The organism is Microbacterium sp. 22195 (genome assembly GCF_052056515.1).
In the GTDB taxonomy this organism is placed as follows: Bacteria; Actinomycetota; Actinomycetes; order Actinomycetales; family Microbacteriaceae; genus Microbacterium.
Genome location: NZ_JBQEPE010000001.1, coordinates 258,963 through 313,836, shown reverse-complemented (window position 1 = coordinate 313,836; position 54,874 = coordinate 258,963). Strand labels below are relative to the sequence as shown.

58 protein-coding genes and 1 tRNA gene (1 of these 59 running past the window's edge) are annotated in these 54,874 nt (G+C 69.9%); 29 read left to right on the top strand and 30 right to left on the bottom strand.

Features of this window, described 5'->3' with window-relative positions; translation table 11 throughout:
• Positions 1–1,644 carry the 3' portion of an FAD-binding dehydrogenase gene (locus ACTJJ4_RS01545; protein WP_440941729.1) on the top strand. It extends 15 nt beyond the left edge of the window, so 1,644 of the gene's 1,659 nt are visible here — the last part of the coding sequence; its start codon lies off the left edge, out of view; its stop codon occupies positions 1,642–1,644.
• Between the two features lie 66 nt (positions 1,645–1,710).
• Here the strand turns inward: ACTJJ4_RS01545 and ACTJJ4_RS01540 are convergent, their stop codons facing one another.
• Positions 1,711–2,370 (bottom strand): hypothetical protein, encoded by a 660-nt coding sequence (locus tag ACTJJ4_RS01540; RefSeq protein WP_440941728.1) that lies wholly within the window; start codon positions 2,368–2,370, stop codon positions 1,711–1,713.
• A gap of 18 nt (positions 2,371–2,388) precedes the next feature.
• Between ACTJJ4_RS01540 and ACTJJ4_RS01535 the strand changes: the two genes are divergently transcribed.
• A complete protein-coding gene (locus tag ACTJJ4_RS01535; protein WP_440941727.1) occupies positions 2,389–3,273 on the top strand; it encodes an acyl-CoA thioesterase in 885 nt (294 codons plus the stop codon).
• A 31-nt stretch (positions 3,274–3,304) separates the two neighbouring features.
• Here the strand turns inward: ACTJJ4_RS01535 and ACTJJ4_RS01530 are convergent, their stop codons facing one another.
• The 5 genes from ACTJJ4_RS01530 to ACTJJ4_RS01510 form a co-directional block, all read right to left on the bottom strand.
• Positions 3,305–3,823 (bottom strand): acyl-CoA thioesterase, encoded by a 519-nt coding sequence (locus ACTJJ4_RS01530; RefSeq protein WP_292702495.1) that lies wholly within the window; start codon positions 3,821–3,823, stop codon positions 3,305–3,307.
• Complete coding sequence (gene ettA, locus ACTJJ4_RS01525; RefSeq protein ID WP_440941726.1) at positions 3,816–5,495, bottom strand: energy-dependent translational throttle protein EttA; 1,680 nt, start codon at positions 5,493–5,495, stop codon at positions 3,816–3,818. Before ettA ends, ACTJJ4_RS01530 begins: the two co-directional genes overlap by 8 nt.
• A gap of 108 nt (positions 5,496–5,603) precedes the next feature.
• A complete protein-coding gene (locus tag ACTJJ4_RS01520; protein WP_440941725.1) occupies positions 5,604–6,107 on the bottom strand; it encodes a DUF6993 domain-containing protein in 504 nt (167 codons plus the stop codon).
• Positions 6,108–6,159: 52 nt separating this feature from the next.
• Entirely contained in the window at positions 6,160–6,681 is a 522-nt protein-coding gene (locus tag ACTJJ4_RS01515; protein WP_440941724.1) for a single-stranded DNA-binding protein, read from the bottom strand.
• 135 nt (positions 6,682–6,816) lie between these two features.
• Positions 6,817–7,440, bottom strand: a complete 624-nt coding sequence (locus tag ACTJJ4_RS01510; RefSeq protein WP_440941723.1) for a LysE family transporter — start codon at positions 7,438–7,440, stop codon at positions 6,817–6,819.
• A 68-nt stretch (positions 7,441–7,508) separates the two neighbouring features.
• Between ACTJJ4_RS01510 and ACTJJ4_RS01505 the strand changes: the two genes are divergently transcribed.
• Positions 7,509–8,213 (top strand): 3'-5' exonuclease, encoded by a 705-nt coding sequence (locus ACTJJ4_RS01505; RefSeq protein ID WP_440941722.1) that lies wholly within the window; start codon positions 7,509–7,511, stop codon positions 8,211–8,213.
• A gap of 36 nt (positions 8,214–8,249) precedes the next feature.
• A complete protein-coding gene (locus tag ACTJJ4_RS01500) occupies positions 8,250–8,555 on the top strand; it encodes a hypothetical protein (protein WP_440941721.1) in 306 nt (101 codons plus the stop codon).
• Between the two features lie 58 nt (positions 8,556–8,613).
• On the opposite strand, the gene ACTJJ4_RS01495 is transcribed toward ACTJJ4_RS01500, so the two are convergent.
• The 3 genes from ACTJJ4_RS01495 to glgA form a co-directional block, all read right to left on the bottom strand.
• Positions 8,614–8,874, bottom strand: a complete 261-nt coding sequence (locus ACTJJ4_RS01495) for a type B 50S ribosomal protein L31 (protein ID WP_285630495.1) — start codon at positions 8,872–8,874, stop codon at positions 8,614–8,616.
• Between the two features lie 109 nt (positions 8,875–8,983).
• Positions 8,984–9,772, bottom strand: a complete 789-nt coding sequence (locus tag ACTJJ4_RS01490) for an ABC transporter ATP-binding protein (protein ID WP_440941720.1) — start codon at positions 9,770–9,772, stop codon at positions 8,984–8,986.
• A gap of 18 nt (positions 9,773–9,790) precedes the next feature.
• Positions 9,791–10,975 carry a glycogen synthase gene (gene glgA, locus ACTJJ4_RS01485; RefSeq protein WP_440941719.1) on the bottom strand — a complete coding sequence of 395 codons (1,185 nt, stop codon included), beginning with the start codon at positions 10,973–10,975 and terminating at the stop codon, positions 9,791–9,793.
• 46 nt (positions 10,976–11,021) lie between these two features.
• Between glgA and ACTJJ4_RS01480 the strand changes: the two genes are divergently transcribed.
• From ACTJJ4_RS01480 to ACTJJ4_RS01470, 3 genes are all read left to right on the top strand, one after another.
• Positions 11,022–12,263, top strand: coding sequence for a glucose-1-phosphate adenylyltransferase (locus ACTJJ4_RS01480; protein ID WP_440941718.1), 1,242 nt, complete (start codon positions 11,022–11,024; stop codon positions 12,261–12,263).
• Between the two features lie 65 nt (positions 12,264–12,328).
• Positions 12,329–12,964, top strand: coding sequence for a phosphoserine phosphatase SerB (gene serB, locus ACTJJ4_RS01475; RefSeq protein WP_440941717.1), 636 nt, complete (start codon positions 12,329–12,331; stop codon positions 12,962–12,964).
• Between the two features lie 68 nt (positions 12,965–13,032).
• Positions 13,033–13,719, top strand: coding sequence for an alpha/beta fold hydrolase (locus ACTJJ4_RS01470; protein ID WP_440941716.1), 687 nt, complete (start codon positions 13,033–13,035; stop codon positions 13,717–13,719).
• Between the two features lie 46 nt (positions 13,720–13,765).
• On the opposite strand, the gene fabG is transcribed toward ACTJJ4_RS01470, so the two are convergent.
• Positions 13,766–14,476, bottom strand: coding sequence for a 3-oxoacyl-ACP reductase FabG (gene fabG / locus ACTJJ4_RS01465; RefSeq protein WP_292702530.1), 711 nt, complete (start codon positions 14,474–14,476; stop codon positions 13,766–13,768).
• A gap of 123 nt (positions 14,477–14,599) precedes the next feature.
• On the opposite strand from fabG, the gene ACTJJ4_RS01460 reads away from it, so the two are divergent.
• The 5 genes from ACTJJ4_RS01460 (at position 14,600) to ACTJJ4_RS01440 (ending at position 17,617) form a co-directional block, all read left to right on the top strand.
• Positions 14,600–14,962, top strand: coding sequence for a DUF3099 domain-containing protein (locus ACTJJ4_RS01460; RefSeq protein ID WP_440941715.1), 363 nt, complete (start codon positions 14,600–14,602; stop codon positions 14,960–14,962).
• Complete coding sequence (locus tag ACTJJ4_RS01455) at positions 14,959–15,156, top strand: hypothetical protein (protein ID WP_440941714.1); 198 nt, start codon at positions 14,959–14,961, stop codon at positions 15,154–15,156. Before ACTJJ4_RS01460 ends, ACTJJ4_RS01455 begins: the two co-directional genes overlap by 4 nt.
• Positions 15,153–15,968 (top strand): SURF1 family cytochrome oxidase biogenesis protein, encoded by an 816-nt coding sequence (locus ACTJJ4_RS01450; protein WP_292702538.1) that lies wholly within the window; start codon positions 15,153–15,155, stop codon positions 15,966–15,968. Before ACTJJ4_RS01455 ends, ACTJJ4_RS01450 begins: the two co-directional genes overlap by 4 nt.
• A gap of 47 nt (positions 15,969–16,015) precedes the next feature.
• On the top strand, positions 16,016–16,579 hold the full coding sequence (locus ACTJJ4_RS01445; protein ID WP_440941713.1) for a GrpB family protein: 564 nt from the start codon (positions 16,016–16,018) through the stop codon (positions 16,577–16,579).
• Positions 16,580–17,092: 513 nt separating this feature from the next.
• Positions 17,093–17,617 carry an endonuclease domain-containing protein gene (locus ACTJJ4_RS01440; RefSeq protein WP_440941712.1) on the top strand — a complete coding sequence of 175 codons (525 nt, stop codon included), beginning with the start codon at positions 17,093–17,095 and terminating at the stop codon, positions 17,615–17,617.
• 128 nt (positions 17,618–17,745) lie between these two features.
• Here ACTJJ4_RS01440 and ACTJJ4_RS01435 read toward each other — a convergent pair whose 3' ends face one another.
• Positions 17,746–19,344, bottom strand: a complete 1,599-nt coding sequence (locus tag ACTJJ4_RS01435; protein WP_285630470.1) for an ABC-F family ATP-binding cassette domain-containing protein — start codon at positions 19,342–19,344, stop codon at positions 17,746–17,748.
• Positions 19,345–19,500: 156 nt separating this feature from the next.
• Between ACTJJ4_RS01435 and ACTJJ4_RS01430 the strand changes: the two genes are divergently transcribed.
• The 4 genes from ACTJJ4_RS01430 to ACTJJ4_RS01415 all read left to right on the top strand — a co-directional run bounded on the left by ACTJJ4_RS01430 (position 19,501) and on the right by ACTJJ4_RS01415 (position 23,414).
• Positions 19,501–20,157 carry a DedA family protein gene (locus ACTJJ4_RS01430; protein WP_440942797.1) on the top strand — a complete coding sequence of 219 codons (657 nt, stop codon included), beginning with the start codon at positions 19,501–19,503 and terminating at the stop codon, positions 20,155–20,157.
• A gap of 5 nt (positions 20,158–20,162) precedes the next feature.
• On the top strand, positions 20,163–21,350 hold the full coding sequence (locus ACTJJ4_RS01425) for a sensor histidine kinase (RefSeq protein WP_440941711.1): 1,188 nt from the start codon (positions 20,163–20,165) through the stop codon (positions 21,348–21,350).
• Positions 21,347–22,018 (top strand): response regulator, encoded by a 672-nt coding sequence (locus ACTJJ4_RS01420; protein WP_440941710.1) that lies wholly within the window; start codon positions 21,347–21,349, stop codon positions 22,016–22,018. Before ACTJJ4_RS01425 ends, ACTJJ4_RS01420 begins: the two co-directional genes overlap by 4 nt.
• Before the next feature lie 88 nt (positions 22,019–22,106).
• On the top strand, positions 22,107–23,414 hold the full coding sequence (locus tag ACTJJ4_RS01415) for an acyltransferase family protein (protein WP_440941709.1): 1,308 nt from the start codon (positions 22,107–22,109) through the stop codon (positions 23,412–23,414).
• A 29-nt stretch (positions 23,415–23,443) separates the two neighbouring features.
• Here the strand turns inward: ACTJJ4_RS01415 and ACTJJ4_RS01410 are convergent, their stop codons facing one another.
• The 4 genes from ACTJJ4_RS01410 to ACTJJ4_RS01395 are packed head-to-tail and all read right to left on the bottom strand — an operon-like array spanning position 23,444 to position 25,626.
• Positions 23,444–23,770: a CHY zinc finger protein gene (locus ACTJJ4_RS01410; RefSeq protein WP_440941708.1), complete on the bottom strand. Its 327-nt coding sequence runs from the start codon at positions 23,768–23,770 to the stop codon at positions 23,444–23,446.
• A complete protein-coding gene (locus ACTJJ4_RS01405; RefSeq protein ID WP_440941707.1) occupies positions 23,767–24,363 on the bottom strand; it encodes an energy-coupling factor transporter transmembrane component T in 597 nt (198 codons plus the stop codon). Before ACTJJ4_RS01405 ends, ACTJJ4_RS01410 begins: the two co-directional genes overlap by 4 nt.
• On the bottom strand, positions 24,360–25,058 hold the full coding sequence (locus ACTJJ4_RS01400; protein WP_440941706.1) for an energy-coupling factor ABC transporter ATP-binding protein: 699 nt from the start codon (positions 25,056–25,058) through the stop codon (positions 24,360–24,362). The genes ACTJJ4_RS01405 and ACTJJ4_RS01400 overlap by 4 nt, the downstream gene beginning before the upstream one ends.
• Positions 25,048–25,626 carry a biotin transporter BioY gene (locus tag ACTJJ4_RS01395; protein ID WP_440941705.1) on the bottom strand — a complete coding sequence of 193 codons (579 nt, stop codon included), beginning with the start codon at positions 25,624–25,626 and terminating at the stop codon, positions 25,048–25,050. Before ACTJJ4_RS01395 ends, ACTJJ4_RS01400 begins: the two co-directional genes overlap by 11 nt.
• Before the next feature lie 79 nt (positions 25,627–25,705).
• Between ACTJJ4_RS01395 and ACTJJ4_RS01390 the strand changes: the two genes are divergently transcribed.
• Positions 25,706–26,254 carry a TetR family transcriptional regulator gene (locus ACTJJ4_RS01390; RefSeq protein ID WP_440941704.1) on the top strand — a complete coding sequence of 183 codons (549 nt, stop codon included), beginning with the start codon at positions 25,706–25,708 and terminating at the stop codon, positions 26,252–26,254.
• Here ACTJJ4_RS01390 and ACTJJ4_RS01385 read toward each other — a convergent pair.
• From ACTJJ4_RS01385 to sufB, 7 genes are all read right to left on the bottom strand, one after another.
• A complete protein-coding gene (locus tag ACTJJ4_RS01385) occupies positions 26,229–27,647 on the bottom strand; it encodes an MFS transporter (RefSeq protein ID WP_440941703.1) in 1,419 nt (472 codons plus the stop codon). The genes ACTJJ4_RS01390 and ACTJJ4_RS01385 overlap by 26 nt on opposite strands.
• Complete coding sequence (locus ACTJJ4_RS01380; RefSeq protein ID WP_440941702.1) at positions 27,644–28,834, bottom strand: MalY/PatB family protein; 1,191 nt, start codon at positions 28,832–28,834, stop codon at positions 27,644–27,646. The genes ACTJJ4_RS01385 and ACTJJ4_RS01380 overlap by 4 nt, the downstream gene beginning before the upstream one ends.
• A 160-nt stretch (positions 28,835–28,994) precedes the next feature.
• Positions 28,995–29,324, bottom strand: a complete 330-nt coding sequence (locus ACTJJ4_RS01375) for a metal-sulfur cluster assembly factor (protein WP_285630448.1) — start codon at positions 29,322–29,324, stop codon at positions 28,995–28,997.
• Positions 29,325–29,333: 9 nt separating this feature from the next.
• A complete protein-coding gene (gene sufC, locus ACTJJ4_RS01370; RefSeq protein WP_285630446.1) occupies positions 29,334–30,104 on the bottom strand; it encodes a Fe-S cluster assembly ATPase SufC in 771 nt (256 codons plus the stop codon).
• Positions 30,105–30,431 (bottom strand): non-heme iron oxygenase ferredoxin subunit, encoded by a 327-nt coding sequence (locus ACTJJ4_RS01365; protein ID WP_285630443.1) that lies wholly within the window; start codon positions 30,429–30,431, stop codon positions 30,105–30,107. It abuts the gene before it with no gap.
• The gene (gene sufD, locus ACTJJ4_RS01360) at positions 30,428–31,624 is read right to left on the bottom strand and encodes a Fe-S cluster assembly protein SufD (RefSeq protein WP_440941701.1); all 1,197 of its coding nucleotides are present in this window, start codon (positions 31,622–31,624) and stop codon (positions 30,428–30,430) included. The genes ACTJJ4_RS01365 and sufD overlap by 4 nt, the downstream gene beginning before the upstream one ends.
• 1 nt (position 31,625) lies before the next feature.
• Positions 31,626–33,044 carry a Fe-S cluster assembly protein SufB gene (gene sufB / locus ACTJJ4_RS01355; protein WP_440941700.1) on the bottom strand — a complete coding sequence of 473 codons (1,419 nt, stop codon included), beginning with the start codon at positions 33,042–33,044 and terminating at the stop codon, positions 31,626–31,628.
• Between the two features lie 236 nt (positions 33,045–33,280).
• Between sufB and ACTJJ4_RS01350 the strand changes: the two genes are divergently transcribed.
• Positions 33,281–34,402, top strand: a complete 1,122-nt coding sequence (locus ACTJJ4_RS01350; protein WP_440941699.1) for a COX15/CtaA family protein — start codon at positions 33,281–33,283, stop codon at positions 34,400–34,402.
• Between the two features lie 70 nt (positions 34,403–34,472).
• Here ACTJJ4_RS01350 and ACTJJ4_RS01345 read toward each other — a convergent pair whose 3' ends face one another.
• On the bottom strand, positions 34,473–35,402 hold the full coding sequence (locus tag ACTJJ4_RS01345; RefSeq protein ID WP_285630708.1) for a heme o synthase: 930 nt from the start codon (positions 35,400–35,402) through the stop codon (positions 34,473–34,475).
• Between the two features lie 232 nt (positions 35,403–35,634).
• Between ACTJJ4_RS01345 and tkt the strand changes: the two genes are divergently transcribed.
• From tkt to pgl, 6 genes are read left to right on the top strand one after another with little or no spacing between them, the layout of a single operon-like run.
• Positions 35,635–37,731, top strand: coding sequence for a transketolase (gene tkt / locus ACTJJ4_RS01340; RefSeq protein ID WP_440941698.1), 2,097 nt, complete (start codon positions 35,635–35,637; stop codon positions 37,729–37,731).
• Positions 37,728–38,840 (top strand): transaldolase, encoded by a 1,113-nt coding sequence (tal, locus tag ACTJJ4_RS01335; protein ID WP_440941697.1) that lies wholly within the window; start codon positions 37,728–37,730, stop codon positions 38,838–38,840. Before tkt ends, tal begins: the two co-directional genes overlap by 4 nt.
• Complete coding sequence (locus tag ACTJJ4_RS01330) at positions 38,837–40,450, top strand: glucose-6-phosphate isomerase (protein ID WP_440941696.1); 1,614 nt, start codon at positions 38,837–38,839, stop codon at positions 40,448–40,450. Before tal ends, ACTJJ4_RS01330 begins: the two co-directional genes overlap by 4 nt.
• 27 nt (positions 40,451–40,477) lie before the next feature.
• Positions 40,478–42,028 carry a glucose-6-phosphate dehydrogenase gene (zwf, locus tag ACTJJ4_RS01325; RefSeq protein WP_440941695.1) on the top strand — a complete coding sequence of 517 codons (1,551 nt, stop codon included), beginning with the start codon at positions 40,478–40,480 and terminating at the stop codon, positions 42,026–42,028.
• Positions 42,025–42,960, top strand: a complete 936-nt coding sequence (locus ACTJJ4_RS01320) for a glucose-6-phosphate dehydrogenase assembly protein OpcA (protein ID WP_440941694.1) — start codon at positions 42,025–42,027, stop codon at positions 42,958–42,960. The genes zwf and ACTJJ4_RS01320 overlap by 4 nt, the downstream gene beginning before the upstream one ends.
• Before the next feature lie 5 nt (positions 42,961–42,965).
• A complete protein-coding gene (gene pgl, locus ACTJJ4_RS01315; protein WP_440942796.1) occupies positions 42,966–43,751 on the top strand; it encodes a 6-phosphogluconolactonase in 786 nt (261 codons plus the stop codon).
• On the opposite strand, the gene ACTJJ4_RS01310 is transcribed toward pgl, so the two are convergent.
• Positions 43,745–44,845 carry a DMT family transporter gene (locus ACTJJ4_RS01310; protein ID WP_440942795.1) on the bottom strand — a complete coding sequence of 367 codons (1,101 nt, stop codon included), beginning with the start codon at positions 44,843–44,845 and terminating at the stop codon, positions 43,745–43,747. The two genes, pgl and ACTJJ4_RS01310, sit on opposite strands and share 7 nt — an antisense overlap.
• A gap of 83 nt (positions 44,846–44,928) precedes the next feature.
• Between ACTJJ4_RS01310 and def the strand changes: the two genes are divergently transcribed.
• Together def and ACTJJ4_RS01300 are read left to right on the top strand one after the other, a co-directional pair.
• The gene (gene def, locus ACTJJ4_RS01305; protein ID WP_292702584.1) at positions 44,929–45,495 is read left to right on the top strand and encodes a peptide deformylase; all 567 of its coding nucleotides are present in this window, start codon (positions 44,929–44,931) and stop codon (positions 45,493–45,495) included.
• Positions 45,496–45,581: 86 nt separating this feature from the next.
• Complete coding sequence (locus ACTJJ4_RS01300) at positions 45,582–46,100, top strand: septum formation family protein (RefSeq protein WP_440941693.1); 519 nt, start codon at positions 45,582–45,584, stop codon at positions 46,098–46,100.
• Positions 46,101–46,244: 144 nt separating this feature from the next.
• On the opposite strand, the gene ACTJJ4_RS01295 is transcribed toward ACTJJ4_RS01300, so the two are convergent.
• From ACTJJ4_RS01295 to dusB, 5 genes are all read right to left on the bottom strand, one after another.
• A tRNA-Asn gene (locus ACTJJ4_RS01295) sits at positions 46,245–46,320 on the bottom strand.
• An 89-nt stretch (positions 46,321–46,409) separates the two neighbouring features.
• The gene (locus ACTJJ4_RS01290) at positions 46,410–47,174 is read right to left on the bottom strand and encodes an ATP-binding cassette domain-containing protein (RefSeq protein ID WP_440941692.1); all 765 of its coding nucleotides are present in this window, start codon (positions 47,172–47,174) and stop codon (positions 46,410–46,412) included.
• 34 nt (positions 47,175–47,208) lie between these two features.
• Entirely contained in the window at positions 47,209–49,071 is a 1,863-nt protein-coding gene (gene dnaG, locus ACTJJ4_RS01285; protein WP_292702590.1) for a DNA primase, read from the bottom strand.
• Positions 49,071–50,435, bottom strand: coding sequence for a deoxyguanosinetriphosphate triphosphohydrolase (locus tag ACTJJ4_RS01280; RefSeq protein WP_440941691.1), 1,365 nt, complete (start codon positions 50,433–50,435; stop codon positions 49,071–49,073). Before ACTJJ4_RS01280 ends, dnaG begins: the two co-directional genes overlap by 1 nt.
• Entirely contained in the window at positions 50,425–51,576 is a 1,152-nt protein-coding gene (gene dusB / locus ACTJJ4_RS01275; RefSeq protein WP_292702593.1) for a tRNA dihydrouridine synthase DusB, read from the bottom strand. The genes ACTJJ4_RS01280 and dusB overlap by 11 nt, the downstream gene beginning before the upstream one ends.
• Before the next feature lie 61 nt (positions 51,577–51,637).
• Here dusB and ACTJJ4_RS01270 point away from each other — a divergent pair, with 61 nt between their 5' ends.
• The gene (locus tag ACTJJ4_RS01270) at positions 51,638–52,141 is read left to right on the top strand and encodes a glutathione peroxidase (RefSeq protein ID WP_440941690.1); all 504 of its coding nucleotides are present in this window, start codon (positions 51,638–51,640) and stop codon (positions 52,139–52,141) included.
• A gap of 154 nt (positions 52,142–52,295) precedes the next feature.
• The gene (locus tag ACTJJ4_RS01265) at positions 52,296–53,498 is read left to right on the top strand and encodes a metallophosphoesterase family protein (RefSeq protein ID WP_440941689.1); all 1,203 of its coding nucleotides are present in this window, start codon (positions 52,296–52,298) and stop codon (positions 53,496–53,498) included.
• Between the two features lie 69 nt (positions 53,499–53,567).
• Here ACTJJ4_RS01265 and ACTJJ4_RS01260 read toward each other — a convergent pair whose 3' ends face one another.
• Positions 53,568–54,245 carry a DsbA family oxidoreductase gene (locus ACTJJ4_RS01260; RefSeq protein ID WP_440941688.1) on the bottom strand — a complete coding sequence of 226 codons (678 nt, stop codon included), beginning with the start codon at positions 54,243–54,245 and terminating at the stop codon, positions 53,568–53,570.
• Between the two features lie 55 nt (positions 54,246–54,300).
• On the opposite strand from ACTJJ4_RS01260, the gene ACTJJ4_RS01255 reads away from it, so the two are divergent.
• Positions 54,301–54,874 (top strand): AAA family ATPase (locus ACTJJ4_RS01255; RefSeq protein ID WP_440941687.1); only part of this gene is annotated, 574 nt, incomplete at its 3' end.

Below are 54,874 nucleotides of genomic sequence, written 5' to 3'. Positions count from 1 at the left end.
CACGACACGGACGTGCTCGTCATCGGCTGGGGCCTGTCCGGCCTGGTCGCCGCCGCAGAAGCGCTGGAGGCCGGCAGACGGGTGACCGTCATCGACCAGGAGCCGCGCTCGAATCTGGGCGGACAGGCCTGGTGGTCCTTCGGCGGGCTGTTCCTCGTCGACTCCCCAGAACAGCGGCGGCTCGGCATCCGTGACTCCCTCGAGCTCGCCACCCAGGACTGGTTCGGCAATGCCGGGTTCGATCGGCCGGAGGACGAGTGGCCGCGCCGCTGGGCGTCCGCCTACCTGGAGTTCGCCGCCGGTGAGAAACGCAGCTGGCTGCGCGAACGCGGTGTCGGCTTCTTCCCCGTCGTGGGCTGGGCGGAGCGGGGAGGCAGCGGTGCGATCGGACCGGGCAACTCCGTGCCGCGCTTCCACATCACCTGGGGCACCGGCCCCGGCATCGTCGCACCGTTCGCCGCGGCCGTGGAGCGTGCCGAGGCCGAGGGGCGGGCGACGATCCTTCCGCGTCACCGCGTGGCGAGGCTGATCGTGGAGGACGGCGCCGTGGTGGGAGCAGGCGGCGACATCCTCGCCGACGACCTGACCGCGCGCGGCGTCCCCTCGTCGCGGGAGCGCTCCGGCGAGTTCGAGATCCGCGCGGAAGCCGTGATCGTCGCGTCCGGAGGCATCGGCGGCAACCACGATCTCGTGCGCGCGGCCTGGCCGGACCGGCTGGGCACGCCTCCGGAGCACATGCTCACGGGTGTCCCCGCCTACGTCGACGGCTCCATGCACGCCGTCTCCGAGGCGGCAGGGGCGCATCTGATCAACGGCGACCGGATGTGGCACTACGTGGAGGGCATCGAGAACTGGGATCCGGTGTGGCCGAGTCATGGCATCCGCATCCTCCCCGGCCCCTCGTCGCTGTGGCTGGACGCGACCGGCACGCGCCTGCCCGTGCCGCTGTACCCCGGGTTCGACACGCTCGGCACGCTCGCCCACCTGCGCACCACCGGGCACGACCACTCCTGGTTCATCACCTCGCGGGGGATCGTGGAGAAGGAGTTCGCCCTGTCCGGGAGCGAGCAGAACCCCGACCTCACCGGCAGGGACGTGAGGCTGCTGGTGAAGTCCCGCCTCGCGAAGGGCCCGACCGGTCCGGTGCAGTCGTTCCTGGATGAGGGCGCCGACTTCGTCGTCGAGAACGATCTGGAGTCCCTCCTGGCGCAGATGAAGCGGATGCCGGGAGGAGAGGCCCTGGACGTGGATCGGGCTCGCCAGGAGGTCCTGGCGCGCGACCGCGAGATCGGCAACGACTTCACGAAGGATGCCCAGATCGCCATGCTGCGATCGATGCGGGCGTACCGCGGCGACAAGCTGATCCGCACCGCTTCCCCGCACCGGCTGCAGGATCCTGCGGCCGGGCCCATGATCGCGGTCAAGCTGCACGTGCTGACCCGCAAATCCCTGGGCGGCATCCAGACCGATCTGGACGGGCGCGCCCTGGCCGCCGACGGCACGCCGATCCCCGGCCTGTTCGCCGCCGGGGAGGCGAGCGGATTCGGCGGGGGCGGCGTGCACGGATACCGTGCGCTGGAGGGAACGTTCCTGGGCGGGTGCCTGTTCTCCGGGCGTCAGGCGGGACGCGCGGCGAGCCGCTGAGCTGCTCTTCGCTCGCACGGGCCGCGTTCCGCAGGCCCGAACGCGGGGGTCAAGGATCCGTCCGGTTCAGTGACCGGTCTCCCGCACCGCCGTGAGTCCTGTCACCGCCGGACCACGGCTGAGCACGTGTCCCCGCGCGAAGGCGAGACGAGTCCATCGCCCGGACCGCGTGACGCGCACCTGCTCTGCGCCGCTGATGAACCCGAAGGCGTGCGCGGCGAAGGCGACACCACGTGGAAGACCGCGCAGGTCCTCGTCGGGCTCGCCCCAGACGCGGGCGCGGAGCGCCCGCACGGCGTCCTCGCCCGCGCCGTCGGGGCTTCCGTGCGCGACGGCGGAGATCCCCCACAGCGCGCGCTCCGCGATCAGCCCGGCCGAGAGATCGGCCACATGCTCCCATCCGCCCCGCGGTGGGGCGATGCCCGCCCAGGCCGGAGACAGCGCCGTGTCCGGCAGCGCCAGCTCATCGGGATTCGGCCCCTCCGTCAGCGATTCCACGACCAGGTCGCAGCTCAGCTCGGGATCGGCGTGCACGATGCGCATCGCCAGAATCGTGGGCGTCTGGTCGAACAGCCCCTGCGGGGCGAGAGCGGCGGAGGTGACGGCGAGCACGCCACCCGTCGCCTGCAGGCGGACACCGTCGGCCCCTGCCTTCGAGGCGCGGCCGGAGAAGGTCAGCACGTCGCGGGCGGTGTCGGCGTCGGCGAGAACGAGAGGTCTGGTCATCCCTTCTAAACTAGTCGCGTGAGCACTCAGGAGAACGCCCGTCGGTCCGTCAGCCAGCTCCTCCAGGTGCTCGATCTCGACGCCTCCGAGGCCCGCACCACCGAGGACATCTTCACCGGCGTCTCGCACGCGATGCCGACCGGCCGCGTGTACGGAGGTCAGGTGCTCTCGCAGTCGCTGGTCGCCGCCGAGCGGACGCTTCCGGAGGACCGGATCGTGCACTCCATGCACGGGTACTTCCTGCGTCCCGGCGATGCCACCCAGGGCATCACGTTCGCGGTCGACCGGATCCACGACGGCCGTTCCTTCTCCACGCGCCGCGTTCAGGCCTTCCAGGGCGGTGTGCCGATCTTCTCGATGATCTCGTCGTTCCAGGACGAGGATCCCGGCGTCGACCATGCCGAGCCGTTCCCGGAGGACGTCCCCGCCCCGGAGTCGCTGCCCTCGGACGACGAGCTCATCGGCGCCGTGCATCCGATCACGGGACGCCTGCTGGCCGAGCGCCCGGCCGACATCCGGCATGTGACGGGTCCGCTGTTCCTCGAAGTGGCCGGTGAGCATGTGCCGCAGCAGGCGGTGTGGATGCGGATGCGGGCGCCGATGCCCGACGATCCCCGCGTGCACCGGGCGGCGCTGGCGTATCTCAGCGACATGACGATCCAGGAATCCATCCTGCGTCGCCACGGCATCACGTGGCAGACGCCCGGGCTGAAGGTCGCGAGCCTCGACCACGCCATGTGGTGGCACCGCTTCGGCCGCGTGGACGAGTGGATGCTGTACGTGCAGAACTCCCCCAACGCCCGCGGTGGCCGCGGCCTCGCGCAGGGCCGGGTCTACACGCGCGACGGCGTCCTGATGGCCACCGTGGCGCAGGAGATCATGGTGCGGGTCCCGGAGCTCTGACTCCGGGCAGCACGGTTCCTGGACCGTGCGCTCAGCGCCGCCGGTACTCCAGCGGCTCTCCGACCAGCGGCTCCCATGCGGAGCGCATCTCGGGCGTGAGCCGCACGGGGCGGCCCGACGCGGCGTCCACGAGCACGATCACGGTCGTGGCGCGCGCGTACAGCACGTCCGACTCGGCTGCGGCATCCGGTCGCACCTCGTAGCAGACCTCGATGCTGGAGCCGCCGAGCTTGCCGAACCACATCTGGATGTCCAGCGGGTGCCGCTGGTACGGCACCGGCGCCAGGTACTCGATCTCCTGACGCGCGATGAGCGTGAGCATGCCGTAGGACAGCCCGGAGTCGAGGATCGCCGTGGGAGGGGCCACCTCGCCGGGCGCCGGCTTCCAGAAGGCGCGCACGCGCGCCTCCTCGAGCAGCTTCAGCATCGCCGTGTTGTTGACGTGGTTGAACGCGTCGAGGTCGCCCCATCGCAGCTGGATGGGGATGTGCAGACGCCCGTCGTCCAGAATGCGTTCGACGGGCACCTGCACGTTCTCGGAATCAGTCACGGTGGAGCTTGCGGTGCGTGGTGCGGTGCGGGCGCGCCGCCTCCAGGCCCATCCGATCGATCTTGTTCTTCTCGTAGGCCTCGAAGTTGCCCTCGAACCAGTGCCACTGCGACGGGTTCTCGTCGGTGCCCTCGTAGGCGAGGATGTGCGTGGCGATGCGGTCCAGGAACCACCGGTCGTGCGTGATGACCACGGCACAGCCGGGGAACTCCAGCAGCGCGTTCTCCAGCGAGCTCAGCGTCTCCACGTCGAGGTCGTTGGTGGGCTCGTCGAGGAGCAGCAGGTTGCCGCCCTCCTTCAGCGTGAGGGCGAGGTTGAGGCGGTTGCGCTCACCACCGGAGAGCACGCCGGCCTTCTTCTGCTGGTCGGGGCCCTTGAAGCCGAACTTCGACACGTAGGCGCGCGAGGGGATCTCGATCTTGCCGACCGTGATGAAGTCGAGGCCGTCGGAGACGACCTCCCACAGCGTCTTGTTGGGGTCGATGTTGGCGCGCGTCTGGTCGACGTAGCTGATCTTGACCGTCTCGCCGACCTTCAGATCGCCGCCGTCGAGCGGCTCCAGGCCGACGATGGTCTTGAAGAGCGTCGTCTTTCCGACGCCGTTGGGACCGATCACGCCGACGATGCCGTTCGGCGGCAGGCTGAAGCTGAGCCCGTCGATCAGCATCCGGTCGCCGAAGCCCTTCTGCAGGTTCTTCGCCTCGATGACGATGTTGCCGAGGCGCGGACCCGCAGGGATCTGGATCTCCTCGAAGTCGAGCTTCCTGGTGCGCTCGGCCTCGGCCGCCATCTCCTCGTAGCGAGCCAGACGCGCCTTGGACTTGGTCTGCCGACCCTTGGCGCTGGAGCGCACCCACTCGAGCTCGTCTTTCAGGCGCTTGGCGAGCTTGGCGTCCTTCTTGCCCTGGATGTCGAGGCGCTCGGCCTTCTGCTCCAGATAGGTGGAGTAGTTGCCCTCGTAGCCGAGCAGGCGACCGCGGTCGACCTCGGCGATCCACTCGGCGACGTGGTCGAGGAAGTACCGGTCGTGCGTGACGGCGATCACGGCGCCCTTGTAGTCCTTAAGGTGCTGCTCGAGCCACAGCACGCTCTCGGCGTCGAGGTGGTTGGTGGGCTCGTCGAGAAGCAGCAGATCGGGCTTCTGCAGCAGCAGCTTGGCCAGCGCGACGCGGCGCTTCTCTCCACCGGAGAGCGGCGCGATCTCGGCATCAGCCGGCGGCGTGCGCAGCGCGTCCATGGCCTGCTCGAGCTGCGAGTCGAGGTCCCAGCCGTCGGCCGCGTCGATCTCCTCCTGCAGCACGCCCATCTCGGCGAGCAGCGCGTCGAAGTCGGCGTCGGGGTCGGCCATCAGCGCGGAGATCTCGTTGAAGCGGTCGAGCTTGGGCTTGATCGCCACGCCGTCCTGGATGTTCTCCAGCACCGTCTTGGTCTCGTCGAGCTCCGGCTCCTGCATGAGGATGCCGACCGAGAAGCCCGGTGTGAGCTTGGCCTCGCCGTTCGACGGGGTGTCGAGGCCCGCCATGATCTTCAGGATGGTCGACTTTCCGGCGCCGTTGGGGCCGACCATGCCGATCTTCGCTCCGGGGAGGAACGCCATGGTGACGTCGTCGAGGATGAGCTTGTCGCCCACCGCCTTGCGGGCTCGCACCATGGAATAGATGTACTCGGCCACGAAGCAGCTCTCCTTCAGTCAGCGGGCACGCGGAACGGCTCCGGGGAGCCGACACACCAGCCTACCCGTCTTCACCGGTCCGCTTCGCGACCGGCCTGTCAGGGGTCGTCACCAGTCGATCGGCCGCGTTCGCCCGACGAGGCACCGACCGCCGCCGAGCTGCGGCATGACTGCCGTCACCGGCTCGCCCGTGGACGGTCCGACCTGTCCGATCAGGCATTCTCTATCGCCCCATGCGACCGAGAACTGCAGGCTCTCCACCGCACGACCGACGGTGGTCCGATCGGCGGTGACCTGCATCCTCTCCTTCGGGAAACCTGCGGCGACGAGTGCGTCGACGTACGCGCGGCCCCGGGCGCGGTCATCGGATGCCCAGACCTGCGCGGTCACCGCGGTGAACAGCGCCAGGTTCTCCGTCGCCGTCCCGCCGGGGACGAGCACCGGTGTCTCCGCCGCGGACGCCGACGGCGATGGGGCGGCGGAGGAGGTCGCAGGATCCGGCTTCTCGGCCGGAGCCGAACAGGATGCGAGAGCCGCCGTGATGAGCATCGCTCCGGCGATCGTCGTCACCGCCCGGTTGCGGGGAGCGGAGACGGATGACCCTCGAAGCACGCTCAGAAGTCTAGGCGCAGCACCGGGAGCCATCCGTCGACGCACTCAGCCCTCACGTGAAGGCGGGTTCCTTGGATGCTTCGTCCTCGACGAGGACATCCAGCCCGGCGATCCGCCACGCGTCACCCTCGTCCGCGCTGGGCGCCTCGTCCGACGAAGCGTCTGCGTCGGAGGGCTGCGGGACCCGCGCAGGTTCCGTCGTCGCGCGCTGGCGACGCACGAACGCACTGGTCCCCCAGTTCAGGTCGTGACCGATGGCGTCTGCCGTGATCTCCGCCTCCCGGCCCTTCTTCCCGTCGCCGGCCTCCCAGTCCCGGATCCGCAGACGCCCCACGACGATGACGGGATCGCCGCGGTGCAACGAGGCCTTCGCATGCTCGGCGATGTTGCCGAACGCGGAGACGTTGTACCAGCTGGTCGGGCCCTCGACCCATTCACCGGTGCGCTGATCGACGTAGTTGTGCGACGTCCCGACCCGGAAGTTGATCACGGCCTTGCCGTTGCGGGTCTCGTTCTTGGTGGGGTCGTTGCCGATGTTCCCGGCGATCACGATGGTGTCGTTCCTCATGCTCATGTCCTGCTCCTGTGTTGCCGGGTCGAACCCGGGTGAGAACAGGGTGCATCGCGGCGTCCGACGTCCGGAGGCCGATTCCCGGCATCCGTGGAGAACTTCGCGGGAAGGGTGATTGTGCAGGAAGACCGCGATCCGTCAGTGCACGAACAACAGCAGACCGGCGACGGCGATGAACAGCGAGCCGAAGACGCTGTTCAGGATCCGCTGGCCGCGGGCGTCCCGCGTGAAGCGGCGGAACGGTTTCGCGGCGGCGGCGAAGAAGAACCACATCACGAGCACGTCCACGACGATCACCGTCCCGATCAGGATCAGGTACTGCGGCAGCGGATCCTGGTCGAGCCGGACGAACTGCGGCACGAACGCGAGGAAGAACACGATCGCCTTGGGGTTGAGGAGGTTCACCCAGAATCCGCGCCGGAAGATCGACCACGCGTGCTCACGGGACCGCGATGCCGTCGCCATGGTCTCCGCCTGCGGTTTCGCGAGGATCAGGCGGATGCCGAGATACACCAGGTACGCGGCGCCCGCATAGCGGATGATGTCGAACAGGAGCTGCGACTGCGACACCAGCAGGCCCACACCCGCGGCGACGATGACCACATGCACGATGAGCGCCGCCTGCTGGCCGAGAACGCCCCACAGCGAGCGTCGCCATCCCTGCGTGAGCGCGTTGCTCATGGTGTTGATCGCGCCGGCCCCCGGCGTGAAGCTGATCACCACGCAGGCCAGCAGCAGCGAGAGCCACACGGTCCAGGTCACCTGCACAGTGTAGGGGCATCCCGGCGGGCCGCCGGACGGATGTCGGCACCCCGTCCTACGGTGAGGCCATGACCTCGACGACGCTCCCGAACTGGCTGACCCGAGTGGGCGTGTTCGACCTCGAGACGACCGGTGTCGACGTCGCCACCGATCGCATCGTCACGGCGCATGTGGGCGTGCTCGACCGGCACGGAAGGGAGATCGCGGCGAGGGACTGGCTCGCCGACCCCGGCATCCCGATCCCCGACGGCGCCGCTGCCATTCACGGCATCAGCACCGAGCACGCCAGGACGCACGGGCGGCCGGCGGGCGAAGTCGTCGCGGAGATCAGCAACGCCCTCCGCGTGCTCTTCGCGCAGGGTATGCCGATCGTGGCATACAACGCCTCCTACGACTTCTCTCTGCTCGCGAACGAGGCGGCACGCCACGGCATCCCGGCGCTGATCGACCCGCAGCCGGTCATCGACCCGCTCGTGATCGACAAGGCGTACGACCGCTACCGTCCCGGCAAGCGCACCCTGAGCGTCGTCGCCGAGCACTATGCCGTGCCTCTCGACGACGCACACGAGGCGTCGGCGGACGCCGTGGCTGCTGGGCGCGTCGCGCTCGCCCTCGCCAGGGAGTTCGGCCTGTCGCAGACGGCCGCCGAGCTGCACACTCAGCAGATCGGCTGGGCCCGTGACCAGGCCGAGAGCCTCACGGAGTACTTCATCAAGGCGGGGCGTCTCGACCCCGCGGAGGCACTGGACGGCAGCTGGCCTGTGCGGGGCTGAGTGGTCGGATGCAGATCTTCGGCCTACCTTGGAAACATGGATGAGCCGCTGAATACCATCCTCGGATGGAGCACGGTAGCGCTCCTGGTCGCGCTGCCGGTCATCCTCGGCTGCATAGGCCTCGCCCGACTGTATTCGCCCAAGCCATTGGAGAAGAAGTACCTCGTCGGTGGCGGCGGCCTCGCCGGGGGTTACGCAAGCGGCCTCGAGGCCGTCTTCTCCCCCACTGCCCATGAAGCTGGTGTCGAGCTTGACCGCATGACCAAGCGCACCGCTCCGTCTCCTGCCGCGGGTGATCCGCCGTGGACCATCGACGGCGACAGCATCCGCATCGAAGTCTGATCGGCGTGCCCGGGATACGACGAAGGCCCCGCCGGAGCGGGGCCTTCGAGGAATCTGCTTACTTCTGAGCGGAGCCGCCGAAGTTCTTGAAGCGCTGGTTGAACTTCTCGACGCGACCGGCCGAGTCCATGATGCGCTGCTTGCCCGTGTAGAACGGGTGCGACGCGGAGGAGATCTCGACGTCGACGACGGGGTACTCGACGCCGTCGAGCTCGATCGTCTTGTCGCTGGTGACCGTCGAACGGGTCAGGAAGGTCTCGCCCGAGCCGAGGTCGCGGAAAACGACGGCCTGGTAGTCGGGGTGGATGTCAGTCTTCATGGGATTCCTTACGTGGTGCCCTGGATTCTGCCAGGAGCGAGGGAAGTCTGCGGTGCGATTGCACCAAGGGTCTACTTTAGCACCCCTCGACGGGTCTCCACGGCCGTGCTCAGGCGCTGACGGCGCGGGCCGCGTAGCGGCCGCCCTCGGCGCTCAGCGCGATCGGCATGCCGAACGCCTCGGAGAGCGCCTCCGCCGTGAGCGTCTCGGCGATCGGTCCCTGCGCGACGATGCCGCCCTCACGCAGCAGCATGACGTGCGTGAAGCCCACCGGGATCTCCTCGACGTGGTGGGTGACCATGATCATGGCGGGCGTTGTCGGGGATGCGGCGTAGCCGCTCAGCAGCTGGAGCAGCTCCTCACGGGAGCCGAGGTCCAGGCTTGCGGTCGGCTCGTCGAGCAGCAGCAGCTCGGGGTCGGTCATCACCGCACGGGCGATCTGGACGCGCTTCTGCTCCCCGTCGCTGAGCGTGCCGAACAGCCGCTCGGAGAGGTGATCGAGCTTCCAGTCCGCCAGCACGCGACGGGCGCGGCGCTCGTCGATGCCCTCGTAGTCCTCGTTCCAGCGGCCCATGACCGAGTACGCCGCGGTCATCACCGTGTTCAGCACGGTCTCGTCGCGAGGGATGCGACGAGCCATCGCCGTCGACGCGAAGCCGATTCGCGGACGGATCTCGAACACGTCCGTCCGCCCCAGGGTCTCCCCCAGGATCGTCACCGTGCCGGACGTCGGGTGCATCAGCGTGTCGGCGAGCTGCAGCAGGGTCGTCTTGCCGGCCCCGTTCGGTCCCAGCACCACCCAGCGCTGATCCTCGGAGACCTGCCAGGTGACGTGATCGACGATGTCGCGACCGTCACGGCGCACGACGACATCGGTGAAATCCAGGGCGCTCGACATGACGCCCAGCCTATCGGCTCAGGCGGTCAGCTCCTCGTACAGCGCGCGGGTGGTGTCGGCGATCGCGCCCCAGCTGAACTCGGTGCGGGCACGCTCGCGCCCGGCCGCGCCGTACTCTGCGGCGCGCTCGGGATCGCCTGTCACCTCGGTGAGTGCGGCGGCGAGGTCCGAGACGAACCGCTCGGGATCCACCGGCGTGCCCGTGCCGTCCTGCAGCTGCTCGATCGGCACGATCCGGCCCGTCACGCCGTCCGCCACCACCTCCGGGATGCCGCCGGTGCGCGTGCCGACCACGGCCGCGCCGCACGCCATGGCCTCCAGGTTGACGATGCCCAGCGGCTCGTACACGGACGGGCACACGAACGTCGTGGCCGCGGTGAGGATCGCCGACAGCTCGTCGCGCGGCAGCATCCGCTCGATCCAGATCACGCCCTGCCTGGTCTGCTGCAGCAGTCGCACCAGTTCCTGCACCTCGGCCATGATCTCCGGCGTGTCCGGCGCGCCCGCGCACAGCACCAGCTGCACCTCAGGGGGAAGCAACTGCGCGGCCCGCAACAGGTACGGCAGTCCCTTCTGCCGCGTGATGCGTCCCACGAAGACCACCGACGGGCGGGCGGCGTCCATGCCGATGCTCGCCAGGAACTCCGGGTTCTCGATCGGCCGCCAGCGCTCCACGTCGATGCCGTTGTGGATCACGCGGACGCGCGCCGGGTCGACCTGGGGATAGCTGCGCAGGATGTCGGCGCGCATCCCCGCACTGACCGCCACGATCGCGGCGGCGTTCTCGTAGGCGAGCTTCTCGATGCCGCTCGAGACCGCGTACCCGCCGCCGAGCTGCTCGGCCTTCCAGGGACGCAGCGGCTCGAGGCTGTGCGCGGTGAGCACGTGAGGGATGCCGTGCAGCTGCGAGGCGAGGTGGCCTGCGAAGTTGGCGTACCAGGTGTGGCTGTGCACGACATCCGCCCCGGCGATGTCGCCGACCATCACGAGATCCGTGCCGAGCGTCTGCACGGCGGCGTTGGCGCCGGCGAGCTCCACGGGAGTGCGGTACGCATGCGTGCCGGGTTCATCACGGTCGGATCCGAACGCGCGGACCTGCACGTCGATGCTGCTGCGCAGCGCGGCGACGAGCTCGGCGACGTGCACACCGGCACCGCCGTAGATCTCCGGCGGATATTCCTTGGTGATGATGTCGACTCGCATGACTGCACGGTAGTACATCCGCCGCTCCGGGCTCTATGGTGGTCCCATGTCGGCACCCAAGAAGGTTTTCGGGATCATCCTCGCCGGCGGCGAGGGCAAGCGTCTGATGCCCCTGACGGCGGATCGGGCCAAACCCGCGGTGCCGTTCGGAGGGCAGTACCGGCTCATCGACTTCGCGATATCGAACCTGATCAACTCCGGCCTGCGGCAGGTCGTCGTGCTGACGCAGTACAAATCCCACAGCCTCGACCGGCACGTGTCGCAGAACTGGCGGATGTCCGCCCTGCTCGATTCCTACGTCACCTCGGTGCCCGCGCAGCAGCGCCTCGGCAAGCGGTGGTTCTCCGGGTCGGCGGATGCCATCCTGCAGAGCCTGAACCTCATCCTGGACGAGAAGCCGGACATCGTCGTCGTCATCGGCGCCGATCACGTGTACCGGATGGACTTCCAGCAGATGGTGGACGCGCACATCGCGTCCGGCGCATCGGCCACGGTCGCAGGGATCCGTCAGCCGCTCGCTCTGGCGTCCCAGTTCGGCGTGATCGACGCCGACCCCGAGACGGGCCGCATCCGCGAGTTCCTGGAGAAGCCGACGGATCCGACCGGCCTCGCCGACTCGCCCAACGAGGTGCTGGTGTCGATGGGCAACTACGTCTTCGACACCGACGCGCTCATCGCGGCTGTGGAGGCCGACGGCGAGTCCGCCAGCTCCGGGCACGACATGGGCGGCGACATCGTGCCCTACTTCGTCGAGCGCGGCGAGGCGGGCTACTACGACATGAAGCAGAACGACGTCCCCGGCTCGTCACCGCGCGACCGCTCGTACTGGCGGGACGTGGGAACGATCGACTCCTACTTCGACGCGCACATGGACCTCATCTCCACCCTGCCGATCTTCAACCTGTACAACACGGCCTGGCCCATCCGGACCCAGACCGTGAACACGCCGCCGGCGAAGTTCGTGCGCGACGCGGTGGGACGCATCGGCAACACGATCGACTCCATCGTGTCGGCCGGCTCCGTGCTCTCGGGCACGCACCTGGAGCGCAGTGTGGTGGGCGTGGGCAGCCTGGCATCCGGTGGATCGACGATCACCGACTCCGTGCTGCTCGACGGCGTGCTCGTGGGGGCCGGAGCTCGGGTGCACAGAGCCGTGCTCGACAAGAACGTCGTGCTGGAGGACGGCGCGACGGTCGGCGTGGATCGCGAACGCGATCTGGAGCGCGGCTTCACGATCACGGACTCCGGGATCACGGTGGTCGGTAAGGGCGTCCGCATCGCGCGCTGATCCGCGGATGCCGCTGAACTGACATCCGTGCGTCGACGGCCTCGGCCGGCCGATACGCTCGAGCGGTGACCACCGCGCGCTTCCTCGTCGTCCTCGATGCCGATTCCACCCTCATCCGCAACGAGGTGATCGAACTGCTCGCCGACGAGGCCGGACGTCGCGCGGAGGTGCAGGCGGCCACGGAGGCGGCGATGCGCGGCGAGGTCGACTTCGCGACCAGCCTGCGCTCGCGAGTCGCAGCGCTGAAGGGCGTCCCGACGGATGCATTCGAGCGGGTGCGCGCACGCATCGAGCCCACTCCCGGGGTGCGCGACCTGACCGCCGCGGTGCATGAGCGGGGCGGTGTGGTGGGCGTCGTCTCGGGCGGCTTCCACGAGATCCTGGATCACGTGGCGCCCGAGCTGGGCGTGGACCGCTGGCGGGCGAATCGTCTCGCGACCGCGGACGGCGGGCTCGTCGGCGAGGTCGACGGTGCGATCGTCGACGCGAAGGCGAAGGCCGACTCGCTGAAGCAATGGGCGGCGGAGCTGGGCATCGCACCGCACGCCACGATCGCGATCGGCGACGGTGCGAACGATCTGCTGATGATGAGCGCGGCGGGTCTCGGAATCGCCTTCAACGCCAAGCCTGCCGTCCGCGCCGCGGCGGCGCTGGTGGTCGGCCCTCAGGACCTGTCCGAGGTCATCCCGCTGCTCCCCTGATCCCCCGGATCACGCCGATTCCGGGTTCGCACTCGACGATGTCGGCGGCCCTGCCTACGGTGGATGCCATGGACGTCATCCTTGTTCCCGGTCTCTGGCTCGATGCGGCATCGTGGGATGCGGTGCTGCCCGCGCTGCGCGCGGCAGGCCATCGCGTGCACCCGCTGACCATGCCGGGCGTCGGTGAACCGGCCTCCGACATCGGCATCGCCGACTGGGTCGCCGCCGTCGCCTCCCGTGTCGACGAGTTCGACGCACCGGTCGCGCTCGTGGGGCATTCCGGCGGCGGCAACGTGGTGTGGGGCGCGACGGATGCCAGACCCGAGCGCATCGCACGCGTCGTGTTCGTCGACAGCGTCCCGCCGGCACCCGGCCGCGGCATCAGCGAGTTCGAGGTCGTCGACGGCGTCGTGCCCTTCCCCGGCTGGGATCACTTCCCGGACGAGGACGTCTACGACCTCGACGACGCGATCAGGGCTCGCACCGCTCCGCTGGCGCTGAGCGTCCCGGCACGGGTTCCGACCGATCCGATCAGCCTGACCGACCCTCGTCGGTACACGGTCCCCGTCACGCTGCTGATGGGCGGTCTCGACCAGGCCGCTTTCGAGCAGGCGATCAGCGAGTGGGGACCGTACGCCGAGGAGTTCGGCGCGATCGAGGACGCGGAGGTCGTCAAGCTCGGCACCGGCCACTGGCCGCAGTTCTCCAAGCCCGACGTCCTCGCTCAGGAGATCGTCGCGGCGCTCGACCGCTGAGACCGTGAGCCGATGGACGGCGCTGAGCCGATGAGCTGCTCCGTGGTCAGTGCCCCATGCCCAGGCCGCCGTCGACGGGGATGACGGCACCGGAGATGTAGCCGGAGTCATCGCCCGCGAGCCACACGACGGCGCTCGCGACCTCGTCGGGCGTGGCGAACCGGCCGGCGGGGATGCTGGCCTTGTACTGCTTCTGGGTCTCCTCGGGCAGCTCGGCCGTCATGTCGGTCTCGATGAAGCCGGGCGCCACGACGTTCGCGGTGATGCCCCGACCTCCGAGCTCGCGGGTCAGGGAACGGGCGAAGCCGACCAGCGCGCTCTTCGACGCGGCGTAGTTGGTCTGCCCGGCCGAGCCGTAGAGGCCGACCACGCTGGAGATGAGGATGACGCGGCCGAACCGGGCGCGCAGCATGCCCTTCGAGGCGCGCTTGACGACGCGGAACGAGCCGCCGAGGTTCGTCGACACGACGCTGTCGAAGTCCTCCTCGCTCATGCGCATGAGCAGGGTGTCCTTGGTGATGCCGGCGTTCGCGACCACGACCTCCACAGGGCCGAGCTTCTGCTCCACCTCGGTGAATGCGGCGTCGACCGCTGCGGCATCCGTGACATCCGCACGCACGGTGAGCGTGCCCTCCGGGCCCTCGCCGCTGCGCGCGGTCACGGCGACGCGGTATCCGTCGCGGACGAAGCGCTCGGCGATCGCGCGGCCGATGCCGCGGTTTCCGCCGGTGACGAGGACGACGCGGTCCGTGCTCATGAGGGGCTCCTGCCTGTCGGGATGAACGCAGGCCATCCTATCGAGCCGCGGTGCTGCTCTCCGGCCTTTCGGACCCGCGCGCGGGCATCCGGCGCGCCCCGCGCGGCGTAGGCTTGAGTCACCGTGAAAAGCACCCGACACACCCCTTCCGTCACCTCGCTCCCGGAGGCTCCGCAGGACGAGGCGAAGCGTCGGGTGCGCCATTACGCGATCACCATGGGCATCCGCACGGCGTGCTTCATCCTCATGGCGGTCGTCCAGCCGATCGGGTGGTGGACGTTCGTGTTCGCGGCGGGGGCGATCTTCCTCCCCTACATCGCCGTGGTCGCCGCGAACGCCGGCGCGGACAGCACCCCGACGACCGTCGAGTCGCCTGTGATGGAGCTCGAGGCGGATGCACCCGCGACCGTGGTCGACGAGGCGCCGAAGGTCATCACGATCCACGAGAGCGGCCGTCCGACTCCGCCTCGGGACGACGCATCGTGACAGCGCAGTTCGAGTGCGCACGCGCGGACTGCCGCGCCGCGGCGACCCATCACATCATCTGGCGCAATCCGCGGATCCACAGCGAGGACCGTCGCAAGATCTGGCTGGCGTGCGATGAGCATGTGGGCTTCCTCAGCGACTATCTGCGCACTCGGGACTTCCCGGTCGAGGTCTTCGAAGGGCTCCCGGAGTGAGGCAGCGGCTGCTGCGCTGGAGCGGCTACCTGGTCGTCGCGATCCTGTTCGCGATCGCGTGCGCGTTCCTGTCCAACTGGCAGTTCAGCCGCAACGACCAGAAGGCGACCGAGATCGCGCTGGTGGAGCGCAATTACGACGCGAAGCCCGTGGCCCTCGATGACGTGGTCGACGCCGAGGGCCGGCTGGACGCGCAGCGCGAGTGGCACCCGGTCCAGCTGCGCGGCGAGTACCTCGCGGATCAGCAGCTGTACGTGCGCAACCGCCCGCACGGCGGCACGAGCGCGTTCGAGGTGCTGGTGCCGTTCCGCCAGGAGGACGGTCGGGTGCTGCTCATCGACCGCGGCTGGGTGCCTCCCCGTGAGGACAGCTCCCCCGCATCCACCCCTGCTCCGCCGGCCGGCACCGTCACGGTGGTCGTGCGGATGCAGCCCGGAGAGCAGCTGCCGGCTTCCGGTCGCAGCGCTCCGAAGGGACAGGTCCCCACGATCAGCCTTCCGGCCATCGCCGAGCAGGTGAACCCCGACCTCATCACCGGAGGCTACGGACTGCTGGCATCCGAGAAGCCCGCGCCGTCGAAGGCGCTCGGCGGCTTCGACAAGCCCGCCGAGGATCCCGGCCCGCACCTCTCCTACGCGATCCAGTGGATCCTGTTCGCGGTGATGGGATTCATCTTCATCGGCTACGTGATCCGGACCGAGAGGATCAAGGCCAAGGAGGAGGCCGGCGAGCGAGCGCCTCGTCCGCCGCGTCGCCGTCGCGACCGCGACGCCGACGACGAGGATGCCCTTCTCGACGCCGCAACCCGCTGAGCCTCGCGAGAGCGTGGCACCGGCCCGCCGGCCGATAGCCTGGTGGGATGCCCCGGACGCCCGCATCGCGCCTCGCCGACGCCCTCCGCGACGCGGACCTCGGACTGCGACGCGGAGTCGTGGATCTCGCACCGGCGTCGGATGCCTGGGCTCGGGCGTTCGCGGGCATCCACGAGGTGCTGGCCGAGACGGCACCGCCATCCGTCGTCGCCATCGAGCACATCGGCTCGACATCCGTGCCGGGACTGGATGCCAAGCCGATCCTGGACGTCGGCATCGCGGTGCGCTCCGGCACCCCTCTGGCCTCGCTGGACGGCTGGCTGACCGGCCTGGGGATGCTGCTGCGCGGCGACGCGACCGACGTGCGACCGGATCGGATGTACGGCTACGAGCTGGAGCCCATGATCCGCCTCGCCAACGTGCACGTCGTCGAGGCGGGCTCCGAGGACCTGCGCCGCTATCTCGCCTTCCGCGATCGCCTGCGCGCGCACCCCGCCGACCGCGACGCCTATGGAGCGCTCAAGCACGCGCTGGCCGTCCGGCATCCCGACGACCGTCTCGCCTACATCGACGGCAAGGCCGACTTCATCACCGCCCGACGCGGCGACTGATACACAACTCCGGAGATGTGCATCATCTCGGAGACCGCACAGCGATACAGTCCGAGATCGTGCACATCTCCGAAATCGTGCACCCCGGATCTCGTGCAAGTCGAGTCCACAATTCGGGTGTCCAGCCGAGTTGCGCACAGACGCCGGGTTTGTGAGCTGATCGGTGACACTGGTCGCAGCATCCTGTGGGCTATGACTCGATCAGAACGTGCGCAGCGGGCGGTACTCGTCACGCGAGCGCTCGGCGGCGTTGCGCGCACGCGCACGCTGCAGACGCACCATGTCAGCCGCCGCGACATCGCCCACGCCGTCGAGACAGGACGGCTTCAGCGCGTCAGGCAGGGCTGGCTCGCAGAGCCGGAGGCCGAGCGGATGCTAGTGGAGGCCGCTCGATATGGAGCGGTGCTCTCATGCGTCACACAGGCCAGACGTCTGGGCTTGTGGGTACACGAATCGGAACCCGGGCCGCACTGGGGTGCCGACCCGCAGAGCCCGGGTGGGAAGCCCGCACACGTGCACGTCCACTGGGCGAAGCCGCTGATACCGAGGCATCCGGACTCCCTCGAGGATCCGATAGAGAACGTTCTCGCGCTGGTCGCGGACTGCGAACCGCACGAGCGGGCGCTCGCCACGTGGGAGTCCGCGCTGAACAAGGGCCTCGTCAAGCGGGAGGTGCTGGATCGGCTGCCGCTGAAGCGCGTCGCACGAGACCTGCTCTCAGAGGCCATTCCGTTCGCGGACTCCGGCCTGGAGACATATCTGCGTTCACGACTCGGATGGCTGGGGCTGCCCCTGACCTTCCAGATCTGGATAGCGGGACATCGCACCGATCTCCTCATCGGAGATCGGCTGATCCTGCAGATCGACGGCGCGGCGCACACGGGAGCTCAGCGCGACGAGGACATCCGTCACGACGCCGAGCTGCGTCTTATGGGCTATCACGTGATCCGCGTCGGCTACCGCCAGGTGATGGACCGATGGCACGTGGTCCAGGACCTCATCATGCGGGCCGTGGCACAGGGCCTCCACCGCCCGTAGCCATGGCAGAGGCGAGCACAATCTCGGAGATGTGCGGAATCGCGGAGAGTTCGGGCGCGAAGCATCCGAAGTACTGCACTTCTCCGGAATGATGGCGTGCCGCGACCGGGCCCGACAGCCCCGACAGCTCACGCGAGCTCGATGAGCTCCTGGTACTCGCGGCTCCAGATGTCCTCGACGCCGTCGGGCAGGATCAGCACGCGCTCGGGGTTCAGCGACTCCACGGCGCCGGGGTCGTGCGAGACCAGCACCACGGCGCCCTCGTAGTGCGCCAGCGCCCCGAGGATCTCCTCACGGGAGGCGGGATCGAGGTTGTTGGTGGGCTCGTCGAGCAGCAGCATGTTCGCCGACGACACGACCAGGGTCGCCAGCGAGAGCCGGGTCTTCTCACCGCCCGAGAGCACGCCCGCGGGCTTGAGCACGTCGTCGCCGGTGAACAGGAACGAGCCCAGCACCTTGCGGGCCTCGGTCTCGTTGATGTCGGGCGCGGCCGACATCATGTTCTCCAGCACGGAGCGCTTCACGTCGAGGTTCTCGTGCTCCTGCGCGTAATAGCCGATCTTGAGTCCGTGCCCTGGCTCCAGCTGACCGGTGTCCGGCTGGTCCACCCCGGCGAGGATGCGCAGCAGCGTCGTCTTGCCCGCGCCGTTCAGCCCCAGCACGACCACCTTGGACCCGCGGTCGATCGCGAGGTCGACATCCGTGAAGATCTCCAGCGAGCCGTACGACTTCGACAGTCCGGACGCCATCAGCGGGGTCTTGCCGCAGGGCGCCGGCTTCGGGAACCGCAGCTTGGCAACGCGGTCGACCTGGCGCACGTCGTCCAGACCAGCCAGCAGCTTCTCGGCGCGCGCGACCATCTGGTGCGCCGCGGCGGCCTTCGACGCCTTGGCGCCGAACCGCGCGGCCTGCAGCTGCAGCTGGGTGGCCTTCTTCTCGGCGTTGGCGCGCTCCTTCTTGCGGCGCTCCTCGTCGGCCACGCGCTGGCGCTGGTAGTGCTTCCAGCCCATGTTGTAGATGTCGATCACCTGGCGATTCGCATCCAGGTAGAAGACCCGGTTGACGGTCTCGCCGACGAGCTCGACGTCGTGGCTGATCACGATCAGGCCGCCCTTGTAGCCCTTCAGGAACTCGCGCAGCCACACGACGCTGTCCGCGTCGAGGTGGTTGGTCGGCTCGTCGAGGATCATGGTGCCGGCATCGGAGAACAGGATGCGCGCGAGCTCGATGCGGCGCCGCTGACCGCCGGAGAGGGTCTTCAGCGGCTGGTCGAGGATGCGGTCGGGCAGGGAGAGGTTGTTGGCGATGGACGCCGCCTCAGCCTCGGCCGCGTAGCCGCCGAGCGCCTCGAAGCGCTCGGTGAGGTTCGCGAACTTGCGCATGGCGCGCTCGGCGATCTTCGGATCCTCGGATGCCATGTCGTGCGAGGCCTGCGAGATGCCCAGCTGCAGCGTGCCCAGGCCGCGCGCGTCCAGGATGCGCGTGCGCGCCAGCATCTCCGGGTCGCCCGAGCGCGGGTCCTGCGGCAGGTAGCCGAGCTCGCCGGAGGTGGTGACCTTGCCCTCCGAGGGCAGCACGTCTCCCGCGAGCACCTTGGTCAGTGTGGTCTTCCCGGCGCCGTTGCGGCCCACGAGGCCGATCTTGTCGCCGTCGGAGACGCGGAAGGACACATCCGACATGAGCACGCGTGCGCCCACGCGGATCTCGAGGTCATGCACGGCGAGCACAGCGGGTATCCGTTCGTAGAAAGGGGGTGTCGGCCGATGGGCCAGCCTCCCAGTATAGTTCGCGCCCCGGCACGATCCCCCTCCGAGGTATGACGCGGACGATACTCCAGAGGGATGCGCCCGCTCGGGGCGCCTTCGTAGCGTCGTCGGGTGGACATGATCAACGACCTCATCCTGCAGGCTGTCGCGTCGCCGTGGATCGCCCTGATCCTCTTCGCGGTGGCGGCGATCGACGGCTTCTTCCCGCCGGTGCCGAGCGAGACGGTGCTCGTCGCAGCCGCCGCCGTGGCCGGCACGACGGGAAGCGCGAACGTCCTGCTGCTGTGCGCGGCGGGGGCACTGGGCGCGATGGTCGGGGACAACATCGCCTACGGCATCGGCCGCGCGGTGGGCACCGACCGCTTCCGCTGGATGCGACGGCCCCGCGTCGCATCGTCGTTCGAGCTCGCGCGGCGCACGCTGACCCGGGGCGGCGCAGGACTGATCCTCGGCGCGCGCTACATCCCGGTCGGTCGGGTGGCCGTGAACATGACCGCCGGCGCCCTGGGGTATCCGTGGCGCCGCTTCCTCCTGCTGTCGGCCGTCGGCGGCGCGCTCTGGGCGGCGTACAGCGTGGCGATCGGGCTTCTGGCCGGGCAGTGGCTGAAGGGACAGCCGCTGCCCAGCGCGGTGATCGGGGTGATCGCCGCCCTGGCGATCGGCATCGTCGTCGACCGGGTCGCGGCCCGGCGCCGCAGGCGGGCGCACGAACCGCAGATCCCGCAGAACGCGGATGCCGCTGCCGAACGGTGCGCCCCGGTGATGGGAGGATGACGGACATGAGCGCCGCCCGTGAACGCCCCTCCCGGCGCATCGTCGCCCTGTGGGCTCTCGTGGTCGCGCTCTACGCGACGCTCGTCCCCATCCACATCGCGCTGTACGGGGTCGCAGTGCCCGCCGCGTTCCTGCTCGGTGCGGGCGTGTGCGCTGCGCCGGCCATCGCCGTGCACCGTCCGCGCTCCGCGCTGGCTCTGTTCCTCGTCACGGCGTTCGTGCTGCCGCTCACCGTCTCCCCGACGCGCGCGTCGTTCGCACCGTGGCCGTGGTCGGTGCCCGCGCTCATCGCCTTCGTCCTGCTCGTGGTGATCCTCTCGGTGCTGCACGGCTGGCGCCTCTCCCTCATCGCCCTGCTGCTCGGGATGATGGCCTCCCTCACCGCGCCGCTGCTGATGCCGGGTGTCACCTCGGCCGACGCGACCGGCGCGGACCTGATCGTGACCGCGTCGATCGCCGCCGGCGCCCTGCTCGTCGGCGTGCTCCTCGCCGGGCGGCTGAGGCTCGGTGCGGAGCTCTCCAGGGAGCGGGAGCACGTCGCGCTGGAGCAGTCCCGCCGTGAGCTCGCCGAGGAGCGGACCCGTATCGCGCGAGAGCTCCACGACGTCGTGGCGCACAGCATGTCGCTCATCCAGGTGCAGGCGTCGACCGCGCGCTACCGCGCCCCCGATCTGCCGGACGAAGCGGTCGCGGAGTTCGAGTCGATCGCCGCGTCCGCCCGCGGAGCGCTCGGCGAGATGCGCCGCATCCTCGGAGTCCTGCGCACCGAGGATCACACCGCGGAGCTCGCACCTCAGCGCGGAGTCGACGACATCCCGGCCCTCGTGGAGACGACCAGACGCGCGGGAGCCGCCGTGGAGCTGACGCAGGACGTCGACGGCGACGTCGCCGTGGCCGCGCAGATCGCGGTCTACCGCATCGTGCAGGAGTCGCTCAGCAACGCGCTCCGCCACGCACCGGGCTCGGCGATCGTCGTCTCGGTCTCGACCGGCGCCGAGGACGTCTCCGTTCTCGTGCGCAACGCACCCGCCGCTCCGCCTTCGTCGGCATCCGGCGGTCACGGGCTGCGCGGGATGACCGAGCGCGCGGCCCTGCTCGGCGGGGAGCTGCGTGCCGGCGTCGACGGCAACGGCTGGCTCGTCAGCGCCCGCATCCCCCGCCACCCCGCCGCCGCTCCGGAAGGAACACCGTGAAGATCGAGGTCCTCATCGCCGACGACCAGGCCATGGTGCGCGCCGGCTTCGCCGCGCTCCTGGACGCCCACGACGGCATCCGCGTCACCGGCCAGGCCGCCGACGGATTGGAGGCCGTCGCGCTGTCGGCCAGGCTCGACCCGGACGTGATCCTGATGGATGTCCGGATGCCGGGCCTCGACGGCATCGAGGCGACCAGGCGCATCCTCGGCCCCTCGTACCCGGCGGCCAAAGTGCCTCGCATCCTGATGCTCACCACCTTCGACATCGACGACTACGTGTACGATGCTCTCGAGGCGGGCGCGAGCGGGTTCCTGCTCAAGGACGCACTGCCTGACGAGCTCGTGCACGCCGTACGGGTGATCGCCGACGGCGATGCGCTGCTCTCACCGCGGGTGACGCGCAGGATGATCGAGCACTTCTCGACGCGCCGGCCCCGCGCACCGCAGTCCCGGACCGCGCTGAACGATCTCACCGAGCGAGAGCTCGAGGTGCTCACGCTGATCGGGCGAGGGCGCTCCAACCACGAGATCGGTGCCGAGCTGTTCATCGCGGAGCAGACCGTCAAGACCCACGTCGGCAAGGTGTTCGCCAAGCTCGGCCTCCGCGACCGGGTGCACGCGGTGATCCTCGCCTATGACGCGGGTCTGGTCGAGCCCGCCTCCTGATCGCGACCGAGGACGGCACCACGGTATGAGACACGTCGACCCCGTGGGGTGATGAGGCCGCGGGCACCGCGTCCATACTGTCCGTGGCATGACCTCGCCGCACAGCATCCGCCTCCCCGATCCCACCCGCGACTCCGCCGTCGACCTCGTCCGAGCCGGATGCGTGATCGCCGTGATCCTGCTGCACTCGCTGATGGTCGGCGTGACCGTCACCGCGCAGGGGCCGGTGTTCGAGAACGCCGGCGACAGCGGCTGGTGGCTGACGCCGGTCAGCTGGTTGCTGCAGGTGATGCCGCTGTTCTTCGTGATCGGCGGCTTCTCCGGTTCCATCGCGCTCCAGCGCGGTCGCCAGCGCGGAGACGACGGCATCCGCTTCGCCGCCGGGCGCCTGCACCGCCTGCTGCGCCCCGCGCTGGTCGCGGTGGCCGTCGTCGGAGTCCTCCTCGCCGTGCTCGAACGGTGCGGTGTGCCCGCCGAACTGGTCGCGACGGCCGGCTACCGCTTCGGCCAGCCGCTGTGGTTCCTGGGCGTCTTCCTGCTCTGCCAGGCGCTGCTGCCGGTGATGCTGCGCCTGCACGACGTCCGCCCCGTCGCCACGGTGTCCGCACTCTCCGGCGCCGCCGTGCTGGTCGATGTGATCCGTGCCGCCACCGGCGCGGACGGTGTGGGCTTCGCCAACCTCGCGTTCGTCTGGCTGGCGCTGCAGCAGGTCGGCTTCTTCCTGGCCGACGGCCGTATCGACGCCCTCGGTCGCCGCACGCGGTCCGCCGTCCTCGCGACGGCGGTCCTGGCACTCGTGGGGTCGTTCGTGCTGGGCATCCACTCCCCCGACCTCATCGCCAACATCAACCCGCCGACCACGGCGCTGATGCTCGTCGGCATCGCGCACACCGCCGCCTTCTCGCTGCTGCGCACCCGCATCGCGAGCTTCGCCCTGAGGCCGCGCCCGGCCGCGTTCACCGCGTTCGTCTCCCGCCGCACGATGACCGTGTACCTGTGGCACATGCCCGTGCTGCTCGCGATGGCCGGGGTCCTCGCGCTGTGGGCACTGGCCACCGGCTCGTCGTTGCCGGCACCGGCGAGCCCGGAGTGGTGGGCGGGCCGTCCGCTCTGGCTGGTCATCGTCTTCACCGCGACGGCCGCGCTCAGCCTCCCGCTCGCGCGCGTCGAGGGGAAGCGGATCCCCCTCGCGAGCCCAGCCCCCGCAGTCATCACCTCAGCCGTCCTGATCGCGCTGGCAGCCGTGCTCCTGCTGCTCGTGCACGGAACCACGACGCTGACCGCCGTTCTCGCCGTGGCCGGATGGCTGCTGGCGCTGCGGATGGTCCGGCCGGAAGCGCCCCGGATCGCCAGGGCGGCGCAGGAGCGCACTGCTGCGCCGCTGGTGGCCGCGTGAGCGCCTGGTCGGTGAGAGCTCCGGGCAGCTCAGTCGAAGTACAGATGGTGGTGCAGGGCGCACCCGGGATTGAACCCCGCGCCGCACGCCGGACAGGTCTCGGCGTCGCGGTAGGCGCGGATGGTCATGCTCGTGCCGCACACCCCGCACAGCGCCGCCTCCATCTCCCCGTCGGATGCCGGCCACGTGGTGCGGTCGTGCCCGGCCACCTCGTCATGGCAGTGCACGCACGGATACCAGGCACCGCAGCAGTGGAATCGCAGGGCCACGACGTCGAGCGCACCGTGATAGTGCGCGCACCTCGTCCGATCGTCGACCAGGGCGCCGTGCAGGACATGACCGCCCATGTGGATCATGCGGCGATCCCCCGCGCCGCCATGGCGTCTCCGACGTCGTCGGCGTGCTTCATGGTGAGCACCAGCAGCGGCAGCACGGCGCGCGGTCCGAGCCGCACACCTCTGGCCCGCTGCGCGTCGCGCACCTGGGTGGCGAAGCCGGCGATCACCGGGATCATCGCGATCGTCAGGGACAGGGTCAGCGCCACCGCATCCGGATCCGCCCCGAACCTGCGCAGCGGCCGTACCAGCGCGCGGAAGACCTCGAGGAGGTCGCCCATCCGTGTCGTGCGGGTCACCAGCTCCGCCAGCAGCAGGAGCGCGACGACCCGGCCCGTGCTCTGCACGGCGTCCGCGGCCGAGGTGAACAGCCACAGCGCGCCGCCCAGCACGACGATCAGCCAGCGCAGCCGCCACCAGGCCTCCCCCAGCGCGCGCAGCGTCGCCCCGCCGATCGGGTACAGCGATGAGACGAGCGCCAGCACCACCGCCGTGCCGAGGATCCCCGGCCGCAGCAGGGACAGCACCAGCGCCGCGGCCGCCAGCCCGGCGAGCTTCGCACCGGCGGGCATCCGATGCAGGATGCCGGTCCCCGGCCGGTACAGCGAGATCACGCGCAGCTCCGCCGGTACTCGTCGATCACCGCCGCGGGCACCCCGACGGCCCGCACGGTGCCGGCCTCGAAGAGAACCGCCTCGTCGCACCGTGCCGCCAGCTCCAGATCGTGCGTGACCAGCACGAGGGGCACATCCAGTCCCAGCAGCAGGTCGCCGATCCTGCGGGCGTTGCGCAGGTCCAGCAGCGTCGTGGGCTCATCGGCGACGACCAGCCCCGGATGCGTCGCAAGGACGGACGCGATGGCCAGCAGCTGCCGCTGCCCTCCCGAGAGCCCCGAGACCGGGACGTCCGCGCGGTCGGCGAGGCCGTGCTCCTCGAGGATCCGTGCGACCCGGGCCGTTCGATCGGAGCGCGACAGGCCGGGCAGCGAGAGCGCGAGATCCTCCGCGGGCGTCGGCATCAGGAGCTGCGCCTCCGGATTCGTGAAGACGAAGCCGACGTGGCGTCGCAGCGCCTTCGCATCGCGCATCGGATCCAGGCCGTGCACCCGCAGGCTCCCCGCGGTCGGAAGCCGCAGACCGTTCAGCATCCGCGCGAAGGTCGACTTGCCGGAGCCGTTCGCGCCGATGACGGCCGTGCGGCCCGCGGTCAGTCGCAGGTCGACGTCGTGCAGCAGCTCGGCGCCGTCGACGGTGAGACCGATGCCCTCGCAGCTGATCGCGGTGCCGGTCGCGACGGCCTCAGCCGGCATGCGCGACGGCGCGCGCCCGGGTCGGGAACGCGCGCGGATACGCCCGGCGCAGTGCGACGGCCAGGACCACGGCGAGGACCGCCTTGAGCAGATCGCCGGGCAGGAACACGAGACTGGAGAGCACGGTGGGCCCGAACGGCACACCGGTCACGAGGGACTGCACCGGGATGCCGAAGAGGTAGATCACGAGGATGCCGCCCAGCACCGCGCCGAGACCCGCACGCCACCAGGTGAACCTGCCGTGGTGGGCGATCAGCCCGATCACGATGCTCCCGGCGATCCATCCCAGCAGGTAGCCCGCCGTGGGGCCGAGGAAGACGCCCAGTCCCCCGCGTCCGCCGGCGAGCACGGGCAGGCCCGCGGCGGCGAGGGCGAGCACGACCAGCACCGCCAGGGGCGCGCGTCTGGCGCCCAGCACGAGGCCTGCGAGCATGACACCGAGGGTCTGCGCGGTGATCGGGACGCCGCCGGGGACGGGCACCGTCACGGTGCCGAGCACCACGATCAGCGCGGCGAAGACGGCGATACGGGCGAGGTCTGCGCCCAGTGGGCGTGGCGAATCGGTCATCGGGGGCTCCTTTCGGACGGCTGGGGTCATGCCGTCCTGAACACTGTTCACCTGAACGGTGTTCACTATACTGGGAGCCATGCCTCCCGCACGACACGACCGTCACAGTGTGGTCGACTGCGCCCTGCGCCTGCTCGACCGGGTGGGACTGCCCGACCTGTCCATGCGTCGCCTGGCGACCGAACTGGATGTTCAGCCCAGCGCGCTGTACTGGCACTTCGCGAGCAAGCAGGAGCTGCTCGCGGCCGTCGCCGAGCGCATCCTCGACACGATCCCCGCTCCGGACGCCGCGACCTCACTGGCCGACACCGCGGGCAGCATCCGCGACGCGCTGCTCGCCTACCGCGACGGCGCGGAGGTCGTGATGAGCACCTATGCCCTCCGGCTCGGCACGCGACGCGCGCAGGACGCTCTCGGCGCCTCGCTCGGCGATGCGGATCCCGACGCCGCGGACGCCGTGTTCGAGTTCGTGCTCGGGCACACCACGCTGCTGCAGCAGCGCATGCACGCGCAGAGCATCGGAGCCGTCGCACCCGACGCCGCGGACCCGACCGCGCACGCCGACGAGGTCTTCGACGCCGGCATCCGCGCCTTCGCCTCGCTCAGCGCGGCGCGCCCTCCGCGCTGACCACCGTTCCCGCGCCGTCGCCCATCCGCAGACCAGGCACCAGCGAGAGCAGCAGAAGCACCCCTGCCAGCAGGTAGACCGTGAGGTATCCCGTGCCGAGCACGGGCAGCAGCGCGAAGCCGAGGCCTGCCAGCGCGATCGTGACGGCAGAGCCGGATGCCTCGAAGATCGACAGCGCCGCGGAGTTGAACCCCTCGTTCGCCGTGGTGGAGTACGCCAGGGTCAGAACGGTCAGCCGCGGATACAGCAGCCCCATGCCCGCTCCGGCGAGTCCCCACGCCACGATCACGATCCACGGATCCGCACCGATCGCGCTCACGAAGAGGAGCCCCGCGACTCCGGCCAGCATGAGCAGCACTGCGATCCAGGTGATCCGCGCGCTGCCCAGCCTGTCGCCGTACCGGCCCTGCACGGCCGACGCGCCCGACCAGCCGATCGCGGCCAGGGTGAGGGCGAGTCCGGCCACCGTGGGCGAGAAACCGAACCGGTCGATCAGCAGCTTCGGCACGTACGCCTCTGCGGCGAAGAACGCGCCCGCGACGATCCCGCGCATGAGGATGGTGCTGGGCAGGCCCGAGACCGCCCGCAGCGTGCCCTTCGGCAGCAGCGGAAGCAGCGAGAATCCGATGACGAGCACCGCGGCCAGTGCGATCGGGCCGCCCGCCGCCGCGGGCGCGTCCGCCGCGAGACCGACTGTCACCGCGCCCGCTGCGACCAGCACCGCGAGCAGCATCCGCAGCGCGATCCCGCCCCGCGGAGGCTCGGCCGCGTCGGCGACGCCGTCTGCATCCGACCCGGCATCCGCGTCCAGCGACACGCCCCGCAGTCGCGACACGACCAGGGCGAACGCCGCGGCGGTGAGCACCGCGACGCCGAGGAACGTCCACCGCCAGTGCAGGTACTCGGTCACCGCGCCCGCCAGGAACGGCCCGATCATCGAGGGCACGACCCACGCCGCCGCATACGCGGCGAAGATGCGGCCGTGCAGCTGCGGCGGGTAGACGCGCGCGACCACGACGTACAGGGCGACGGTCTGACCACCGGCCCCCAGCCCCTGGATGAGCCGTCCGAGGATGAAGGTGTGCATGTCCGACGAGAAGCCCGACACGAGAAGGCCCGCCGCGAACAGCGCCACGGCCGTGTACAGCGGTGCGCGCGGGCCCGACCTGTCGCTCCACGCCCCCACGGCGACCATGCCGATCACACCCGTCGAGATCGTCGCGGAGAACGCGACAGCGAACAGCGCCTCGCCGTCCAGGTCGCGCGCGACGATGGGCATGACGGTGGTGACCGCCAGCGACTCGATCGCGGCGAGGAAGATCAGCACGACCGTGCCGACCGTGATGCCGAGGCGGCTGCGATCCCAGATCGTCGGCTCTGCGGCGGCGGTCACGCGCGTACCGCGGAGGCGGCCTCGTCGATCGCCGTGCGGGCCCGGGCGATCCGCTCGATCGCCTCGGTGAGGATCTCGGGGCTCGTGCCGAAGTTCACGCGCACGTGCCCGGCCCCCGGCGCGCCGAACGCCGGGCCGAAGTGCAGGGCGACCTTCGCCTCCCGCAGGATCTGCTTGGCCGGGTTCGGACCCCAGCCGAGATCGGTGAGATCGACCCACGCGAGGTAGCCGGCATCGGGCATCCGGTAGCGCGCTCCCGGCAGATGCCGTTCGAGCAAGTCGGCCAGCAGTCTGCGGTTCTCGTCCAGCGCGGCCAGCAGGCCGTCCAGCCACTCATCGCTCTCGTCGGAGAACGCGGCGACGGCCGCCAGCATCCCGAACTGGCCGGTGCGCCACTCCACCTCGATCGGCAGGGAGCGCAGTACGGCCGTGGTGTCGTCGGATGCCGAGATCATCAGGGCGCACTTCAGCCCCGCGAGATTGAAGGCCTTGCTGGCGCTGGTGACGGCGTACCCGATGCGCCGAGCGGCGTCGCCGCTGGCCAGGAACGGTGTGAACACGGCATCCGGCTGGGTCAGCGGCGCGTGGATCTCGTCGGAGACGACGGCGGCGCCGTACTGCTCGGCGAGGCGCGCCAGTGCGTCCAGGCTCTCGGCGGAGTGCACGGAGCCGGTGGGATTGTGCGGATTGCAGAGCAGCACCGCCCTGCTGCCGCCGGCGAGTGCCTTCTCGATCGCCGCGAGGTCGAGCTCCCAGCCCTCCCCCGTGTCGCGCAGCGGAACACGCTCGGCGACCCCGCCGGCCTCGTCCACCAGGTCGAAGAACGGCGGGTAGATGGGCGGGTTGACGATCACCCTCTCCCCCGGATGGATGACCCGTCGGAGGATCTCCACGATGCCCATGCTGACATCGGCGGTGGACCGGATGCGGGCGGTGTCGACCGTCCACCCGAATCGACGCTGCGCGAACGCCGCATAGGCGGCGGCCAGCGGCGTGTGCGAGGCCACGTACCCGGTGTCGCCGATGCGCACAGCTCGCTCCAGCGCCGTGGTGATCGCGGGCGCGAGCGGGAAGTCGGTCTCCGCCACGAACAGCGGCAGCACGTCCTCGGGGTACTCCCGCCACTTCTCGCTGGAGCGCTCCCGCAGCTCGTCCAGCGTGAGCGCGCGGATCGGGGTGACGGTCATGATCTCCTCCAGTCGAACGGGATGCCGAAGGGGCACAGCCCTGCGGCCGTGCCCCTTCGATGTCGCTTCTCGGGTTTCGTCTCACTCGCCTTCGGCGTGTTCGCTCAACCTTGACATGCCCACGCGTCAAGTCCGCTTCGCGGCCGTGACCCGTGTCATGTCAAATCGCGAAGCCGAGCGCGCGCATCATGTCGCGCCCGTCGTCGGTGATCCGCTCCGGGCCCCACGGCGGCATCCAGACCCAGTTGATCCGGAAGCGGTCGACCACGGAGTCCAGCGCCTGCGCCGTCTGCTCCTCGAGCACGTCGGTGAGCGGGCATCCGGCGCTGGTGAGCGTCATGTGGATGACCAGGGCGTCGTTCTCGTCGTCCCAGGCGAGATCGTAGATCAGTCCCAGGTCGACGACGTTGATCCCGAGCTCGGGATCCATGACGTCCTTCAGAGCCTCGGTGACCTCGTCGTACTTCTCGTCGGTCAGCGTTGCGGTCATGCTCTCAGCCTACGCTTCGATGGGCGCACTGGGGTCGAGGAAGCGGTCGTAGCCCTCCTCCTCGAGGCGGTCGGCCAGCTCGGGGCCGCCCTCCTCGACGATCTTCCCCTTGACGACCACGTGCACGAACTGCGGACGGATGTAGCGCAGGATGCGGGTGTAGTGCGTGATCAGCAGCACGCCGAGGTTGGTGGCCTCCTTGGCGCGGTTGACGCCCTCGGAGACGATCTTCAGCGCGTCGACGTCGAGACCGGAGTCGGTCTCGTCGAGCACGGCGAGCTTCGGCTTGAGCACCTCGAGCTGCAGGATCTCGTGGCGCTTCTTCTCGCCGCCCGAGAAGCCCTCGTTGACGTTGCGCTGCGCGAACTTCGGGTCCATGCGCAGGTTGGTCATCGACGCCTTGACGTCCTTGGTCCACTGACGGATCGAGGGCGCCTCGCCGTCCAGCGCGGTCTTTGCGGTGCGCAGGAAGTTGGTCACCGTGACGCCGGGGATCTCCACCGGGTACTGCATGGCGAGGAACACGCCGGCACGGGCGCGCTCGTCGACGCTCATGGACAGCACGTCCTCGCCGTCGAAGGTGATCGTGCCCTGCGTGACGGTGTACTTCGGGTGCCCGGCGATCGTGTACGCGAGGGTCGACTTGCCGGAGCCGTTGGGGCCCATGATGGCGTGCGTCTCGCCGGTCTTGATCGTCAGGTCGATGCCGTTGAGGATCGGCGTCGTGCCCTGATCGGTCTCGACCGTCACATGAAGATCGCGGATCTCGAGAACAGACATTCAGACTTCCTTAATGACAGTGGGGTCGATGAGCACGTCGTCGCCGTCGATCTCGACGACGTAGACGGGGACGGGCTCGTAAGCGGGGAGGTTGAGGGGCTTGCCGGAGAGCAGCGAGAAGCGCGAGCCGTGGGCCCAGCACTCCAGGGTGTCGCCCTCGACGAAGCCCTCGGCGAGGGAGATGTCGCCGTGCGTGCAGCGGTCGCCGATCGCGTGGATGTCGCCTGCGGCGTCCTTCACGATCGCCATCGCCACGCCGTCGAGCTCGACGCGCAGCGGCGTGTCCAGCTCCAGCTCGCTGACGCCGCAGGCGCGCAGCGCGGTCACGCCTCGACTCCGATCAGCTCGGCGTCGATCGCGGCGAGCAGCTCTGTCTGCAGCTCGGGGATCTGGATGCGCTGCACGACCTCGGTGAGGAACCCGAGCACCACCAGGCGACGGGCCTCGGCCTCGGTGATGCCTCGCGCCTGCAGGTAGAACAGCTGCTCGTCGTCGAAGCGACCGGTCGCACTCGCGTGGCCGGCGCCCACGATGTCACCCGTCTCGATCTCGAGGTTCGGGATCGAGTCGGCGCGTGCGCCCTCGGTGAGCACCAGGTTGCGGTTCGCCTCGTAGGAGTCGGTGCCGGTGGCATCCGGTCCGATCAGCACGTCGCCGATCCACACGCTGTGCGCGCTCGCACCCCGCAGCGCGCCCTTGTAGAGCACGTCGCCGGTGGTGTGAGGGCCCTTGTGGTGCAGGTAGACCTGGCTCTCCAGGTGCTGACCGGCATCCGCGAAGGAGAGGCCGTACAGGCGCCCCTCCGCGCCGCTGCCGGCGAGCTCGACGTTCGGGTTCACGCGCACCACGCCGCCGCCGAAGCTGACGATGAAGTGGGTGAGCTCGGCGTCGCGGTCCACGCGGGCCTGGTGGGCGGCGGCGTGGATCGCGTCGTCCTGCCACTGCTGGACGGACACCAGCGTGAGCTTGGCGCCGTCGCGGACGATGATCTCGACGTTCTGCGCGTACTGCGCGGTGCCGGCGTGCCGCAGCACGACCGTGGCCGAGCTGTGCGGGAGCGCCTCGATCACGAGGTGCGCGTCCGCACGGCCGCCCTGGCCGTCGATCTGGATGACGATCGGCTCGGCGACGACCTCCTCGCCGGGGATGCTCAGATGCATGGCATCCGCAGCCCCCTGCCAGGCGACGGCCGAGACGACGTCCTCCGGGCGGAAGAACTCGCCACGGGGTGCCGTGCCGCGCGCCAGCGCGGGCCGCAGGTACTGCTCGTGGCTGACCGAGTAGGTCACGCCGTCGTTCGCCTCAGCGGGCTCGAACAGCGACGTGAGCTGCGCGATCGGGGTGTGCTTCCAGTTGACCTCGCGGCCGGTGGGCGCGCCGAAATCGGCGGGCTCGAAGGAGTGCGGGCGCTCGGAGCGCGTCTGGACCGGCACGAAACCGGTGTTCGCGATCCTCGCTGCGGGGTCGATGTGCGCGTTCGTGTGCGGCGCCTCTGCGGGCGCCTGAGTGGGGGCCGTCATCTCAGCCGACACTGCCTTCCATGCCCATCTCGATGAGCTTGTTCAGTTCCATCGCGTACTCCATGGGCAGCTCGCGCGCGATGGGCTCGATGAAGCCGCGCACGATCATGGCCATGGCCTCGGTCTCGGAGATGCCGCGCGACTGCAGGTAGAAGAGCTGCTCCGCGCTGACCTTGGAGACGGTGGCCTCGTGACCGAGCTGCACGTCGTCGACGCGGATGTCGATCGACGGGTACGTGTCGGAACGGGACTGCGTGTCCACCAGCAGGGCGTCGCAGACCACGGAGTTCGAGGAGTGATGGGCGGCGGGATCGACCCGCACCTCACCGCGGTAGCCGGAGCGACCGCCGCCGCGCGCGATCGACTTCGAGACGATCGACGACTGCGTGTACGGCGCCTGGTGCACCATCTTGGCGCCGGCGTCCTGGTGCTGGCCGGGGCCTGCGAAGGCCACGGAGAGCGTCTCGCCCTTGGCGTGCTCGCCGACGAGGTAGATCGACGGGTACTTCATGGTGACCTTGGAGCCGATGTTGCCGTCGACCCACTCCATCGTCGCGCCCTCGTGCGCGATCGCGCGCTTGGTCACGAGGTTGTAGACGTTGTTCGACCAGTTCTGGATCGTCGTGTAGCGCACGCGGGCGTTCTTCTTCACGATGATCTCGACGACAGCCGAGTGCAGCGAGTCCGACTTGTAGATCGGAGCCGTGCAGCCCTCGATGTAGTGGACGTAGCTGCCCTCGTCGGCGATGATCAGGGTCCGCTCGAACTGACCCATGTTCTCGGTGTTGATGCGGAAGTACGCCTGCAGCGGGATCTCCACGTGCACGCCCTTGGGGACGTACACGAACGAACCGCCCGACCAGACGGCCGTGTTCAGCGCCGCGAACTTGTTGTCGCCGGCGGGGATCACAGTGCCGAAGTACTCCTCGAAGAACTCGGGGTGCTCGCGCAGCGCCGTGTCGGTGTCCATGAAGATGACACCCTGCGCCTCGAGGTCCTCGCGGATCTGGTGGTAGACGACCTCGGACTCGTACTGCGCGGCGACACCGGCGACCAGGCGCTGGCGCTCGGCCTCGGGGATGCCCAGGCGCTCGTACGTCTCGCGGATGTCCTCGGGGAGGTCCTCCCAGGACTGCGCCTGCTTCTCGGTGGAGCGGACGAAGTACTTGATGTGGTCGAAGTCGATCTCGCTGAGGTCGGCGCCCCAGGTCGGCATCGGCTTGCGGCCGAAGAGCGCGAGTCCCTTGAGACGGGTCTTCAGCATCCACTCCGGCTCGGACTTCAGGGCGGAGATGTCCCGCACGACGGCTTCGCTGAGACCGCGTCTCGCGCTCGCTCCGGCGGCGTCGGGATCGTGCCAGCCGAATTCGTACACCCCCAGACCATCCAGCTCCGGGCGGTCGATCAGCACATCCGACATCACACACTCTCCTCAAACGGGCCGCAACGGTGTCATCCGCCCCGACACACCTGACCCCCGTCGAGTCTGCGGGGGTCGGATGCCGCTGGTGGGCCCCATCATTCCGGCGCTCATCTCGCGCCTAGACTGTCAGTGATGGACGCCGCGCTCTGCGCGCCCATCACAACCATCCCGATTCTACAGGTTCCGCCTCGCGGACGGGCCGCGACCGTCCACGATGCGGAGCCGGAGGCCACATGCCCGTCAGCTCCGCCACGACCGAATCCCCCACGCCCGCCGGGCCCCGCGACGTCGTCATCGCACGTCCGCTCCGCGTCCTGGCGTGGCTCTCCTTCCTCGCCGAGGTGCTCATCATCGGCACCGGCGGCGCGGTCCGCCTGACCGGGTCGGGGCTCGGATGCTCGGACTGGCCGCTCTGCACGCCCGAGTCGCTGGTGCCGATCCTCGAGGTCCAGGGCATCCACGGCGCGATCGAGTTCGGCAACCGCACCATGACGGGCCTGGTCGGCCTGCTCGCCCTCGGCGTGCTCATGCTCACCCTGCACGCCGTGAGCGGCAGGCGCCTGGTCGTCCGCGCCGTGTGGTTCGCGGTCGGCGGCATCGTGCTGGCCATCGGCGTATACATCGCGGCATCCGCGCTGAGCGTCGTGGCCTCGGCGGCACTGATGTCGGCCGCCCTGCTGTTCGCCGTACTGGTCGGCATGGTGGACTCGCTGCGCCGCACCACCGTCCGCAGGGACCTGGCGGTGCTCGCATGGCTGGTGCTCGTCGGCGTGATGGCGCAGGCCGTCGTGGGCGGCTTCGCCGTGATCAGCGAGCTGAACCCGTTCATCGTCGGCTTCCACTACGCCTCCTCGCTCCTGCTCGTGTGCGTGACCGCGCTGTTCCTGGTGCGCCTGGACGCTGTTCCCGGCCCGCGGGAGAGGGCCGTGCCGGTCTGGTTCGCGGCGCTCACCCACATCACCGGCCTCGCGCTCGTGCTGACCATCCTCTTCGGCGTGCTCACCACGGGATCCGGCCCCCACTCGGGCGACGTGAACATCAAGCGGGAGGGCTTCGACGCCAGCATCCTCGCGCACGTGCACTCGTGGCCCGGCTACGTGCTCGCCGCGCTGGTGCTCGCGCTCGCGATCTCGGCATGGCTCCTCGCGCTGCCGCCGCGCCGCTGGCTCCTGGTGCTCATCATCGCGATCCTCGTGCAGGTGGCCGTCGGCGTGCTGCAGGCGCGCACCGGGCTGCCGCCCGTGCTCGTCGGAGTGCACATGCTGCTGGCCTCGCTGTCCGCAGCCGCCTACACGGTCGTCGTGACGAAGCTCAAGAAGCCCGTCGGGACCACCAACCCCTGCGCGGGGGCCTGACCTCCCCCACCGATGCGGAGAAGCCCGGCTTGTCCATGGACGAGCCGGGCTTCTCTCATGCGATCCGCGATCAGAACGGCAGGAGCGGGTCGATCGCTACGGCCAGGAAGATCAGCGTCAGGTACGTGATCGACGCGTGGAACACGCGCATCGGGCGCGGCTCGGTGCCGCGCAGCGCACGGTTGTACAGACGGTGCGACTCGTAGATGAACCAGCCGCCGAAGACGAGAGCGGATGCCGTGTACACGATGCCCATCTGCGCGACGGGGACGAGCAGCAGCGAGCACGCGACCGTCGCCCAGGCGTAGAGGATGACCTGCAGTCCGACCTGGTGGGCAGGGCGCGTCACGCCGAGCATCGGCACGTCGACGTCGTCGTAGTCGTCCTTGTATTTCATCGACAGCGGCCAGTAGTGCGGCGGAGTCCAGAGGAAGATCAGCACGAACAGCACGAACGGCGGCCAGTCCAGCGAGCCGGTGACGGCGGTCCAGCCGATCAGCACGGGGAAGCATCCCGCGATGCCGCCCCAGATGATGTTCTGCTCGGTGCGGCGCTTGAGGATCATCGTGTACACCACGACGTAGAAGAAGATGGCGAACACCGACAGCGACGCGGCCAGCCAGTTGGTGAACGCGAGCAGCCAGACGGTGGAGGCGACCGCGAGGGCCCACGAGAACACCAGCGCTCCGCGCGGCGACACCTCGCCGGTGACCAGGGGCCGGTTCTCGGTGCGCTTCATGTGCACGTCGATGTCGCGGTCGAGGTACATGTTGAACGATGCCGCGGAGCCCGCGCTCATCGCGCCGCCGATGACGGTGGCGATGATCAGCCAGAGCTCCCGCAGGTCGGGAAGGCCGCCGAGCGCGAGGATCATCACGGGAACGGTGGAGACGAGCAGCAGCTCCATGACACGGGGCTTCGTGAGAACGAAGTAACCGCGGATCTTCTGACCGACCGAGTACGTGGTCTCAGCGGTCTGCGATGTCGACGAGATCGCGATCCCCTCCTTCTGCGCGCATGCGGGCACTCCTTCCAGTCTAGTGCGTGCGGCGTGCCGGAGAGACGCCCGCAGCGGTCGGTGCAGCGCGGTGAAATGCACCTGGGGCGGGTGAAATGGCGCGGGTATGCTGAAACCACTCGCGTGCCCCTTGCGCTGTGCAACCACTTCTCCGTGACGACGCGGAGCGCGCAGGAATACGGGCGCCTCCGAATGTGTCAGAAGGAGTATGACCGTGGCAGAGCTTCAGTGGGACGAGATCGACCGTCGAGCGGTGGACACCGCCCGAGTACTGGCGGCGGACGCCGTCCAGAAGGTCGGCAACGGCCACCCCGGGACGGCGATGAGCCTCGCCCCGGTCGCGTACCTGCTCTACCAGCGCGTGATGCGCCATGACCCGGCCGACGTGGACTGGCTCGGCCGCGACCGCTTCATCCTGTCGGTGGGCCACTCGTCGCTCACCCAGTACATCCAGCTGTACCTCGGCGGGTTCGGCCTGGAGCTGAGCGACCTGGAGGCGCTGCGCACCTGGGGCTCGCTCACGCCGGGTCACCCCGAGTACCACCACACCAGGGGCATCGAGATCACCACCGGTCCCCTGGGCCAGGGCCTGGCGTCGTCGGTGGGCTTCGCGTACGCCGCCCGCTACGAGCGCGGTCTGTTCGATCCGGATGCCGCGCCGGGCACGAGCCCGTTCGACCACTTCGTGTACGTGATCGCCGGCGACGGCGACCTGCAGGAGGGCGTGACCAGCGAGGCCTCGTCGCTCGCCGGCCACCAGCAGCTCGGCAACCTGATCGCGATCTACGACTCCAACCAGATCTCCATCGAGGGCGACACCGACGTGGCGTTCACCGAGGACGTCCGCAAGCGCTACGAGTCTTACGGCTGGCAGGTGCTCGAGGTCGACTGGCGCCGCACCGGCCAGTACGTCGAGGACGTGCAGGAGCTGGACGACGCCATCTCCCAGGCGAAGGCCGAGACCGAGAAGCCGTCGCTGATCATCCTGAAGACGATCATCGGCTGGCCGGCCCCGAACAAGTCCGGCACCGAGTCCGTGCACGGCAGCGCACTGGGCGCCGACGAGGTCGCCGCCACCAAGAAGGTGCTGGGCTTCGACCCGGAGAAGTCCTTCGTCGTCGAGGACGCCGTCATCGCGCACACCCGCGAACTGGGTGCACGCGCCGCCGAGGCGCACGCCGCCTGGCAGGAGTCGTTCGACGCCTGGGCGGCGGCGAACCCCGAGCGCAAGGCGCTGCTGGACCGGCTCGAGGCGCACGCCCTCCCCGAGAACATCGAGGACGCGCTTCCCGTGTTCGAGAGCGGCACCGAGGTGTCTACCCGCGCCGCGTCCGGCAAGGTGCTCAACGCCCTTGCCGCTGAGCTGCCCGAGCTGTGGGGTGGCTCCGCCGACCTCGCCGGCTCCAACAACACCACCATCGAGGGCGCCGCCTCGTTCATCCCCGCCGAATGGTCGACGCACGACTGGAAGGGCAGCCCCTACGGCCGCGTGCTGCACTTCGGCATCCGCGAGCACGCGATGGGCTCGATCCTGAACGGCATCACGCTGCACGGACCGACGCGCGCCTACGGCGGCACGTTCCTGATCTTCAGCGACTACATGCGCCCCGCCGTCCGCCTGGCCGCGCTGATGGACATCCCGAGCACGTTCGTGTGGACGCACGACTCCATCGCGCTCGGCGAGGACGGTCCCACGCACCAGCCGATCGAGCAGATCGCCTCGCTGCGCGCCATCCCGAACTTCACCGTGGTGCGCCCGGCCGACGGCAACGAGACCTCGGCCGCGTGGCTGGAGATCCTGCGCCGTCACGGCGGCCCCGTCGGCATCGCGCTGACCCGCCAGAACGTGCCCGTGTTCGCGCGCGGCGAGGGCGCGGCATCCGGCGATGTGTTCGCCTCGGCGTCGAACACCGCCAAGGGCGCCTACGTGCTCGCCGAGGCTCCGAACGGCACCCCCGACGTGATCCTGATCGGCACGGGCTCGGAGGTGCAGCTGGCCGTCGCCGCCCGCGAGACGCTCGCCGCAGAGGGCATCAACGCCCGCGTGGTGTCCGCTCCCTCGCTGGAGTGGTTCGCCGAGCAGGACGAGGCGTACCGCGAGTCGGTGCTGCCGAAGGCCGTCACCGCCCGCGTCTCCGTCGAGGCGGGCTCAGTGCTCAGCTGGCGCGGCATCGTCGGCGATCGCGGCCGCTCGGTCGGCATCGACCACTTCGGCGCCTCCGCCGACTACAAGACCCTGTTCCAGAAGTTCGGCATCACCGCCGAGGCCGTCGTCGAGGCGGCACGCGAGTCCATCAAGGAGAACGCATGAGCACCCCCACCGAAGATCTCTCCGCCGCCGGCGTCAGCATCTGGCTCGACGACCTGTCGCGCACCCGCATCCAGTCGGGCAACCTCCAGCAGCTCATCGAGACGCGCAGCGTCGTCGGCGTGACCACCAACCCGACGATCTTCGCCAACTCGATGACCAACCCCGACGACACCTCGTACGACGCGCAGGTGCACGAGCTGGCCCAGTCCGGCGCATCCGCCGCCGACGCCGTCTTCGCGGCGACCACGCAGGACGTCCGCGACGCGCTGGACGTGTTCCGTCCGGTCTACGACGCCACGGACCACGTCGACGGCCGCGTCTCCATCGAGGTCTCCCCCGACCTCGCGCACGACACCGAGGGCACGATCGCCCAGGCCAAGGAGCTGTGGGAGCGCGTCGACCGCCCCAACCTGCTCGTCAAGATCCCCGCGACCAAGGCCGGCCTGCCCGCCATCGCCGCGGCGATCGGCGCCGGCATCAGCGTCAACGTCACCCTGATCTTCAGCCTGGAGCGGTACGCCGAGGTCATCGACGCGTACCTGACCGGTCTCGAGACGGCGAAGGCGGCGGGCATCGACCTGTCGACCATCCACTCGGTCGCGTCCTTCTTCGTCTCGCGCGTCGACACGGAGACCGACAAGCGGCTGGCCGCCATCGGCACCGATGAGGCGGCGGCGCTGCGCAGCAAGGCGGGCCTCGCCAACGCACGACTGGCCTACGAGCTGTACGAGAAGACCTTCGCGAGCGACCGCGCCAAGGCGCTGCTCGACGCAGGCGCCACCCTGCAGCGTCCGCTGTGGGCGTCGACCGGCGTCAAGGACCCGGCACTGCCCGACACGCTGTACGTGACCGGTCTGGTCGCGGCCGGCGTCGTGAACACCATGCCGGAGAAGACCCTCGAGGCCACCTTCGACCACGGTGTGGTCACCGGCGACACCATCACCGACGGCTACGCCCAGGCGCACCAGGTGTTCGAGGATCTCAAGTCCGTCGGCGTCGACTTCGACGACGTGACCCAGGTGCTCGAGGATGAGGGCGTCGCCAAGTTCATCGACTCCTGGCACGGTCTGCTGGAGCAGGTCACCAAGGGCCTGGAAGCCGCACGATGACCGTCGCGGTGCACGTGACGCAGCCTGTCAGGGCCACGGTGGACGAGATCGTCCCCCGGCTCATCGCCGACCTCGTCGCATCACGTGTCACCGCAGGCGATCCCACGCTGTGGGGTCCGGATGCCGAGGCCGAGGCGTCCACCCGGCTCGGCTGGGTCGACGCCGTCTCCGTGTCGCGCCCGCTCGTCGCCGAGATCGTCGCACTGCGCGACGATCTCGCGGCGCGCGGCATCGACCGGGTCGTGCTCTCCGGCATGGGCGGCTCGTCGCTCGCGCCCGAGGTGATCGCAGGCACCGCCGGCGTCGAGCTGACCGTGCTGGACTCCACCGCTCCGGCGCAGGTGCTGGCCGCGCTCGACGGCGACCTCGCCCGCACCGTGCTCGTGGTGTCCTCCAAGTCCGGCACGACGCTGGAGACCGATTCGCACCGCCGCGCGTTCGAGACCGCGTTCGAGGACTTGGGCCTCGACCCGGCCGAGCACATCGTCGTCGTCACCGACCCCGGTTCCGCCCTGGACGCGTCGGCGTCGGAAGCCGGCTACCGGGTGTTCCGGGCCGACCCGAACGTGGGCGGCCGCTACTCGGCGCTGACCGCCTTCGGCCTCGTTCCCGCCGGCCTCGCCGGCGTGGACATCTCCGAGCTGCTCGACGAGGCCGAGGCATCGCTGCTGGAGTTCGCGATCGACTCCCCGGAGAACCCCGCGCTGCGCCTGGCCGCGGCGATCGCCGGCTCGTCATCCGACGGCAGCCGGCGCGACAAGCTCGGCCTGGTCTCCGACGGCACGTACATCGAGGGACTGCCCGACTGGATCGAGCAGCTCATCGCGGAGTCCACCGGCAAGAACGGCACGGGCATCCTGCCCGTCGTCCTGCTGCCGGTCTCCCCCGAGCTCGAGTCGCGCCCGAAGGACCTGCAGATCGTGCGGTTCGTCGAGGATGCCGACGAGTTCCACCTGCGGGAGCGCCACCCCGGCGAGATCCTGGTCAGCGGAAGCCTCGGCGCGCTGTTCCTGCTCTGGGAGCACGCCACCGCGATCGCCGGTCATCTGCTGGGCATCAACCCCTTCGATCAGCCCGATGTGGAGTCGGCGAAGGCCGCGGCACGGGGCCTGCTCGACGCGCGCCCGGAGCCGAGTGCACCCGCGTTCGTGCAGGACGGCGTGGAGGTCCGGGTCAGCGACCCGGCACTGGCGGTGTCGGCATCCATCGAGGGCGTGCTCGACGCGCTCTGGGCTTCGCTCCCCGCCGACGGGTACGTCTCGATCCAGGCGTACGTGAACCGGCTCGAGCTGGGGCAGCTGCAGGGACTGCGCGAGCTCGCCGCCGCCGACTCCGGTCGCCCCGCCACCTTCGGCTGGGGACCCCGGTTCCTGCACTCGACAGGGCAGTACCACAAGGGCGGGCCCGCACAGGGCGTGTTCCTGCAGATCCTCGAGCGCACCGACGTCGATCTGGAGATCCCCGGTCGCCCCTTCACCTTCGGCCAGCTGATCGAGGCGCAGGCGGCGGGCGACGCCGCCGTGCTGGTCTCGCACGGCCGCCCCGTCGTCACGCTCACCGTCACGGATGCCGTCGACGACGTGCTCACCCTCTTCACCGCTGCTCAGTGATCCCAGATCTGGAGATATCCCCCACCGATGACCGCTCCCGTCTCACGCGGACGCAATCCGCTCCGCGATCCCGATGACCGTCGTCTCAACCGCATCGCAGGTCCCAGCGCGCTGGTGATCTTCGGCGTGACAGGCGACCTGTCGCGCAAGAAGCTCATGCCGGCCGTGTACGACCTCGCCAACCGGGGGCTGCTGCCGCCCGGTTTCGCTCTGGTCGGCTTCGCCCGGCGCGACTGGGAGGACCAGGACTTCGCCCAGGTCGTCTACGACGCCGTCAAGCAGCACGCCCGCACCGAGTTCCGCGAGGAGACCTGGCAGCAGCTGCTGCAGGGCATCCGCTTCGTGCAGGGCACGTTCGACGATCCCGACTCCTTCCGGCGCCTCCGCGAGACGGTCGAGAAGCTCGACGTCGAGCGCGGCACGATGGGCAACCACGCCTACTACCTCTCCATCCCGCCCAAGGCGTTCCCCGAGGTGACGAAGCAGCTGCGCGAATCCGGGCTGGTCGGCGACCAGCATCAGGACGACACGCACTGGCGCCGGGTGGTCATCGAGAAGCCGTTCGGCAGCGACCTGGAGACGGCGCGCGAGCTGAACCGCGCGCTCGAGGCCGCGTTCCCGGCCGATTCGATCTTCCGCATCGACCACTACCTCGGCAAGGAGACGGTGCAGAACATCCTGGCGCTGCGCTTCGCCAACGAGCTGTACGAGCCGCTGTGGAACCGCAACTACGTGGACCACGTGCAGATCACGATGGCCGAGGACATCGGCGTGGGCGGCCGTGCCGGCTACTACGACGGCATCGGCGCGGCCCGCGACGTCATCCAGAACCACCTGCTGCAGCTGCTCGCCCTCACCGCGATGGAGGAGCCGATCAGCATGTCGGCCGACCACCTGCGCGCCGAGAAGGAGAAGGTGCTCGAGGCGGTCCGCCTGCCCGACGACATCTCGCTGGCCACCGCCCGCGGACAGTACGCCGGCGGCTGGCAGGGCGGCGAGAAGGTCAACGGCTTCCTGGAGGAGGACGGCATGGCGCCGCAGTCCTCCACGGAGACCTACGCGGCCATCAAGCTCGAGATCGACACCCGCCGCTGGGCCGGCGTGCCTTTCTACCTGCGCACCGGCAAGCGGCTCGGCCGCCGCGTGACCGAGATCGCGGTCGTGTTCAAGCGCGCACCCGAGCACCTGTTCGGCCGCGCGCAGACCTCGGAGCTCGGCCAGAACGCCCTCGTGATCCGCGTGCAGCCCGACGAGGGCGTCACGATCCGGTTCGGTTCGAAGGTGCCGGGCAGCGGCGCCAACGTGCGGGACGTGACCATGGACTTCGGCTACGGCCACGCCTTCACCGAGGCCAGCCCTGAGGCGTACGAGCGCCTGATCCTGGACGTGCTCCTCGGCGATCCGCCGCTGTTCCCCCGCCACGAGGAGGTCGAGCTGTCCTGGAAGATCCTCGACCCTGTCGAGCAGTACTGGGCCTCGCTGCACGGACCGCTGGAGCAGTACGCGCCCGGTTCCTGGGGCCCGGCATCCGCCGACGCCCTGCTGGCCCGTGACGGACGAGTCTGGAGACGCCCATGATCATCGACCTTCCCGACACCACCGTCAGCCAGGTCGCCAAGCAGCTGGTGAAGGTGCGCGAGGAGGGCGGCGCCGTCGCCCTCGGGCGCGTCCTGACGCTGCTCATCATCGCCCGCAACGGCGTGGCTGAGCCCGCGATCGACGCGGCCAACGACGCGTCCCGCGAGCACCCCATGCGCGTGATCGTGCTGATCACCGGCGAGGGCGAGGCGCACCTCGACGCGCAGATCCGTGTCGGCGGCGACGCCGGCGCGAGCGAGGTCGTCGTGCTGCGCGCCTTCGGCGACGCCGCGAGCAACGCCGAGAGCCTGGTCACCGGCATCCTGCTCCCCGACGCGCCCGTCGTGGCGTGGTGGCCGGAGGAGGCGCCGACGGATGCCGCGAACGCGCCGCTGGGGCGCATCGCGCAGCGCCGGATCACGGATGCGGCGACCTCCCCCGATGTGCGGGACCGTCTCGCCCTGCTGGGCAGGACCCACGCACCCGGCGACACCGACCTGGCCTGGACGCGCCTCACGCACTGGCGCGAGCAGCTGGCCGCCGTGCTGGACCAGCCGCCGTTCGAGCGCGTCACCGCCGTCGAGGTGCGCGGTGCCGCGGCCTCGCCGTCGACGGCCCTGCTGGCCGCCTGGCTGCGGATGGCGCTGGACGTTCCGGTGAGCTGGTCCTACGAGGACCCGGAGCACTGGCAGGAGGGCATCAAGTCGGTGCGCCTCACCCGCGCCAGCGGCGACATCCTGCTCGAGCGCCCTGTGCCCGGCACGGCCGTGCTCACCCAGCCTGGTCAGCCCGACCACGAGCTGCACCTCCCGCGGCGTACGCTGCGGGAGTGCCTCGCGGAGGAGCTGCGCCGCCTCGACGCCGATGTGCTGTACGGTCGGGTCATCACGGAGGGCTGGGAGCGGCTGGGCCCCGCAGACAAGGGAGCGTGAGGTCGATGGTGACCACGGTGCAGGGATCGATCAAGAGCGTCGTCGTGGAGCCGACCCCGGCGAGTCTGGCCGCGCGCGTCGCGGATCGGTTCCTGACCAGGGTCGTCGCGCGCACGCGCAACGGCCGCATCGCGCACATCTGCCTGACCGGAGGCTCGATGGGCGGCGCGGTGCTCGCCGCAGCCGCCGACGATGAGCGGGTCGCCGCGATCGACTGGTCGCTGGTGCACTTCTGGTGGGGCGACGAGCGCTTCGTGGAGCGCGACGACCCCGACCGCAACTCCCTGCAGTCCCGCCGCGCGCTGCTGGATCGTCTCGACATCCCCGCGGAGAACATCCACGAGGTCGCCGCGCCCTCGGACGGGCTGAGCCTGGACGAGGCGGCCGCGGCGTACGCGGCGGAGCTGGCGCGCTTCGGCCGCTCAGGCGAGGCCTGGCCGTCGTTCGCGGTGTGCTTCCTGGGCGTCGGCCCCGACGGCCACATCGCCTCGCTCTTCCCGGACCGTCAGGAGGTGACGGTGACGGATGCCGCGGTGCTTCCGGTGCGCAACTCCCCCAAGCCGCCGCCCGAGCGCGTCACGCTCACCCGCCCGGTGCTGAACCACTCCAAGCGGGTGTGGCTCGTGCTGACCGGCGCCGACAAGGCATCTGCCCTCGGCCTGGCGCTGGCGGGCGCCAGCTACGCGAGCGTGCCGGCCGCCGGAGCCAAGGGACGGCGCCGCACGGTGTTCTTCGTCGACGAGGCCGCCGCGGCCGAGGTCGCACCGGAGCTCATCGACCGCGACTACTGAGCGTCAGGCGATTCGGCTCCGGGGAATCGGCTCCCCGGAGCGTCGCCGTGGGCAGCCGCACCTTCGTCGTGGGTGGAGGTGCCAGGCCGGTGGGTCGCCGTGTCGACGCCCTGGGCGGCTGCGTCTCCGCCGGCGCCCGTCGCCGTGTCGCTCCCGCGCTGGATCGCGATCTCCTGGCTCTCGCTGAGCACCTGCGGATGGTACCGGGCGAGGCCGAACACACCGAACACGGCGATCGCGCCGGCGATCCCGAACAGGATCAGCACCGGCAGGGGCGCTTCGGATGCCTCACCGAGCACCAGCGCGCCGATGAGCACGGCCACGATGGGGTCGACGACGGTGAGACCCGCGATCACGAGGTCGGGTGGGCCCGAGCTGTACGCCGACTGGACGAAGTAGGCGCCGACGGCGGCGGCTGCGAACAGCGCGATGACGCACGCGACGGTCAGCCACTCGAAGTTGCCGTTCTGGATGCGGCTGATCACGGCCTTCGCCAGCGTGGCGACGAAGCCGTACAGGATGCCCGCGCCGATCACGTAGAACAGCGCGCGCATGCGGTGCCTGAGGATGAGCCAGCACGTGCCCAGCACGATGATGACCACGAGCAGGATGGCGAGGATCGTGAACAGGTCCTCGTCGCTGATCTTGCGCTCCACCGCGTAGAACGCGGCCAGGCCGACGAACAGGAAGATGCCGCCTAGGCAGCTGCCGATCGCGATCAGTGACTTCTTCGTCGGGGTGTGCCCGGACACCCGCGCGTTCAGCAGGGTGGTGACGACCAGCGCGACGGCGCCGAGCGGCTGCACGACGATCAGCGGCGCGATGGCCATGGCGCTCAACTGGCAGATCACGGCGAAGCCCAGCATGAGCGTTCCGATGATCCAGGACGGCCGCGTCAGCAGCCCCTTGATCTGGGCGCCGGTGAGCCCGGAGGCCCCCTCGGTGCCGGTCAGCTTCTCGACCTTCTCGACGCCGCGGTGCTGGTACTGAGCGCCGAGGGACATGAACACGGCGCCCGCGAGTGCCAGCGGGATGCCCAGCAGCAGCGCGGGGTTCTGGAACACGCCGATGAGCTGATCGCTCACTCCTGTCACGACTCCCACCCCAAGCTGCACTGTTTCACCCTACCCGGCCCGACGCTCCCCTCCGGGCCGAACGCGCCCAGTAGGGTTGTGGCGTGGCTGTTCTTCCGATCCGCATCATGGGCGACCCCGTGCTGCATGCTCCCGCTGCCGAGGTCTCCGAGATCACCGACGAGATCCGGACGCTCGTCGCCGACATGTACGAGACCATGGACGTCGCACCGGGCGTGGGCCTGGCCGCCCCGCAGGTGGGCGTCGCGCTGCGCATCTACGTGTACACCTACGTCGACGACGAGGACCGGCCGTGGCGCGGGGAGGTCATCAACCCCGTGCTCTGGATGACACCGCCCGAGCCCGGCTCGCCTGACCCGGACGAGGAGTCGGAGGGATGCCTGTCGTTCCCCGGCGAGCGGTTCCCGCTGCGCCGCTCCGACCGCGTGATGGTCACCGGCATCGACCTCGAGGGCGCGCCCGTGCGCATCGAGGTGGACGGATGGCGGGCGCGCATCATGCAGCACGAGTTCGACCATCTCAACGGCATCCTCTACATCGACCGCCTCTCGGACGGCGACTGGAAGACCGTGCAGAAGATCGCCCGCAAGCGGGGCTGGGCGCGCGGCGGCGCGAGCTGGATGCCCGGAGTCGACGACCTCGAGGGCTGACCCCGGCCCGACTTGCCGCGGAAACGCGCAGGTCACTACGGTGGGTTGCGATTCACAGCATCCATCCCCCGATCAAGGACCAGCACATGACCTCTCAGCGAGCCCTGCTCCGCGGCACCACCCTGACCGGTGCGGCCATCCTCCTCACCGCTCTCCTCAGCGGCTGCAGCGTTCCGACGAACCTGTTCAGCGGTGACGCCCAGCGCGACGACAAGGGCAATGTCACCGACGGCTCGAGCATCGACATCTTCAAACTGAAGGTCGGCGACTGCAAGTTCGAGGACGACCAGAGCAGCACCGAGCTCAGCGACACCAACGTGGTGCCCTGCGACGAGGCGCACGACGAGGAGGTCTACGCGGAGTTCAAGCTCCCTGACGGCGAGTTCCCCACCGAGGAAGAACTCGACGCGGCCTCGGACCCGAAGTGCGGCGAGGAGTTCACCAAGTTCGTCGGCGTCGCCGTCGAAGCATCCAAGCTGGACTACTTCTACTACTCGCCCACCGAGCAGGGGTGGGACGAGCTGGACGACCGCCTGATCCAGTGCGTGCTGTACATGAAGGACGAGTCCCAGCTGACCGGGTCGATGAAGGGCTCCGGCGCCTGATCTGAGCCGGACCGACGCTCTCGACGCGGGGGAAGCATGCTGTGCGTGCTTCCCCCGCGTCGTCTCCGCGATGAGCGCGGGAAACGCAGCCGGACGACCCGGAGACGACGAAACCCCGCCACGAGGGCGGGGTTCCGGTGGGGTTGGCTCCCCGGCTTGGACTCGAACCAAGAACCTGCCGGTTAACAGCCGGCTGCTCTGCCAATTGAGCTACCGAGGATCACGTTCCCCGCTGTGCGGGCAACTCATCCAGCTTAGCAAACTCCGCGCCGTGCTCCGAACACGGGCGACGTCCCGGGCGTGGCGCGTTCAGCGCGCGGCATCCGCCTCGGAATTGGGCGACCAGAGCAGGTCCTTGCCGATCCCCCGCGCCACCACGTGCCCGCTGCGCAGGATCAGCGCCTCCGCGTCGAGCTCGCGGATGAACGCGGCGTCGTTGGTGACCAGCAGCGCCGCCATCGACTGCTCGTTGCGGCGACGCGTGATCGCGTCGAACACCACGGGGCGCACCTCCAGGTCGAGGTTGGCGAGGGGTTCGTCGGCGATCAGCACGTGCGGCTCCAGCATGAAGGCCCGGGCGATCGCGACGCGCTGGCGCATGCCGGCGCTGAGCTCGTAGGGGAATCTCGCCGCGGCCCCCAGAGGCAGGTGCAGCTCGTCCAGCAGCGACGCGACCCTGATCGCGAGCGCCTTACTGTTGACCCGCTTCTCCCGCGAGGTGATCGGCTCGGAGATGACCTCGCCGACCGTGAGCCGCGGGGGCAGGTTCGCACCAGCGCTCTGCGGGATGTACCCGCTCAACGCGGTCAGCATCCGGCGCCGACGACCGGGCCTGCGGACGTCGACCCCGCACACCCTCGCACGACCGCCGGCGACCTTGAGCGACGCGTCGCCGTACCCGGCCAGTGCCGACACGAGCGTGGACTTGCCCGCTCCCGTGGCGCCGCCGACGCACATCAGCTCGCCCGCCCGGACCGTGAACGTGACGCCGTCCACAGCGCGGGTCACGCCACCGTGCCCGATCCGATCGATGACGAGGTCGGAGCAGTCGATGGCGGCGTCATTGGCGGGCATGCCTCCATCCTGCCTGCTGAAACCGCTCAGACGCTCACGACTCGACGAAGCGCAGCCGCTCCTGATCCAGATCCCGCAGTCGCACGCGCAGCGCCCGACCGCCGTCGGAGTCGGCGGGCACGCGCTGCACGGCGCCCAGCAGCTCGTTCTTCTCCCGGTCGATCGCCCGCAGCAGAAGGCGCCGGCACAGGTCCGTCGCCGAGACCAGTGCGCGCTCCTCGTCCTTCGCGGGGAACGGCATCATCAGCAGCTCGCCCGCCAGGCTCCGGTACGGCTCGCGCACGGCATCCGCCGCGGTCGTCGCCCAGCCGACCCGGGTCCGGTCCGGGGCGGCGGCGATCGCCTCGCGCACGGCGTCGAGGCCCGGATGCCGGAACTGCTCGGCCACGGCGCGATCGAGCAGCGCCTGATCGATCTGGTGCCCGTACTGCAGCATGCCCATCAGCGCGTCCCGTTCGATGGCGACGTCCGCCGTGCGCGGCAGGTCGGCGAGACGCACCCGCGCGATCTGCTCCGCGCCCGTCTCGGATGCCGATTGCTGCGGTGCACGCTGCGGCTCCCGCTCGGATGCCGCGGCTCCCCGCGCCGCGCGCTGCACCTGATGGTGCACGGCCGTCGGGTCCATGCCCAGCCGTCGTGCCAGCACGCGCTCGTAACCGGGCCGCAGCAGCTCGTCGCGGATCTCCGCCACGATGGGCGCGGCGGCGCGCAGCGCGCCCACCTGCCCCTCCACGGTCGCGAGGTCGTAGCCGGCGAGCTTCCGGTCGATCGCGAACTCGAACATGGGCACCTTGGCGTCCATGAGCCCGCGCACCGCGGCATCCCCGCGCTGCAGGCGCAGGTCGCACGGGTCGAGCCCGTCCGGCGCCACGGCCACGAACGTCTGCGCGGTGAAGCGGGAGTCCTCCGAGAAGGCGCGCAGCGCGGCCTTCTGGCCCGCCTCGTCGCCGTCGAACGTGAAGACCACCTCACCGGCCGCGGAGTCATCGCCCATCACCCGGCGCAGCACCTTGATGTGCTCGGCGGCGAACGCCGTGCCGCAGGTGGCGATGGCGGTGGTCACGCCCGCCAGATGGCACGCCATCACATCGGTGTAGCCCTCCACGACCACCACACGACGGGGGTCTCCGCGGGCGATGTCGCGCTTGGCGAGGTCGAGCCCGTAGAGCACCTGCGTCTTCTTGTAGAGCGGCGTCTCCGGGGTGTTCAGGTACTTCGGGCCCTTGTCGTCGTCGTAGAGCCGGCGCGCGCCGAAGCCGATGGTCTGCCCGGTGACGTCGCGGATGGGCCAGATCACCCGGCCGCGGAAGCGATCGTAGACACCGCGCTGCCCCGCCGAGACGAGCCCCGCATTGGTGAGCTCCTCGCGGGTGAAGCCCTGCGCGGTGAGGGCCTTGGTCATGTTCTCCCAGCCCTTGGGGGCGTAGCCGACCCCGAAGTGCGCGGCGGCGCCCGCGTCGAAGCCGCGCTCCCCCAGGAACCGCCTGGCGCTCTCGGCCTCCGGGCTCAGCAGCTGGCCGCGGAAGTACTCCGCTGCGGCGGAGTTCGCCGCATACAGCCTGCTGCGACCACTGGTCTCCGGCGCCGCACCGCCGTCCTCGTAGTGCAGCGCGTAGCCGATCCGGCCCGCGAGCCGCTCGACGGCCTCGGTGAAGCTGACGTGATCCATCTCGCGCAGGAACGAGTACACGTCTCCCGAGGCACCGCATCCGAAGCAGTGGTAGTACCCCACCTGCGGCCGCACGTGGAAGCTGGGGCTCTTCTCGTCGTGGAACGGGCACAGGCCCTTCATCGAGCCCACGCCCGCCGACTTCAGCGCGACGCGCTCACCGACGATGTCCGCGATGTTGGTGCGGGACTTGACTTCTTCGACGTCCGCCTGCAGGATCCGGGGCATCAGACGGCCCCTTCGACGACCACCCGGTTCGCGGGGCGGCGGTGCGCTCCGGGGCGGGCGTGGCGGGGCGTCCAGATGCCCACCTCGGCGGGATCGATCTCACCGACCAGTCGGTTGTGCCAGTCGACCGCGGTCTGGTCGGTGAGGCTGGCGACCTGGTCCACGACCACACGCGCACGCTCGGCATCCGTCGTCGCCGCGAGGAAGTCGGCGGCGAAGGCGGGCTCGAGGGCGTCGGCTCCGGCCGACCACAGGGAGTCCGTCGACCACAGCGCGTCCGCGAGGCGGGTCAGCACGCGACGCTGCTCCTTGTAGACGCCCTTGCGGGCGTCGATCGTGACGATCGCCTGCCCCATGATGCCCTTGAGCACTGCGATCTCGGTCTCGACGACGCGGGGCACGACGACGTGCCCGCTGTAGCGCGCGAGGTTCGGCCCCGGATACGCCTCGCGGGTCGCGGCGACGGATGCGCGGGCGAAGCGTCCGATCAGGTCGCTGGTGAGGTTCTTCAGCCGCGCCAGGTCCTGCCGCGAGCGGTCGAAGGTCTTCAGCCACATGGGCTGACGGGTCAGGCGGTACAGCGCGTCCGCGAGCTCCTCGCGGGTGTAGTCGTAGCCGACCCACTGCTGGATCCGCCCGACGAGCGGATGGTGCTCGACCGGATCGGACAGCTGCGCGACGTCGAGGTAGCCGTTCACGATCGCGTCCTCGAAGTCGTGCACCGAGTACCCGATGTCGTCGCTGAGGTCCATGATCTCGGCCTCGATGCAGCGCAGGCGTCCCGGCGCCCCCTCGCGCATCCAGTGGAAGACCGGCTCGTCGTCCGGGTACACCCCGAACTTCAGCCGTCCGCCCGGATCCGGCAGCGGGTTGTCGATGGTCCACGGGTACTTGCACGTCGCGTCGAGGCTCGCCCGGGTGAGGTTCAGCCCTACCGAGTGCTCCTGATCGTCGAGCACCTTCGCCTCGAGCCGGGTCAGGATGCGCAGCGACTGCGCGTTGCCCTCGAAACCGCCGATGTCGGACGCCCAGTCGTTCAGCGCCCGCTCGCCGTTGTGGCCGAACGGCGGATGCCCGAGGTCGTGGCTCAGGCAGGCGGTGTCGACCACGTCCTCCGAGACGCCCAGTGCGGTCGCGAGCTCGCGGCCCACCTGCGCGACCTCGAGCGAGTGCGTGAGGCGGTTGCGGGCGAAGTCCGCCGTGGACGCCGGGCTCAGCACCTGCGTCTTGGCGGCGAGCCGCCGCAGCGCCGCCGAGTGCAGCACGCGGGCGCGGTCGCGGGAGAAGTCGTTGCGCTCGGAGCGGTGCGTCTCCGCGAAGAAGCGCTCGGCGTCGGCTGCGCCGTACCCCGGGTCAGCCACCACTGTTCTCGATCTCCGCTCCGCGCATCATGTCGCTCACGTCCTCGCCGATCTCTCGCGAGTCCAGCCAGCCCTCCGGGAGGGCCGTGCGCTTCGGGGATCCGGCACGGCCGCGCTGCCCCTCCGCACCGATGCCGGGGTAGGGCGCATCGCCGAGGGTGCCGAGCAGGTCGTCGATCTCCTGCAGGGTGGACGCGCGTGCCAGCGCCGCCCGCAGCTCACCGCCGACCGGATAGCCCTTGAAGTACCAGGCGACATGCTTGCGCACGTCCTTGCATCCGCGGTCCTCGTCCTCGAAGAACTCGACCAGCAGCTCCGCGTGACGGCGGAACGCCTGCGCGACGAACTGCAGCGTCGCGTCGACCTGCACGCCCTCCCCGCCGAACGCGCGCGCCAGATCGCCGAACAGCCACGGCCGGCCCAGGCATCCTCGTCCGACGACCACTCCGTCCGCACCGGTCTCCGCCATCATCCGCACGGCGTCGTCGGCCGACCAGATGTCGCCGTTGCCGAGCACCGGGATGCTGGTGATCGCCTGCTTGAGCTCGCCGATCGCGTTCCAGTCGGCGTGGCCGGAGTAGTACTCGGACGCCGTGCGGGCGTGCAGCGCGACGGCCGCCGCGCCGGCGTCCTCCGCCGCCCGTCCCGCCTCCAGGAAGGTCAGGTGGTCCTTGTTGATGCCCTTGCGCATCTTGACCGTGAGCGGCACGTCACCCGCGGCCTTGACGGCGCGGTCGACGATGTCGGCGAACAGGCCGATCTTCCAGGGAAGCGCCGCTCCCCCGCCCTTGCGGGTGACCTTGGGCACCGGGCATCCGAAGTTCAGGTCGATGTGGTCGGCGCGATCCTCCGCCACGATGATTCGGACGGCCTCGGCGATGGTGGCCGGGTCCACGCCGTACAGCTGGATCGACCGGGTGGTCTCGCTCTCGTGGTGCTGGATCAGGCGCATCGTGACGGCGTTGCGCTCCACCAGGGCGCGGGAGGTGATCATCTCGCTGACGTAGAGGCCCGCACCGTACTCGCGGCAGAGCCGGCGGAAGGCGGTGTTGGTGATGCCCGCCATAGGGGCGAGCACGACGGGTACGTCGAGGTCGATCGGTCCGATGCGGAGCGCGGGAGTCGTGGCGGTGGCGAGAGTCATGTCCCCTCCATTCTCCCAGACGTCGGCGCCCGGTGGGCGCGGCGGAATTAGGGTGGGGAGTATGACCGATACGACGCTGCGACAGATCCCGTTCTCCGACGCGGAGGGCACCGCGAAGACGCTCGACGACTACGGCTCGGACGTGGTGCTGGTGGTCAACGTGGCGTCCAAGTGCGGCCTGACCCCGCAGTACGAGCAGCTCGAGCAGCTGCAGCGCGAGTACGGCGACCGCGGCTTCTCGGTGGTGGGCTTCCCGTGCAACCAGTTCATGGGCCAGGAGCCGGGTTCGATGGAGCAGATCCTGGAGTTCTGCTCCACGACGTACGGCGTCACGTTCCCCGTGAACGGCAAGGTCAAGGTCAACGGCCGCAACGCCCACGAGCTGTACAAGGCGCTCAAGCAGACCTCGGACGCCGGCGGCAAGGCCGGGCGCGTGGAGTGGAACTTCGAGAAGTTCCTGGTCTCCGCCGACGGCTCGGTGCAGCGGTTCCGTCCCAAGCAGAAGCCGGATGCCCCCGAGATCGTGTCCGCGATCGAGGACGCCCTGGTGGCTGCGGGGCGCTGAGCCGGGCATCCGGCGTCCGCCCGTCGTTCATGAGCGCTTCAGGCGCTCATGCGCCCTGGCCGGGTGCCGCGTTCACCTTCCCGTCGGCCGGCGGCCATCTCCGGCTCCTACCGTCTCCGCGGCGATGCATCGCCCGAGACGAAGGAGCCCATGAATGTCTGATCGACTGCCGCTGAGCCGGCGCACCGTCCTGACCGCAGGAGCGCTCGGCGCCGTCAGCGCGGCCCTGCCCGCTGTGGCCGCGAGTGCCGGCACGACCCCGCCCGCCGCGCCGTCCGGTCGGCCCGGTCCGAAGGCGCGGGAGCTGCGGTTCCGTCCCGACGGGACCTTCAAGGTCGTGCAGTTCAACGACACGCAGGACGACGAGCTCACCGACCGGCGCACGGTGGAGCTGATCGAGAAGGTGCTCGATCAGGAGAAGCCCGATTTCGTGGTCATCAACGGCGACGTCATCTCCGGCGGCTGCGCGTCGCGCCTCGAGGTCAAGCAGGCCATCAACAACGTCGTCTGGCCGATGGAGTCGCGGCGCATCCCGTGGGCCGTGACCTACGGCAACCACGACGAGGACTCGCTGCCCGAGTCGGGTGTCGACGAGGCCGGGATGCTGAAGATCTACCGCTCGTACGACTACAACGTCAACGCCGACAACGCGGCGGGCCTGACCGGCACGAGCAACACGATCGTGTCGATCGCCTCGTCCGCGAAGAAGAACCGCGACGCGTTCGCGCTGTGGCTGATCGACTCCGGCCGCTACGCGCCCGGCGCGATCAACGGCCAGAACTTCGACGGCTACCCGACCTGGGACTGGATCCGCATGGACCAGGTGGCCTGGTATCGCGAGCAGTCGCAGCAGCTGGAGAAGCGGCTGGGCCGCAAGGTCCCCGGCCTCATGTTCATCCACATCGCACTGTGGGAGCACCGCTTCATGTGGTGGGGCGGCGTCGACACCCGCACGGCGGCGGACGCCGCACGCGGCAAGGCGCGTCACGGCATCATCGGTGAGCGCAACGAGGACGAATGCCCCGGTCCGATCAACTCGGGCATGTACAACGCGATCCTCGAGCGCGGCGACGTGAAGGGCGTGTTCGTGGGTCACGACCACGTCAACGACTACGTCGGCGACTACTACGGCGTGCTGCTCGGCTACGCGCCGGGCACCGGTTTCGGCGCCTACGGCCTGGACGGGGCCGAGCGCAACCGCCTCCGCGGCGGCCGGGTCTTCGAGCTGACCGAGAACGGCGATGACGTGTCGATCCAGACGCGTGTCGTGTACGCGCGCGACCTGGGCATCGACCTCACGGCGAACGACCAGCCGATGGAGCCGCTGCCGCTGGCTCCGAAGCAGGAGCGGATCTGACCCTCCCCTGCGACGAGTGCGGCGGGCCCCGGGCAGGGTCCCGCCGCACTCGTGATCGGATGCGGTGGCTCAGGCCTCCGCGGACGCGCCCTGCTTCTGCGCCCAGATGTCGCGGATCACGTTCTCGAACGCCTCCGGCGGCTGCGCACCGCTGACGCCGTACTGGCCGTCGATCACGAAGAACGGGACGCCGTTGATGCCGTAGGCGCGCGCCTGCGCCTGGTCGGCGCGGACGGCGTCCAGGTATTCGGCCGACTCCAGAGCGGAGCGGGCCTCATCGGCATCCAGGCCGACCTCGGCGGCGAGGGCGACCAGGTCGTCGACGCGGCCGACGTGCTTGCCCTCGGTGAAGTAGGCGGACATGAGCCGCTCCTCCATCTCGTGCTGCAGCCCCTTCACCTTGGCGAAGTGCAGCAGCTCATGCGCCTTGACCGTGTTGGTGTGCTGCAGCAGATCGAAGCGGTACTGCAGGCCCGCGCCGGCGGCGACCTTGGTCACGTGCGACAGCATCTGCTCGACCTGCTCCCGCGCCATGCCCTTGTGCCCGGCGAGGAAGTCGAGCTCGTCGCCGTCGAAGTCGACGGGGGTGTCGGGCGAGAGCTCGAAGGAGTGGAAGGTGATCTCCACCTGCGGGGCGTCGGGATCCCCCGCGGTGGAGGCGAGACCCGCCTCGAGGTTGCGCTTGCCGATGTAGCACCAGGGGCAGGCGATGTCGGACCAGATGTCGATGGAGATGGGTTCGCTCACAACACCATTCAACGGCATGGAACGCGATCGTATTCCGTCCCGGTAATCTTCTCTGGTGCTCAGCGCCTCCGACCCGATCCCCTTCCGCCCGCGGCGGGTGCTGGTCGCCGGAGTGTCGGGTTCCGGGAAGACGACGTTCGCCGCCCGGCTCGCGGATGCCGCGGATCTGCCGCGCTACGAGCTCGATGCGCTGCATCACGGCCCGGAGTGGACGCCGCGTGAGTCGTTCCTCGACGAGGTGCGCGCGTTCGCCGCGACCGACCGCTGGATCAGCGAATGGCAGTACAGGTCGAAGGGCGTCGACGAGGTGCTGCCGCCGCGCGCTGAGCTGTGCGCGTGGCTCGACTACCCCGACCGGATCGTGCGCGGGCGCCTGTGGCGGCGGACGCTGAAGCGCAGCATCCTGCGGCGGGAGCTGTGGAACGGCAACCGCGAGCCGACGCTCTGGCAGCTGGCGACCACGACCACGCCCGAGGAGAACGTGCTGCGCTGGCAGCAGCAGACGTTGAACGTGTGGCGGGAGCGGATGCCGGAGTACGAGGCGCGCTTCCCGCACCTGGCGATCGTGCGCTTCGCGCATCCGCGCGAGGCCGAGCGGTGGCTCAGCCGGCTGCCCGGCATGTCAAACC

What these genes read in the sequence shown, in the direction of transcription:
- ACTJJ4_RS01380 (WP_440941702.1), bottom strand. Translation starts at nt 28,834, where the DNA reads ATGACCGTCACCCCGATCCGCGCGCTCACGCTGGACGAGCTGCGGGAG.
- ACTJJ4_RS01445 (WP_440941713.1), top strand. Translation starts at nt 16,016, where the DNA reads ATGCCCCGGACGCCCGCATCGCGCCTCGCCGACGCCCTCCGCGACGCG.
- ACTJJ4_RS01470 (WP_440941716.1), top strand. Translation starts at nt 13,033, where the DNA reads ATGGACGTCATCCTTGTTCCCGGTCTCTGGCTCGATGCGGCATCGTGG.
- fabG (WP_292702530.1), bottom strand. Translation starts at nt 14,476, where the DNA reads ATGAGCACGGACCGCGTCGTCCTCGTCACCGGCGGAAACCGCGGCATC.
- ACTJJ4_RS01505 (WP_440941722.1), top strand. Translation starts at nt 7,509, where the DNA reads ATGACCTCGACGACGCTCCCGAACTGGCTGACCCGAGTGGGCGTGTTC.
- ACTJJ4_RS01265 (WP_440941689.1), top strand. Translation starts at nt 52,296, where the DNA reads ATGTCTGATCGACTGCCGCTGAGCCGGCGCACCGTCCTGACCGCAGGA.
- ACTJJ4_RS01430 (WP_440942797.1), top strand. Translation starts at nt 19,501, where the DNA reads ATGATCAACGACCTCATCCTGCAGGCTGTCGCGTCGCCGTGGATCGCC.
- tal (WP_440941697.1), top strand. Translation starts at nt 37,728, where the DNA reads ATGAGCACCCCCACCGAAGATCTCTCCGCCGCCGGCGTCAGCATCTGG.
- ACTJJ4_RS01480 (WP_440941718.1), top strand. Translation starts at nt 11,022, where the DNA reads ATGTCGGCACCCAAGAAGGTTTTCGGGATCATCCTCGCCGGCGGCGAG.
- glgA (WP_440941719.1), bottom strand. Translation starts at nt 10,975, where the DNA reads ATGCGAGTCGACATCATCACCAAGGAATATCCGCCGGAGATCTACGGC.
- ACTJJ4_RS01400 (WP_440941706.1), bottom strand. Translation starts at nt 25,058, where the DNA reads ATGCCGGCTGAGGCCGTCGCGACCGGCACCGCGATCAGCTGCGAGGGC.
- ACTJJ4_RS01320 (WP_440941694.1), top strand. Translation starts at nt 42,025, where the DNA reads ATGATCATCGACCTTCCCGACACCACCGTCAGCCAGGTCGCCAAGCAG.
- ACTJJ4_RS01515 (WP_440941724.1), bottom strand. Translation starts at nt 6,681, where the DNA reads ATGAGCATGAGGAACGACACCATCGTGATCGCCGGGAACATCGGCAAC.
- ACTJJ4_RS01540 (WP_440941728.1), bottom strand. Translation starts at nt 2,370, where the DNA reads ATGACCAGACCTCTCGTTCTCGCCGACGCCGACACCGCCCGCGACGTG.
- ACTJJ4_RS01410 (WP_440941708.1), bottom strand. Translation starts at nt 23,770, where the DNA reads ATGATCCACATGGGCGGTCATGTCCTGCACGGCGCCCTGGTCGACGAT.
- zwf (WP_440941695.1), top strand. Translation starts at nt 40,478, where the DNA reads ATGACCGCTCCCGTCTCACGCGGACGCAATCCGCTCCGCGATCCCGAT.
- ACTJJ4_RS01270 (WP_440941690.1), top strand. Translation starts at nt 51,638, where the DNA reads ATGACCGATACGACGCTGCGACAGATCCCGTTCTCCGACGCGGAGGGC.
- ACTJJ4_RS01490 (WP_440941720.1), bottom strand. Translation starts at nt 9,772, where the DNA reads ATGTCGAGCGCCCTGGATTTCACCGATGTCGTCGTGCGCCGTGACGGT.
- sufC (WP_285630446.1), bottom strand. Translation starts at nt 30,104, where the DNA reads ATGTCTGTTCTCGAGATCCGCGATCTTCATGTGACGGTCGAGACCGAT.
- ACTJJ4_RS01375 (WP_285630448.1), bottom strand. Translation starts at nt 29,324, where the DNA reads ATGACCGCAACGCTGACCGACGAGAAGTACGACGAGGTCACCGAGGCT.
- dusB (WP_292702593.1), bottom strand. Translation starts at nt 51,576, where the DNA reads ATGACTCTCGCCACCGCCACGACTCCCGCGCTCCGCATCGGACCGATC.
- ACTJJ4_RS01500 (WP_440941721.1), top strand. Translation starts at nt 8,250, where the DNA reads ATGGATGAGCCGCTGAATACCATCCTCGGATGGAGCACGGTAGCGCTC.
- ACTJJ4_RS01395 (WP_440941705.1), bottom strand. Translation starts at nt 25,626, where the DNA reads ATGACCGATTCGCCACGCCCACTGGGCGCAGACCTCGCCCGTATCGCC.
- ACTJJ4_RS01495 (WP_285630495.1), bottom strand. Translation starts at nt 8,874, where the DNA reads ATGAAGACTGACATCCACCCCGACTACCAGGCCGTCGTTTTCCGCGAC.
- ACTJJ4_RS01350 (WP_440941699.1), top strand. Translation starts at nt 33,281, where the DNA reads ATGCCCGTCAGCTCCGCCACGACCGAATCCCCCACGCCCGCCGGGCCC.
- dnaG (WP_292702590.1), bottom strand. Translation starts at nt 49,071, where the DNA reads ATGCCCCGGATCCTGCAGGCGGACGTCGAAGAAGTCAAGTCCCGCACC.
- ACTJJ4_RS01425 (WP_440941711.1), top strand. Translation starts at nt 20,163, where the DNA reads ATGAGCGCCGCCCGTGAACGCCCCTCCCGGCGCATCGTCGCCCTGTGG.
- ACTJJ4_RS01330 (WP_440941696.1), top strand. Translation starts at nt 38,837, where the DNA reads ATGACCGTCGCGGTGCACGTGACGCAGCCTGTCAGGGCCACGGTGGAC.
- ACTJJ4_RS01290 (WP_440941692.1), bottom strand. Translation starts at nt 47,174, where the DNA reads ATGCCCGCCAATGACGCCGCCATCGACTGCTCCGACCTCGTCATCGAT.
- sufB (WP_440941700.1), bottom strand. Translation starts at nt 33,044, where the DNA reads ATGTCGGATGTGCTGATCGACCGCCCGGAGCTGGATGGTCTGGGGGTG.
- pgl (WP_440942796.1), top strand. Translation starts at nt 42,966, where the DNA reads ATGGTGACCACGGTGCAGGGATCGATCAAGAGCGTCGTCGTGGAGCCG.
- ACTJJ4_RS01415 (WP_440941709.1), top strand. Translation starts at nt 22,107, where the DNA reads ATGACCTCGCCGCACAGCATCCGCCTCCCCGATCCCACCCGCGACTCC.
- ACTJJ4_RS01390 (WP_440941704.1), top strand. Translation starts at nt 25,706, where the DNA reads ATGCCTCCCGCACGACACGACCGTCACAGTGTGGTCGACTGCGCCCTG.
- ACTJJ4_RS01300 (WP_440941693.1), top strand. Translation starts at nt 45,582, where the DNA reads ATGACCTCTCAGCGAGCCCTGCTCCGCGGCACCACCCTGACCGGTGCG.
- sufD (WP_440941701.1), bottom strand. Translation starts at nt 31,624, where the DNA reads ATGACGGCCCCCACTCAGGCGCCCGCAGAGGCGCCGCACACGAACGCG.